Below are 56,175 nucleotides of genomic sequence, written 5' to 3'. Positions count from 1 at the left end.
TCTTCTTGAACGACCGCGAGGCCGACGCGCTCGCCGCGGCGACCGACATCGACCCGTGGGAGCCCGACGACCGCGTCGTCGCGATCAAACTCGGGAGCGACGGCGCGACGATCCGGACTCCACACGGCGATGTCTCACACCCCGGGTTCGACATCGATCCCGTCGACACAACGGGCGCGGGCGACGCGTTCGCAGCCGGCTTCCTTGGCGCGGCCCTCCGCGACCCCCACGTGATCGACGGCAGATTCTCACACGACCCGCGGGACTATCAGGTGCCGCTTCTCGTCGGAAACGCCTGCGGTGCGCTCGCGGCCGAGGCCGTGACCGCCCGCGTCGACCTCTCGTGGGACCGGGTCCGCGACATGATGGGCGACTCGCCCGAGTCGGACCTGCTGATCGAGATCCGGGTGTGAGTCGGCGACGGACGGTCGAACCGGCCGGCGACCGAGGATTCAAACCCGATCCCGGCGAACGCGGATGTATGTACGCGGTCGTCGGCTGCAACGAGTGTGCGGCCATGTGGCTGCTCTCCGACCCGCAGACGAGCGACAGCGCGACCTGTCCGCGCTGCGGGAAGACCCATCGAACGACGAAACTCAAGCGCTTCTTCGAGTCCGACGACCGCGCGGCCGCCCGCGAGGCTCGCGCCGCCCTGCTCGCGAAGAAGCGCGACGAGAGCGCGGCGTTCGCCGACGTGGCGCATGTCTCGGAACTCGAACACGCCGTCGACGACGCCGGCGTTGACGACGACGAGTACCTCGAAGCCGCGGGGATCGACGCGGACGCGGTTGCCGAGGCTGGAGCCCGCGCGGAGGGTGGTAGGTCGGACTCGAAGAGTCGCACTGAGATCGTTCGACACGCCGTCGAGGCGGCAGACGATCCCACCGAGGCGGCCGTCGTCGAGCGCGCGGCGGATCACGGTATGTCTGCAGAGACTGCTCGGACGATTCTCGAAAAGCTGACGCGCCGCGGAGACCTCTCTGAGTCCGGCGGACGATATCGAATCCTCTGAACGCGGCGGGCTCGCAAGCGAACCGCTGGCCGTCCCGAAGGATGTCGAGAGAACGGGCGATCAACCAGACAAAGCATATATGCCGCCGTTTTGACGTATCGACCATGGATACTCGAACTGCCCTCTTGGCGGCCGCGCTCGCGGTGCTTTTCGTCACTGCGATTGGGGCCGTCGCCGCGCCGGACGCGCTCGCCGACCCGCGGTCGGCCGACGAGCGTCCCGGCGACGTTCATATCGTCGACACGGTCGTCTCGCCCGGTGAGGTCCGCGGCGAGACCGCGGAGCTTCGGCTGGGAATCGATCTTCGGCACCGCGGCTCGGCCGTTGAGAACGTTACCGTCCGTCACCGCGCCATCGGTGCGGAGTCGGGCCTCCTCGTCGACGAGACGACAGTCGATGTCGGCGAGGTCGACGGCGGCAGTGAGCGAACGATAAACGGCTCCGTCGACGTCGAGCGCGCCGGCGGCTATCGCATCGAGACGGTCGTGTTCGCCGACGGTGAGCGCCGCGCCAGCCAGACGACCCGAGTCGGTGGGTTGGGCGCGCTTACGCCCGAGTACGCCGACTCGTCCGTCGGCTTCACCGACGGGCAAGTCTGGCCGACCGTCGCCGTCAGCGTGAGCGAGGCCGACAACGAGACCGCCACGCTGTCGGTGTCGCTCTCGGTGACCAACCGCGGCGACGAGGCGTCCGATCCGCTCGAACTCCGCGTGCTGATGCGACAGGCCGAATCGAACGTGGTCGCGGCCGACGCCACGGAGACGGTCGGCTCGGTGCGCCCCGGTCGGACCGACACCATCACCGTCACTGCCGAGGTCCCGGCGAACTACAACTACTACGTCGACGGCGCGCTGTGGAGCGACGACGTCCTCATCGACGAGACACAGGGGGTCGCCAACCTGAATCCGCGCGAGACGATCAGCGCGGACGAGTCGGTCGAGGAGGTCGAGTTCGCCGTCGAGGACTTCGAGCGCGACGCTGCCGAGGGCGGCATGGCCGAAGACCGGGACAGCGGGGCCGACGACGCCGCCGGCGGCACGGACGACTCGACGCCCGGATTCGGTCCCGTCGTCGCGCTGATCGCCCTCGCGAGCGCGGCGCTCGTCGCGCGGAGGCGACGATGACCGACGACGACCGACGCTCCGACGACGCGAACCGCGAATCGATCGACCAGACGGATCCATCGCGCACTATGACCGACACGCCCACACCCACCGACACGACACCCAACGAATCCGACGACAGCCTCGCCAAATCAGCCCGCCCCGACGGCGCGGGCCGCGGACCGCGCGGAACTGACACCGAACGGGACTCGGAAGACGGATCGAGACTCGACCGCCTCGGTACGGACCGGCTCCGTGCGATCCTCGACCGAGTCGGACTCGCCGCCCTCGTCCTGCTCGCGTTAGTCGCCGGCTGGAGCTTCTACGGACAGACCGGGACCGCGATCCGGACGTGGCTGGACCCGGCGTACCAGCCGCTCGCGCTCGCGGCGTTCAATCTCGCGGTGCTTCTGGTCGCGGTCGCGGGTATCGTCCACCAACTCGCGCGGATCCGCGCGAGCGAGTAGCGACCGCACAGTCACGTTTCGGCGGTGCAGTCACTCCTCAGGGAGATCGTCTGCGGTCGCCGGAATCTGTTCGACCTGTCCCGCGAGCGTCGCGGCGTCGCCGGCAACCGTGGAAGCGTCGACTCCAGCCTCGTTGGCGACGAGTCGGACGTGCGCCCCGAGCAGCGCAAGCGCGCGGAGCCCCTCCTCGCTGGCGTCCTCGTCGTCGCGCTGGGCGAACGTGGTGTCGATCTCGCCGTCGCGGACGATCCCGACGTGCAGGGCCTCGACGCCTTCGCCGTCGAGGAGTTTGCGTGCGCGATCGAGTTCGGAAGCAAACGGATCGTCGTCGGTTGCGTCACTCCCGTCTGTCTCGCCTGTTCTCTCCGTTTTGTCCCCCTCGTCTGTCCCGTCTGCCTCGTTCGTCTCGCCTAGCTCGTTCGTCTGGTCGGGACGCTCGGGAGGGTCGTCACTCATGACGTGTCGTACGGCGAGTCGGGGGAAAAGCGCGGCGGGCGAGTCGAGATCTACTCAGGCCGGGGCCGAGCGACGAACAGCGCCTCTTCGAGGGTGAACGGGTCGTACGTCGACTGGTGACAGACGCAGTACGTCCCGTCGGCCGCGTCGTAGCGGGCGGACTCTTCGAGCGCCTTGTAGTCGGGGATACAACAGAAGTGCGTACAGACATTGAGGTACGCGATGAACCCCTGATCTGTCGACGCTTGCAGCCACTCGTCGTTTTGGGCAGCCTCCTCGATCTGCGTCGAGCGAATCACGACGACGTTGAGGCTGGCGTCGGTGTCCTGTGAGCGCCACGTGACGTTCGCCGGCTTGCCGACGCCGTCGCTACCGATGCCGTTACCCCACTCGTCGTAGTCCGTGAAGTCGTCGACGTGGATCCGGTCGCCGGCCGAATACGTGTCCGACTGCCACGTGTACGGCGGGGCGCTCGCCGAGCGGAACAGGTTGTCCGACTCGAAGCCGGGCTGGATGTTCTCCTGTGACTCGACGCCGCAGTACTGGAACCACGCGCCGGAGTAGGTGACACCGCTGTCGCCGAGCTCCTGCTGTGCGACCTCGACCTCCTGTCCCTCTTGTGTGATCGTCGTGGTCTCGGGCCAGATACCCTCGATGTACCCGTCGTCGGTCACCTGTAGCGGGATCTGCGGGAGCCCGCGCGGTGCTGGACCGCCGGTCTGACGGATCGTCATCGCAGTGGTCGACCCCCCGCCGACGCCGCCGGCCGTCGTCAGGGTGTTCACTGTCGCCGACCCCATCGCGCCAACCCCCGCTAGGGCAGCGCCGCCGACGACGCCTTTGACGAAGCGTCGCCGTCCGGACTCTGCCGGATACTTGTCGGACTGACTCATACGTGTCGTTCAGGCTGGACCGGTAAAAAGGGTGACGAACCCTCCACCGGAGTGGGAATCGCGTCGGTTATCTGAGCGAGAACCACGTCCGGTCACGCATCCATCGAACGCACGTCTCCAACGAACTCCGACACACTCCGACGAACTCCGGCAAACTCGACGAACGCGGACAGGGGAGCCACACGATCGATAAATATATTCACTCGTTTCTGAGGCAAACATTCGTTCAGACCGCGCTTTTAACCGACTCGCTCGGTAGTACCTGTGGTATGGAGTTGCACAACAGAGATGTCCGCACGGACATCCGGGAGCTCGGTGCGCTCGTGGGAGATGTCCTCGCTGCGCAGGCCTCGACCGAAGCGTACGAGACGGTCGAGGAGCTACGTAACGCCGCGATCGACTACCGTCGGGGAGACGCATCAAGTCGTGACCGGCTCCACGAGACGGTCGACGACCTCTCCGAGGTTCGGGAGGGTATCGTCGCTCGGGCGTTCACGACCTACTTCGAACTGATCAACCTCGCCGAAGAGCGCGAGCGAGTACGCGCCATCCGAAACGCCGACGACGAGGGGGCCCTCCACGACTCCTTCGAAGCCACGATCGCCGAGTTCGCGGAGCAGGGTGTCGAGCCCGCGGAGCTCGAAGATCTGCTCGCTGACGTGCTCATCGAACCGACGTTCACCGCGCACCCGACGGAGGCCCGCCGGTCGACCGTGAAGTCGAAGCTCCGCTCGATCGCGAACCACCTCGGCGAACTCGACGAGCGGAATCTCACGGAGCGAGAGCGGAACGCGGTCTGGCGCGACGTCACCGCCGAGGTGACGAGCCTCTGGGGCACTCGACAGGTGCGCCAGCGCCCGCCGGAGCCGCAAGACGAGGCCCGAAACGTCCAGTGGTACTTGGAGAACACCCTCTTCGACGTCGTGGGCGACGCCTACGAGGAGTTCGAGGAGACGATCGCGGCCGAGTACGACGACATCGACTGCCCGAAGCTCTTCGAGTTCCGCTCGTGGGCGGGCTCTGACCGAGACGGCAACCCCTTTGTCACGCCCGAGGTGACAGACGAGACGCTCGAACGCCAGCGTTCGGTCGCCGTCGGAAAGTACCGCGACCAGTGCAAGCGGCTCTCGGCCGTCCTGAGTCAGGACGGCGAGCGCTACGCGGTCGGCGACGCGCTCACCGCGTCGCTCGCTGACGACGACGAGCGGTTCCCGACGGTCGTTGAGGAGGCACGAACGCGGTATCCCGACGAACCGTACCGGCAGAAGCTCCGCCTGATGCGCGAGCGGCTCGACCGCATCGACGATGTGCGCCCCGGCGAGTACCCCGACAGCGACGCATTCCTCGCCGATCTTGATGTTATCGCCGAGTCGCTCTCCGCCGACGAACAGGAGGCCGTGCGCGAATCGTTCGTCGAGCCGCTTCGCCGACAGGTGGACACCTTCGGCCTCACGCTCGCTTCGCTCGATCTCCGCGACCACCGCGAGAACCACACAGAGGCCGTCGCCGAGGCCGTCGCCGCGGAAGGCGTCGACTACCGCGACATGGCCGAAGAGGCCCGTCAGAAGTTCCTCACCGGAGCAATCTTACAGGAGAACCCGGTCGTCGACACCGACGATCCCGGCGACGTCTCGGAGACGACCGAGCGGGTGATCCGCCGGTTCGAAGAACTCGCCGAGTGGCAAGACGAGTACGGCGCACAGGCGATAGACACCTACTGCATCTCGATGACCGAGGAACCGAGCCACGTCCTCGAAGTGCTCTTCTTAGCCGATCAGGTCGATGTCGTCTCGCTGTCAGACCACTGCGGACTCGACGTGGTTCCGCTCTTGGAGACCGAGTCAGCGCTCAACGGAGCCGAACGCATTCTCGGGACACTGTTCGACAACGAGGCGTACGCGACGGCGCTCGACGCGCGCGGCGACGTGCAAGAAGTCATGCTCGGCTATTCCGACTCCAACAAGGAGAACGGCTTCCTCGCCGCGAACTGGGACCTCTACGAGAACCAGCGTCGGATCGCGCGGTTCTGTCGAGACGAAGGCGTTACGCTCCGACTGTTCCATGGTCGCGGTGGATCGATCTCACGAGGCGGTGGCCCGATGAACGAGGCGCTGCTCGCGCTCCCCAATGAGACGGTCACGGGACAGGTGAAGTTCACGGAGCAGGGCGAGGCGATAGCCGAGAAGTACGCCAACCCGCGGATCGCGGAGCGCGAACTCGAACAGATGCTCGACGCCCAGATCCGTGCGCGCCACGAGGCCAACGAAGAGCCCACCGAGGAGGTGCCCGATAGCTGGGTCGACGCGATGGAGACGATGGCTCCCGCCGCCCGGGAGACGTACCGCGACCTGTTGAACAGCGACGGGTTCGTCTCCTACTTCGGACAGGCGACGCCGATCTCAGTCGTCGAGAACCTCAACCTCGGCTCGCGGCCCGCCTCCCGCTCCGGCGAGCGTACCGTCGAAGACCTGCGCGCGATCCCGTGGGTGTTCTCGTGGACGCAGACCCGGCTCATCCTCCCCGGCTGGTACTCGCTCGCCTCCGGCATCGATGCGTACCTCGACGCCGTCGGTGAGGAGGCCGGGCTCGACACCCTGCGCGAGATGTACGAGGAGTGGCCCTTCTTCAAGACGACCCTCGACAACGCCGGGCTGGCGCTCGCCCGTACCGATCCGGAAATCGCCGCCGAGTACGCCGACCTCGCGGACGACGACCTCCGCGAGCGGTTCTTCCCCGAACTCGTCGGCGAGTACGAGCGCGGCCGCGAATTGGTCCTCGCAGTCAGCGGACGCGACCAGCTCCTTCGACGTGAGTGGCTCGCCGAGAGCCTCGATCGTCGGAACCCGTACGTCGATCCGTTGAACCTGCTACAGGTGGATCTCCTCGGTCGCACCCACCGGACCGACGAGGAGGAACGAACCCTCCGACTCACCGTCAACGGTATCGCCGCCGGCATGAAGAATACTGGATAGCGGGTCCGCTGAGTCGGCGGCCATATCCCACCATCAGGGCCTCTCGGTGAACGCGGAATATCAGTTAGCCGGACGAAAGGTCCGCGTGGTGTCTCTGGTACCTTGGACGACATCAACCTCGACGAGATCAAGCGAGGTGAAGATGTCGCCCCAGTCTCGGTAGTATAGTGGAGTGTCGTCATCGACGTAGTTCACGTCTGGGTCAGACGGCGATGATTTGTGTACTGGTGCCTCAATCTCTGCCGTGATGAGGATGCTATCGGTGATTCGAGCCACCTCCTCGAACACCCACTCGACATCGGGATGGAGATGTTGGAGTGTTTCGACCGAGTAGACGGCGTCGAACTGTCCGTCGTCGAAGTCATCGATGATATTCTCGATCGGGCTACAGTGAAACGTTCCGTCGCCGGCGAGTTCAGGATAGGTCTCCTGCATTGTGTCAAATGCCTCGGCGTTGATGTCGACGCCCGAGAGGTTCTCGAAGCCGTGGTTAGCGAGGTATTTGAGGTGACGACCAGACCCACACCCGAGTTCGAGAACAGTTGCGTCATGGTCGAGGTACTCGCTGAGGATGTCGCAAATCAACGTACTCGTCTCATTGGGACCGTAATGTGCATAGTACGCTGGTGAGTATTCGCCCGCCCGGTCTGTCCACGTGTTTCGGACGGAATTAGGTTCCACGTGTATTGACTCACGCAAAGCGGTAAAATGCCGTCGAACAGTGCCTGCTTGAGTACCAGCGTATTCTCTGCCCTCGTTATCGACTTACAATACTGGGGATGTCGTTTGGAAGCTCATCTTGAAAGGAGAACTAATTTAATATTGCGATATACGATATATCGCTGGAGTTGCGATGATCGTCGTTGCGACCGAGAGAACGCGAGCAACCCTGCTCGCATCGGGAGCCGAGGCTAGGCGAACGAGGGTGAATAGAAAAATCGAGCGATCTACGCGTAGCGTTCGAGTTCCGGGCGGTCGAGATCCTCGAAGACCTCAGTCGCGACCTCGGTGAGGAAGGCTTCACCATCGTCGGAGATCCGGCGACCCTCGCCGGCGGCAGTCGTCACGAGCCCCTCATCTTCGAGCACCTGAAGCGATGTGCGGATGAGTTTTCGGGACCCTCCTTCGTGTTCACCCGGACGGACGATGTAGCGGTTCGAGCCACGCTTTTTGGAGCCGTACTCGGTCGCGAGTCGCTCGATGCCGATCGGTTCGTTCTGTGCAACCTTGCGGAGCAGGCTCGCGGAGCGAACGTACCAGAAGTCCTCCTGTTCCGGAGGTAGCTCTTTGCCTGCGCCACTTTTCGCGAACTCGACCCACTCCGGCTCGTCGATCCGGTCTTCGAGTCGTGCGGCGACCGCCTCGATGAGGGCGTCGGCCGGCACGTCGTAGATGGTTACCATTGCAGTCAGATTCAGCCTAACGTCGTTTAAACCCATCGTATTCGAGAGGCGTCGTGTGACCCGTTTTCACGGGGATACGACTATTCGACGTACTCGTACTTCCGCTCGTTCATCCGGCCCCAGCCGGTGAACACGAATTCCGCGTCCGGCTGCGTGAACTCCTCTATCTCGCGGTCGATGTCCATATCGTACTCGTGAACGTCGTGGACGTCCTCGTACTCGCTCCACGTCAGGTTGTAGCGGGCGACGAGCTGGTCGTCGATGTCGAGCCCCTCTATCTCCGCGCGCCACCCCTCGCGGATGGTCTCGGAGTGGATCTCGGCTTGCGCCCCGGAGCCGTACGAGGCGACGAGCAGCGTGTCCCCGACGAACGATCCGCCGCGCTCGATGGCGTCACGTAGCGCGCTGACGCGGGCGATATGCACGGAGCTCGTGTACCAGTTGCCGACCTCGCGCGAGAGCCCGAGCGTCGGTTCGACGACGGTATCGTACCACGACTGATACTGTTCGGTCCGCTTCAACTCGTCCATGTAGTCGCGTATCGCCCCTTCGTAGGACTCGCGGTCGGCGAAGTCAGCTTCGCGCGGCTGTCGGCCGATCACGTCTGCGAGTTCGTCCTCGTATTCCGTGTCGCGGATGACGTGTCGATACGCCAGCAGCGCCGCCTTCCGGACCATCCCCGGGAACGGTGTGTGGAACGGGGCGTATACGAAATCGTCGAGCTCGATATCATCTGTGACCGACTCGTAGTCTTCGAGCGCCTCGCGCATCCGAGAGAGGTACACCTGCACCGAGCGCTTGCCGTCGACGCTCGGGAACTGCTGGTTCGGCTTCAGGAAGTCCGTCTCGTCTTTCGACCCGTATCCTTGGTCTGTCGAGAGCGCCACGATGGATGGGTCCTCGTCGATCAGCATCGCGACGGCACCGGCACCCTGCGTCGCCTCGCCCGGATCGCCGCGGGCGTACAGCGCCGTGTCCGTCGTGATGACGAGCGCCGGACGATTTCGGTTCCGACCCGCCTGAATCCAGTTGTACGCGTCGTCTATCGCCTGCGTCCCGGCGAGGCAGGCGAACTTCCGCTCGCCTTTGTTGGCATGGGTAAAATCGCCGTCGTACACCTGTTCGAGACAGCCTGCAATGTACGTCGACACGGGCTTGGAGTGGTCGAACGCCGACTCCGTCGCCACGTCGATCCGACCGATATCTGCGGGTTCGAGACCCTTGCGGTCCATCAGATTCTTCGCGGCGTTCGCGCCCATCGTGACGATGTCCTCGTACACGTCCGGGAACGAGGAGTTGTTGAGGCCGAGCCCCTTCGTGTACTTCTCCGGGTCGTCGCCCTTCTCCGGCGCGAACGTGCCCGGAAGGTCGAGTTTGAGGTTTCCGGTCCAGATTCCGACACCGTCGATGCCGACTGCGGTCATAGGCGATCGTTCATGCGGCCGGCATATGGCTTTGTCGATGGTCAGTTACGTCGATCGTCGATCGACTGTTTGCGACGTTCACCATCGACTCATGGCCGCTGCCCGAGCCCGACGGAGTGGCATCTCACGTCGTAGTTACCGCTGAACCCTTCGATCCGAACGGTGTCGTCGTCGACAGTCACCGCGTGGAGTTCGCTCTGATCACCCGTGAGAACGCTCTGGTTCCACTCCTCTGCCGGGAGGTCACTTCGGAGAGTGACGTTTGTCACCGAGACGCCGGTGGCGGAGTTGTCGGAGGTTCCGGGACCGGTTATTTCGAGCGGAAGCGTGTCGGTGCCCGACTGGGTGCGTAGCGTTCCGGACAGGCGGTAGAGGTTGATCGTGTCCCCGGTAAGGATCGGCCGCTGTTCAAGCATCGCGTTCGCGCCGTTGTCCGCCTCCACGTACAGCAGTCCGTTCTCGTACCGAAGGTCCGGCTGGTTCGTAACCCTGTAACTCGGCGAGTAGATGAGTCCGGTTGTGTCGCTACCGCCGCAGATCTCAGTCGCGTTTGCTCCGCCGATCTGGATCGCCCCCTGTGTGCTGCTCCGGATCGATCCCGCCGCTGGAGGAGGGTTCAGGAACAGCAACCGTGACGGGTAGTACATCCCCAAATCGACGGGAACGAGCACCTGACGATCGCTCGACGACTCACTGAGCGTAATTATCTCGGCGTACAGGTCCGTCATGTCGTCCCGAACGTCCTGATAATGCTGGTACTCGATCTCCGCGTTCTGGTTCGGAATCACGTACGCTTGAAATAACGAGTAGCTGACCAGCAGAAACCCAAAAATAAGGATGAATCCCACGACATTTGACTGCCCTCGATCGGCAGGCGTGGGTCCCATGATCCAACGTCTATGCCCCACGGACATAAACGCTCCACCAAGTGCGATGCGGAATCGCTGCGGCTCGGCCTCATGGACAAAACACTTCTAAACACCGGTGGCCTAGCTCTCCTATCCCGGGCCCCATTTGGAACGCCATTGGCCACAGAAGTCCGACCGGCACGGGCGACAGCACTTCCCATGAACGACCGAGCCGTCACCGAATCGATCGGCGTTATCCTCCTCGTCGCGATCGTGGTTGTGGCGTCAGTGACGCTCGGTACCGGTATTCTTGTGCAGACGAGCACCATACAAGAACAGAGCGACAACACCCGTCTTAATATCAAAACCGAAGTTACGGAATCCGCGGTAACCGTTCGGCACGTTGGTGGTCCAAGTCTTGAGACGGACAACGTTCTGTTCCGGTTGGGCGGCGACACCGGCCGCGTGGGACCGTACTCCCTCGCGGAGATAGCTGACGGCGGAGTGAACGGGACGTATACCGACAGGCAAGGAAAAACCGAGACGTTCGACGTCGGCGACGAGGTGACAGTGAACCACTCGTTCTCAGGGTATATCGACGTGTTCCTCTTCGACACCGAGAGCGGAGACCGGCTGTACCACACGCTTCGGTCGCCGCTGTCAGCGGAGTCGGGGAACGGCCCGCCGACTGCCGTTGCCGACTCGCTGGACCGAGTCGGTGAAGGGTACAGTATCACTCTCGACGGGTCGGGAAGCAGCGACGCCGACGGCTCGATCGAGAGCTACTCGTGGACGATCACGTCGGGTGCCGGGTCGGTAGCTGAGGACGACACCGCGACGCCGAACGCGACGTACAACGCGCCGACAGACGTCTCTAGTGATCAGAATGTGACGGTCGAGTTGACGGTCACGGACGACGAAGGCTTGACGGACACCACGACGACCACGGTCACCGTTGTCGACACCGACACCGCCCAGCCGCCGGAAGACGGGAACGGCGACGGATCGGCGTTCAACGATCCCAACGGAAACGGTGTCTACGACCCCGGTGAGGAGGTGATAAGCAAAGAGGACTTGGAAGACGGATACAACGACCCGGATGTCGATCTGGTGATCTACCCCGAGGTTGGGGAGATCAGATCGACCGGCGACGCGGTCGATATCACTGCGAAGACGATCACCGCAGGCACCGACTTCACGTCCACCGGCGACACGGTTCAGCTGACCGCGACGGGCGACATCCGAATCGACGGAGCGAGCCTGACAGCTCGGGGCAACGACGGGATCACCATCAGGAGTACCGACGGGCGCATATTCGCGAACGAAACGACGATGAACGCCAACAATGGTGATATCACGCTCAACTCGAACGGAGATATCTCTCTCATCTCGGCAGATCTCGACGGTGGTGGGTACACCGCTGACCTCGGGGTCTCGAGTGCCACCCTCTACGTGGATCAGCTCAGTCTAGCCGGTCAAGGGAACAACGGTGGGACTCTAGTGTACGATCCCGACGATATCACCGTTAACGGTACGCCGAGTCAGGGGTTCGTAGTTCCCTGACGGGTCGGGGGAATTGACTGCGCGTGGGATTGAACCCGATCAACAATTTGGTCGTCACTCTCTCCGCGCCGTCAGCCACGCCGACGCGGCGGCCACGACGCTCGCGAACCCGCCGACCAGCACCGCCTGCGTCCAGTTGGCTCCGAGGAAGTATCCCGCGACGAGCGTGACGAGAGCGAAGGCGATCACGACGGCGACGATCGTCGAAGCGATGGAGTCGGCGTCCGAGTCGGGCATGCCCGAATCTGCCGTCGACGGGCGATAAACCGGTCGATCGGTTAACCTGCCGGGGCGGCCGCGAAGGTGGTAGCGACGCCTCCAGACTAATGATAAATTATATTCCGCGATATCAATTCGAGTTTGCGGCCGCTATCCCGTCACCCGACCGGTCCGTTTTTGCTCGGCGCGGGAGTCTCGACGCATATGGCGAAACAGCCGCACCTGCTGGTCGAGGAGGGAGATGTCCACGAGATCGCGATCATCCCCGGCGACCCCGGTCGCGTCGACCGGATCGCCGACCTGTGTGACGACAGCGAGGTCGCCGCGCAGAACCGCGAGTACAAGGTCGTCAACGCGAGCTACGAGGGCGTCGACCTCACGATCTGCTCGACGGGGATCGGCTGCCCGTCGGCCGCGATCGCAGTCGAGGAACTCGCGCGGGTCGGCGTGGATACGTTCCTCCGGTGCGGCACCTGCGGGGCGTTACAGGCGGACATGGAGGTCGGCGACATGGTTGTCGCGACCGGCGCGGCCAAAGAGGAGGGGACGAGCAAGCGGTACGAGTCGGTCGAGTACCCGGCTGTCCCCGATTACGACGCGCTCACCGAACTCGTCTCGGCTGCCGAGGCCAACGACGAGGAGATCCACGTCGGCCCCATCGTCTCCGACGACGCGTTCTACAACGAGAGCGACGAGTACGTCGACGACTGGAACGACGCGAACCTGCTCGCGATCGAGATGGAGGCCGCGACCGTCTTCTCGCTCGCTCGGCGAAAGGGACTGCGGGCCGGAGCGATCTGTACCGTCGACGGCAACCTCGTCGCGGGAACGCAGAAGGGAGCGGATGGAGACGACGAGCTCCCGGAGAAGGCCAAAGACAACGTTGAACGCGCGATCCGGATCACGCTGAACGCGGTCACCGCGCTGTAGGTCGGCCGAACCGTCGTTTCGCTCCGCGCCTCACTCCTCGGCGCGAAACTCCACGAGCGTCAGGTCGCGGTCGAGCGCGCACTCGTCGTGCGGCGGCTCGCCGAGCACCTGATCGATGACGCGCTCCTCGTCGAAGTCGACCCCGTCGGGGACGCAGTAGCCGTGGCTCGGGCACTCGGTGTGCGGGCACGGTCCCGCGAGCGAGGCCTTGCTCCCGGCGTACGCCCGCTTCGACGGGACGGTGGCGGGGACGGGAGCCGGCTCGACCTCGACCGCGCGGACGCCGGCGTCGTGGACGGCGCAGTCGAGAGTCTGCGCGTTCTCTCGGATTCCCGTCACCCGATACCGGGTACCCTCGGAGAGGTTGAGACACTGCCCGCGGTACGGACATCCCTCGCAGTCGGGCGATTCGCCCTCGTAGACGAACTCGCGGCCGATGTCCGCGAGCCGCGTACCGACGAGCGTGACCGTGGTCATACGCGAACCGACGCCCCGCGCCGCCGTAAGCTTCCCGCCTCGGCGCAGCCGGATCGCTCGCTTCGCCGACCGGCTGCCACCGGAGAGGACAAGACACATCCGCCGTCCCGGACAACAGAGCACGACAGACGGATGATCGCGACGCTGGCACGGCGGGCGAAACGGGCGGCCGAGGCGGCGAACGAGCGACGCGTCCTCGTGTTCGCCGGCGACCGCGACCGCGGTATCGACGCGGCGTACACGGCGATCGAGGCGACTATCGGAAACCGCCCCGACGAGGCCTCGATCGTCTCGACGCGCGAGGGATTCCGGTTCGAGGAGCACCGGCCGCGGAGCGCAGACGGGTTGCTCGGGCGCACCCGCGAGGTCGTGGTTCTCGACTGCCACGAGCAGTTCGTGCCGAACGCACTCGGTCGGTGCGTCGGCGCGGTCGACGGGGGAGGGCTCCTCGTTCTCGTCACGCCGGATCTCGACGCGTGGCCCGAGACGCGCGATCGCTTCGACGTGTCGCTCGCGGTCCCGCCGTACGGCATCGACGACGTGACCGGTCGCTTCCGCGGGCGGCTGGTCGACACGCTCCGAACGCATCCGGGGATCGCGATCGTCTCGCTCGGCGGTGGCACGGACGGAACCGACGCCATCGAGCGCGACGAGCTCTCCATGGAGCCTGCGGGATCCACGGAGACGGTGTCGAGAGCGCAAACGCCGACCGTGCCGCCGGATTCGACGTTCCCAGATACCGCGTACGCAGCCTGTCTCACGGCCGATCAGGCGCGCGCCGTGCGGGCGTTCGAAGCGCTCGCGACTCCCGAACACGCGGTCGTCGTCGAGGCGGACCGCGGGCGCGGCAAGTCGAGCGCGGCGGGGATCGCGGCCGGCGCGCTGGCGCTCGCGGGCGCGGACGTGCTCGTCACCGCGCCGGGGATCGACAGCGCCGCGGAGGTGTTCGCGCGCGCCCGAAAACTGATCGACGACGGGAGCGACGACAGTGTCGAACCTGACGACGATACCGGAACCACCGAGAGCGCGACGGGAGCGACGCGCCTGCTCGACGCGCCGGGCGGTGGGCGCGTCCGCTACCTGTCTCCTGCGGAGGCGGCGAAGTTACCCGACGATCCGGATGTCGTGATCGTCGACGAGGCGGCCGCGCTGTCGGTTCGACTCCTCGAACGTCTCCTCGATGCGCCATCGATCGCCTTTTCGACGACGGTCCACGGCTACGAGGGGTCGGGCCGGGGGTTCGCGATCCGATTCCGCGAGCGACTGCTCGCGAGCCGGTTCTCCGTTCGAGACGTTCGGCTCGACGAGCCGATCCGATACGCGCGTGACGATCCGATCGAGGCGTGGGCGTCGCGTGCGCTGCTGCTCGATGCGCGGCCGGCAGTCGACGCGTCGGTCGCGGACGCGAGGGTCACGGACGCGACGTACCGACCGCTTCCTCCCGCCGACCTGCTCGCCGACGAAACGCTTCTCGGCGAGGCGTTCGGTCTGCTCGTGGCCGCGCACTACCGCACGGAGCCGAACGACCTCGCGCGGCTGCTCGACGCGCCGAACCTCCTCGCGCGGGCGCTCGTCGTCGACGGACGGGTCGTCGCCGTCGCTCTGCTCGCGCGCGAGGGCGGACTGGACGCGGCGACTCGCCGACGGATGTACGAGGGCGAGCGCGTCCGCGGGAACATGGTTCCTGACCTCCTCACGAGCCAGCTCCGCGACGAGACGGCCGCCGAACCGCGGGGCCTCCGGACCGTTCGGATCGCGACGCACGACGCGCTCCGCGACGAGGGGTTCGGCTCGCGGCTGCTCGCGGAGGTCCACGCCGAGTTCGGGAGTCGGACGCCGGCGGACGACGGCGTCGAGACCGACTACTTTTCGGTCGGCTACGGCGCGACGCCTCGGTTGCTCCGATTCTGGCGACGGGCGGGCTACCGGACGGTTCACCTCTCAACCTCCCGAAACGACACCTCCGGCGAGCATTCCGCAGTCATGCTCCGGTCGGCGGGCGAGGCGGGAGCGCATCTCCTTGATCGACACGCGGACAGCTTCCGTGACCGCGAGCGCGACGGGCTCTCGGACGCCCACCGCGAGGTCGACGCCGACGTGGTTCGCGGTGCGCTTCGCGCCTGCTCCGCGTCGGTCCCGATCGACCTGACGGCGGCGGAGTGGCGCTCCGTGGTGGGTGCGTCGTTCGGGCCGGGGATGTACGACAGCGCGCCGGGCGCGTTCCGCGACCTCGCGCTCGCGGCGTTAATCGAGTCGGAGGAGGGAGACGAGGCAGGCGGTCCCGGCGGGGCGGACGACCCCGTCGAGACGGACGACACCTCCCTCGACGATCGCGAGGAACGCTTGCTCGTCCAGAAGGTGTTGCAAGGTCGCCCGGTGGAGTCGGTGACGGACGATCTCGGATTCGTCTCGACGGCCACCTGCATGCGCGCGCTCGGAGACGCGTACGCCCCGCTCGTCGAACGCTACGGGACGGCGGCCGCGCTCGCGGAACGGGAGCGGTTCATTGGCGAGTGACGGAAGGCGAGACCGGAAGAACTGATCGAGGGTGAGTGGGGCACGGCGGCGAGGCGGCCGACCCGTTCAGGCTGTCGAGGGCGTCACTGCAGGTGTCCTTCCTCGCGGAGCTGTTCGGCCTCGCTTTTCTCGTAGCGCCACGAGATGTCGGCCTTCTCATCCTGCCAGTCCCACGGCTCGACGAGCACGATGTCGTCCTCGCGGATCCAGACGCGCTTTTGCATCCTCCCCGGGATGCGCGCGGTCCGCTCCGTGCCGTCCGCACAGCGGACCCTGACGCGGTTCGCGCCGAGCATCTCGACGACCTCCGCGAACACCTCGTCGTCGTCGGGCATCCGGAGGTCGTTCCGACCGTCGCCGTCTCCGTTGCTCATGCGTACGCGGTGATACGCGTTCACGGAAATAAAAGGGCCGCTCTCCGTTGCTGCGCCGTCGGACACCGTTGCCGCCCTGCAGCGCGCCGCTCCGTTCTCTTCTCTCCGTCCAGCCGGTTCGACTTCGTTATGCCGTCGGTCCAAAAGAGTCATATCGTGTTGTCGCCGTGGTCAGGTATGGTCGAATTACCCGCCGTCGCAGTCGAGATCGCCGAACTCGTCGCCGTCACGCTGGGTGCCGGTGCGGCGGCCGCGGGCGGTGTCGTCCTCGAACGGTTCGGACTGTCGGCGGTCACCGCCGGCGACCTCGCGCTCGGCGCGTGGGGAATCGCGATGGGGCTGCTCGCGCTGTACGTCGGCGTCGTCGCGCTCGGCTACGAGCAGGCGCTCCCGCGGCTGCGTCGACTCACGACCGGCGAGTGAGCCGATCTCAGTCGCCGCCGTCTCTGCCCCGGAACCGATAAGGCTGTCATCCTCGCTATCTACCGATATGGACCGCTTCCAGAACACGGGACAACCGGACTGGGACTGGTGGAGCCGTCTCTGGCCGACGCCGGGTGACACGCTCCGGCGACTTGGGCTTGAACAGGGCGACAGCACGGTCGAGATCGGCTGTGGAAACGGCTACTTCGCACTGCCCGCCGCGCGAATCGTCGACCCGGCACCCGTGTACGCCGTCGACGTCGACGCGGGGTTGCTCGACGAACTCTCGGCGCTCGCGGAGAAACAGGATATCGAGACCGTCGTTCCGATCTGCGGTGACGCCAGAGACCTCGATTCCCACCTTCCCGAGCCGGTCGATGTCGCACTGCTCGCGAACGCGTTCCACGGGATCGACGAGCGAGACGCCTTCCTCGCGGCGGTCGCCGACGCGCTCGCGCCCGACGGTCGGTTCGTCGTGGTCAACTGGCGCGCTTGGCCGCGGGCGGAGACGACGGTCGGCGGCGAGCCCCGCGGACCGCCGACCGACCTCCGGATCGGCCCGGACGAGACGCGAACCGCCGTCGAGTCAGCGACAGACCTCCGGCTCGTCCGAGAGATCGACCTCCCTCCGTACCACTACGGGCTCGTGTTCGAGCGCGTGGAGTAGACGAATACGGGGAGGATGGAATCCCGTTCGGAGCGGTCGACCGGACTGCCAGCCGGGGTTCGAGCGATCGAGAAATGGAAGCATATAGCCGGCACGAACGCACCAACGGATGGTATGACCCCACGCGAACCGCCCGCGACGCAACGGACAGGCGTTTCGACGCGCGCGTGCACGCTTCCGGACGGTCGCACGGTCGCGTACGCTCTCGCCGGCGATCCGACCGGCACCCCGCTGGTTCTCCACCACGGAACCCCCGGTTCAAGGCTGTTTGCGGCCGTCTGTGACTCGACCGCGACCGAGGCCGGCGTGCGTCTCGTCGCGCCGGATCGCCCCGGATACGGGCGGTCGTCGCCGCCGCCGCGCGGTTGGTCGATGGCCAACTGGGGAGACGACGTACGGGAACTGCTCGCGACCGAGGAGATTGCGGCGGAAACGCCCGTGCGCGTGCCGCATGTCGGGTTCTCCGGCGGCGGCCCGTTCGCGCTCGCGGCCGCGACGCCGGGCGACCGGGTCGGGCTGGTCGGCACGGTGGTCCCGCCGGCGGAGACCGGCCTCGCCCGGCTCGCGTCGATCCCGTTCGCGGTGCGGCTGCTGTTCCGGCTCTCGAAGCCGCTGGCGCGCCTTCGCGGGGCCGAAGCGGTGGTGAACCAGTACACGGACCGATCGGTGTCGCCGGCCGTCGCCGACGCCGTCGCGGCCGACTTCCGCGAGGCGCTCCGACAGGGCGCGTCCGCCGTCGCCCGCGAAGCCCGCTTGTTCGCCGAGGTGTCGATCGACCGGGAGTCAGACGGACTGACCGTGCGGGCCTGGCACGGCTTCGACGACGAAAACGCCCCGATCGGCCCAGTCAGAGAGCTTCTCGACGAGGTGAACGGGACCGTGATTCCCGTCGAGAGCGATCACCTCGGAACGTTCCTCGACCGTCAGCGCGACATCTTTGACTGGGCGACGGGCTGACCGGCGGCTCGGACCCATGCGGTCGCTTTTTGCCCGCCGAGACCCGACACGGACCATGACCATCGATCCGGCCGAGGTCGCAGACCTCATCGAAGCGAACATCGCTGACGCCGTCGCGCGCGTGACGAATCCGCGGATCCACGACGACGACGACGAGGACGCGCACTTCGCCGCGCTCGTCGTCTCGCCAGCATTCGAGGGGGAGTCGCTCGTCGATCAGCACCAGCGCGTGTACGACGCCGTCGGCGACCACATGACGAAGTCGGTTCACGCTCTCGAGATCAAGACGTACACGCCCGCCGCGTACGCCGAACACGGCGACGGAACGCTCGACGCCGAACTCCGGAAGGCGGGGCTACTCCCTGTCGACGAGGCCTGAGTCGGTCGAGGATCGCTCCCCTCCGCCGATCGCCTCGCTCCCTCCGCCGACCGCCTCGCTGACCCCAGCACCCGCTCCAGTCATGCTCTCCACTCTCCGCCGCGCCCTCCGCGGAACGCTCGCCGCCGTCTCGCTACTCGCGTTCGTCGCGCTCTTCTTCGCGCTCCACGCCCGCGTCACGTCTCTTCCGATCCTCCTCGGGCTCCTGGCCGTCGGGACTGGTGCGCTCCTCGGGGCGGGCGGCCGACCGGCGCTCCGGGAGCTGCTCGGCCGCGGCGGGTCGCCCGCCTCCGGCGACCCGCGGCTCAGTGAGCGGACCGACGACGCGTGGACGGACCGCAACGACCGCGGGGATTCCGAATCCGATCCCGACTGGCCGTTGGCGCGTCTCGAACCCGCGCTCGACGACGCGTGGAACCAGTGGGCAGACGCCGTCCTGACGGTCGGGCTGGCCGCGATCGGCGTGGGGTCTTTCGGACTTCTCATCGCCAATCCGGGCGAGGAACCGCCGTTGGGGTTGCTTGTCTCCGGGCTGTTCGGGATCAACGGAGCGCTCGTATCGCTCGCGTTCGCTCTCAAAAGCGGGGAAGGGTGAGCTGGACGCTCTCCGGATGTATGCAATTCGGTACCGATTGACGTGACTCTTGATACCACGATTCGACGGTGCTGGCTGCGTTCAGTAGCTTTTACGGCGTTTCGCGGGAAGCCGCACGCATGGGCGAAGACTACCGCACTGAGGAGGACAGTCTCGGCGAGATGCAGGTTCCGGCGGACGCCTACTGGGGCGCACAGACCCAACGAGCCGTGGAGAACTTCCCGATCTCGGGAATTCCGATGAGCCGCCGGTTCATCCGCGGACTCGGTGTGGTGAAGAAGGCGGCCGCGCAGGCGAACCGCGACCTCGGCCTGCTGGACGAGGACACCGCGGAGGCGATCGTCACCGCCGCCGACGAGGTGATCGCCGGCGAGCACGACGACCAGTTCCCGGTCGACGTGTTCCAGACCGGCTCGGGCACCTCCTCGAACATGAACGCCAACGAGGTGATCGCCAACCGCGCCGCCGAGATCGCCGGCGCGGAGATCGGCGACCGCGTCGTCCACCCGAACGACCACGTCAACTACGGCCAGTCGAGTAACGACGTGATTCCGACCGCGATGCACGTCGCCGCCCTCGAAGCCGTCGAGAAGGATCTCGTGCCCGCGCTCGAAATCCTCCACGCCGAACTGGAGACCAAAGAGACCGAGTTCGACGACGTCGTCAAGACCGGGCGCACCCACCTGCAGGACGCGACGCCGATCCGGCTCGGCCAGGAGTTCGGCGGCTACCGCACGCAGGTCGCGAAGGGGATCGAGCGCGCCGAGACCGTCCAGTCGAACCTCCGCGAGCTCGCGCTCGGCGGCACCGCGGTCGGCACCGGACTCAACACCCACCCCGAGTTCCCGGGCCTCGCCGCGGAGTACATCTCCGAGGAGACGGGGACGACGTTCCGCGAGGCCGAGAACCACTTCGAGGCGCAGGCGGCCCACGACGCGATGGCGGAGGCACACGGCGCGCTCCGCACGATCGCGGGGAGCCTGAACAAGATGGCGAACGACCTACGGCTGCTCGCGTCGGGGCCGCGAAACGGGCTCGGCGAGATCGAACAGCCGGAGAACCAGCCCGGCTCCTCTATCATGCCCGGCAAGATCAACCCGGTCGTCGCCGAGTCGGTCAACCAGGTCCACAAGCAGGTGGTCGGAAACGACGCCGCGGTCTCGGCGGGCGCGGCCCGCGGCGAGATCGACTTAAACATCTACAAGCCCGTCATCGCGCACAACTTCCTCGAATCGGCCGAGATCCTCTCGAACGTCGCGGCCACGTTCGGCGAGCGCTTCGTCGCGAAGCTGGAGGCCAACGAACAGCACTGCGAGACGCGCGTCGAACAGTCGATGGCGCTCGCGACCGCGCTCAACCCCGCGATCGGCTACGACAAGGCGAGCCAGGTCGCGAAAACGGCGCTCAAAGAGGGGAAAAGCGTCCGCGAGGCGGCCGTCGAAGCCGGATACCTCACGGAGGAAGAAGCGGACGACGTGCTCGACCCCGAAGCGATGACCCACCGCGTCATCCTCGGCGACGACTGAGGGCGGCGACCGCTGAGCGGACGGTTCGCGTCGTGGTCACCGCCGCCTGACGCGCAGTTTCACCGGCCCGTCCGGGCGGAGCGTGATCGACGGCGACAGCGACAGCTCGTCGGTCACGGCGTCGAACTCCCAGTCGCGTGCGATCGTGGCTAGGACCAGCCGCGCTTCCAGCTTGGCGAAGTTCTCGCCGATACAGCGCCGCGGGCCGCCGCCGAACGGGAAGTACGCGAACCGCGGGAGCGACTCGCGAAACTCATCGCTCCACCGCTCCGGACGGAACGCTTCTGGACGCTCGTAGAACCGGGGGTCACGGTGAAGTACCCACTGTTGGATGGTGACCACTCGCTGTATAACTGCCCGCGGGCGGCACTCACGCCCGTGAAGTACCCACTGTTGGATGGTGACCACGGTCCCCGCGGAGCACTCGTAGCCGCCGAGTTCGACCGACTCCGTGGGCTCCCGTATCACGCTCTGTACCGGCGGATACACGCGCATTCCCTCTCGTACCGTCCGTTTCGTATACGATAGATCGTCGACGAGATCGTTCGACGGCGGGGCCCCGTTCAGCGTCTCGTCGAGTTCCGCTCGCAGTTTCTCCGCCTGCGCCGGGTTCGTCGCCAGCAGGTAGAGGGTGTAGGTTAGCGCGAGCGCGGTCGTCTCGTGGCCCGCCAAAAGCAGCGTCACCACCTCGTCTCGTATCTGTTCGTCGTCGAGATCCTCCGCGTGCGATTTCGCCTGCAACAGCCGCGAGACCACACCGTCTCCGTCGGCGTCGTGCGCCGCGACGATCTCGTCCGCGATCGCGTACAGCGCCTCGCGGGCGCGCTTGTACCGACGGTTGCCGGGCGTCGGGATGACGTCGGGAACCTCGATCGGCCGTTTGAGCCGCTTCTCCGAGCGGTCCATCACCGCTTCGAGCGCGTCGGCGATGTCAACCTCGTACTCCCGGATGTCGGCGTCGAACAGGGTCTCGGCGACGATCTCGACGGTGAGTCGCATCATGTCCGCGTGGATGTCTCGGACCGTATCGTCGCGCCAGTCCGACAGCAACCGGCGGGTGTAGTCGACCATCACCGACGCGTACTCCGCGAGTGCGTCGGGATGGAAGGCCGGTTCCATCCGGTGACGCTGCCGTCGCCAGAACTCGCCTTCGCTGATCAACAGCCCGTTGCCGATGACGGGGCTGAGAATCCGTCGATACTCTTCCCCTTTGCGGAATTTGTCGTTCTCGTGGACCAGCACCTGTTCGACGAGTTCGGGATCGCTCACCTGATAGAACTCTGTCCCACCGAGTTCGTACCGTGCGACCGGTCCGTACCCGCGCGCCGTTTCCTCGTAGAACGACAGTGGATCGGACGCGAACTGATAGATGTTACCCACCACCGGGAGACCCGACGGCCCCGGCGGGTCTCCGCCTCGTTCCGTTCCCATACGATCGGAGGCAGAGCGTCCTGTATACCTCTTTCCCCGTTTGAGGCCGCTTGCCGAGCTGCGGCGCGAGCCGCTCGTTCGAGCCGGATCGGAACCATTTAAGCCGCCGTCGGTACCGATCCCACACGGATGAAACTTCACGAACATCAAGCGAAGACTATCTTCGCGGACGCCGGGATCCCGGTGCCGGACTCCCGGCTCGCGACGACCGTCGACGAGGCGCTCGACGCCGTCGACGAGATCGGCTATCCGGCCGCGATCAAGGCGCAGGTCCACGTCGGCGGCCGCGGGAAGGCGGGCGGGATCAAGATCGCGACCGACCGCGAGGAGGCCGAACAGTACGCCGACGAGATCCTCGGGATGGACCTCAAGGGATACACCGTCGACTCGGTCCTCGTCGAGGCCGGCGTCGACTTCGTCGACGAGCTGTACGTCGGCGTCACCATGGACCGCGGCGAGGGGAAGCCCGTCCTGATGGTGTCGACGGAGGGCGGCGTGAACATCGAGGAGGTCGCTGAGGAGAACCCCGACGCGATCGCCCGCGAGCACGTCGACCCCTCGTTCGGTCTCCACCCGTATCAGGCCCGAAAGGTCGTCTACGAGGCGGGCGTCGACGGCGACGTGGCGCTCGACGTGGCGTCGATCCTCTCGACGCTGTACGACCTGTACGAGGAGAACGACGCCTCCGAGATCGAGGTCAATCCCGTGATGATAACGGGTGACCGCGACGTGGTCGCGGCCGACGCCGTGATGAACATCGACGAGGACGCGCTGTTCCGCCAGCCCGAGTTGGCCGAGCTCGCCGAGGAGTCCTACGAGGACGACTTAGAGCGGAAGGCAGGCGAGTACGGCTTCGACTACGTCCGACTCTCCGGAAACGTCGGCATCATCGGCAACGGGGCCGGACTCGTGATGACGACGCTCGATCTGGTCGACTACTACGGCGGCTCTCCCGCCAACTTCCTCGACATCGGCGGCGGCGCGAAGGCCGAGCGCGTCACGCAGGCGCTCGATATGGTCTTCTCCGACGACAACGTCGACGCCGTCGTGTTCAACATCTTCGGCGGGATCACCCGGGGCGACGAGGTCGCCAAGGGGATAAACGAGGCCCTCGAACAGTTCGACGAGATCCCGAAGAAGGTGGTCGTTCGGCTCGCCGGCACGAACGCCGCGGAGGGGATGGAGATCCTGAATACGGACCTCGTCGAGGTCGAGGAGACGCTTGAGGACGCGGTTCAGCGTGCCGTGAAGAACGCGGAGGAGGTGGCCCAATGAGTTCTATCGTACGTTCACTCGCTCCCGACGGTCGCTCGTTCACGAACGATAACCTCACGCTCACCACGGGGTGGTTCGCGTGAGCATTTTTGTCGACGACGACACCAGAGTGGTCGTGCAGGGTATCACCGGCGGGGAAGGGAAGTTCCACGCCGGCCAGATGATCGAGTACGGCACCAACGTCGTCGCCGGCGCGGTGCCGGGTAAAGGCGGTCAGGAGGTCGACGGCGTCCCCGTCTACGATACCGTGGACGAGGCCGTCGAGGCCGAGGACGCGGACGCCTCCGTCATCTTCGTGCCGCCGGCGTTCGCCGCCGACGCGATCTTCGAGTCGCTCGACACCGACCTCGATCTGGCGGTCGCGATCACGGAGGGAATTCCGACGCAGGACATGGCGAAGGTGAACAAGCGCCTGACGGAGACCGACACCCGCCTCATCGGCCCGAACTGTCCGGGCATCATCACGCCCGGCGAGGCGAAGCTCGGCATCCTCCCCGGCAACATCTTCTCCGAGGGCCGCGTCGGCCTCGTCTCCCGTTCCGGGACCCTCACCTACCAAGTCGTCGACAACCTCACTGAGCGCGGACTCGGCCAATCGACCGCGATCGGCATCGGCGGCGACCCGATCATCGGCACCTCTTTCATCGACGCCTTAGAGGCGTTCGAGGCCGACTCCGCCACCGACGCGGTCGTGATGTGCGGTGAGATCGGCGGCGAGGACGAAGAGCAGGCCGCGAAGTTCATCGGCGAGAACATGGACACGCCGGTCACCGGCTTCATCGCCGGCCGCACGGCACCGCCGGGCAAGCGGATGGGCCATGCGGGTGCCATCGTCTCCGGCTCCGGCACGGGCACGGCCCAGTCGAAGATCGACGCGCTCAACGACGCGGGCGTTCCCGTCGGCGACACTCCCGAAGAAGTCGCCGACCACGTCGAAGACTTCCTGTAGAGGCCTTTCGACGCGACCGCGCTCGTTTCCTCACCGATTCTCAGATCTGGTCTCCGGGGCGAAAAATAAAACAGCGCGTAGCGTCAGCGGGTACTATGGACCCCGGACCCGACGACATCCGCGACGGATCGAGCGACGAGTCCGGGAGCGCGCCGGCCCGAGACGGCCCCCCGAACCGGATCCTCTTCGTCGACGACGAGCCGGGTGCAGCAGACCTCGCGGCCACCCACGTCGAACGCCTCGTCGACGGCGTCGAGACGGTCATCCGCACGGATCCGACGGACGCGCTCGCCGTCGTGCGTGAGGAGCCCGTCGACTGCGTTGTCAGCGACTACAACATGCCGGGGTTGGACGGGCTTGAACTGCTTGAGGCCGTCCGGTCGGTCGACCCCGGGCTCCCGTTCGTGCTGTTCACCGGACGGGGGTCAGAGGAGATCGCGAGCGAGGCGATCTCCGCTGGCGTCACCGACTACCTCCAGAAGGGGATCGGACGCGACCGGTACGAGGTGCTCGCGAACAGCGTCGAAAACGCGCTTGACCGCCGCCGCGCCGAGCGGGACCTCCGGGAGGTGAACGCGAAGATCACGGCGATACACGGTTTTGCGAGTGACCTCGCGTCGGTCCACGTGACGGACGAGGTATTCGACCGCGTGGTCGACGCGGCCGAAGAAATCCTCGACTTCGACCGCTGCGTCGCGGCCCGTCGCCGAGGAGGTACGCTCGTTCCCGCCGCCCGTTCGGCGCACGTCAGCGTCGACGAGGTGGACGCGTTTCCCCTCGACGAGGCCGCTCGGACGGCTGACGCCGAGGGTGTCGCGACGCCGACGGACGACGAGGGGCGATCGGTGCTCCGGGTTCCGATCGGTTCCGAGGGCGTGTTTCACGCGATCGCGGCCGGCGGCGACGCCTTCGACGCGCGCGACGTGGAGTTCGCCGAACTGGTGGCCGCACACGCCGAAGACGCCATCGGGCAGATCGAGACGGAAAACCAGCTTCGGAGCGAGCGCGATCGGCTGAGCGCGCTCTTCGACGACCTTCCGCTACCGGCGGCGCGGACGGCGGAACGAGACGGCGACGGTCGGCGGCTCGAAGCCACGAACGACGCGTTCGAAGCGACGTTCGGCTACTCGGCGAGCGAGGACAGCGGCCGAGCGGTCCGCGACGGGATCACCCCGGACGACGACGCCCGGGCCGATCTCGCACCCACGGACGGCGCGACCCCGTCGCGCATCGAGGTACAGCGGCACACCACCGAGGGGCTTCGGGATTTCATCCTGCATGTGATCCCCGTCGAGTGTCCGGCTGAAACGGTCGTCTACTCCGTGTACGCCGATATCGGCGAACAGAAGCGTGTCGAGCGGATCCTCCGGCGGCTCCACGAGACGACCCGAACGATGTTCCGGGGTGACGACTGCGAGGCGATCGCGAAAATCGCCACGCGCGCGGCGATCGACATCCTCGAGTTCCCGAGCAGCGGCGTCAGGCTGTACGACGAGAACCGCAACGTCCTGTCGCCGACAGCGCTCAGCGAGGAGGCGACGGCGGCGCTCGGCGACCGGCCCGCGTACGGTCCGGGCGACGGGATCATCTGGGAGGCGTTTGAGCGGGGCGAACCGATCGCCGTCGACGACCTCGACGCGACCGAGACGGTCGTCGAGTACGGCGACCTCCGGAGCATATTGGTCGTTCCGCTTGGCGAGCACGGGGTGATGCCGCTCGGCTCCGACGAGCCCGGATTTTTCGACGACACGGCGACTCAGCTGGCGCGCGTGTTAGGGGCGAACGTCACGGTCGCGCTCGACCGCGCCGAGCGGACGAGACAGCTCAGGGAGCGCGACGACGAGCTGAAACGAGAGGTGGAGCGCCTAGAGAAGTTCGCCGGCCTCGTCTCGCACGACCTCCGGAACCCGCTCAACGTCGCCGCCGGACGCGCCGAACTCGCTCGGGATCACATCGATGACGCCGACGCCCTCGCCGACCTCGACAAGGTCGCAGACGCCCACGACCGCATGGAAGAACTCATCGACGACCTCCTCGCGTTGGCGCGGCAGGGGCGGACCGTCGACGATCCGGAGCCTGTTCCGGTACCCCCGGCCGCAGAGCGCGCGTGGCGAACCGTCGACACCGAGGCGGCGACGCTCGACGTGCGCGACGACAACTTCGTCGTCGACGCCGACCCGGAGCGGCTCCGGACGCTCTTCGAGAACCTGTTTACGAACAGCGTCGAACACGGTCGTCCGGGCAGTGAAGACGACGACTCTGACGCGCCCGTGGGGAGCGACTCGTCGGAGCGGCCCGAGCCCCTCACCGTCGCCGTGGGGTCGCTGTCTGACGGGTTCTACGTTGTGGACGACGGCACCGGCTTCGACATCGATCCGGAGGCGGCAGTCGAGTACGGAACGTCCGACGACTCCGGTGGAACCGGATTCGGGCTCGCTATCGTGCGCGAGATATCGGCGGCCCACGGGTGGGAGTTCGCGATCGACGAGGATGCGTCGGGCGCGCGCTTCGAGTTCCGGACGGAGACGTGACCGAACTTCAATTTCGGACGCGGATCGGGGTCGGACGGCGTGGTGACCGCTCGGAGCGACGCAGTCGCGTGTCACCTATATAAATTGGACGTGGACGTGTGGACTCCGCGCACACCCGGACCACGGTTATGGCCGACTCGACCGTGTGTGCGTACATGGACGAAGGTACCCGCGAACTGCTCTCACCGCTTCCGCCGAGCGCCAAGCTCGTCTACTACGTCCTCGAAGCCGAGGGCCGTTTCGACCAGACCGGACTCGCCGAGGAGACCCGCCTCTCCACGCGGACGGTCCGTTTCGCGGTGGAGAAGCTGACCGAGGTCGGCCTCGTCGAGGAGGGATTCTGCCCCACTGACGCCCGCCGATCGGTGTACGAGGCGGTCGATGCGGACGACGCGAGCGATCCGGGCTCTGCCCGCGATCCCGACGCGGAGGCACAGATGGCGACCGCGGTCGCCGAGGACTAACGCGAACTGCCACCGATCCGTCGCGTTTTTGCCCGCGGACCCGGTAGTGCGCTTACTCGATGGCGACGTATCACATCGAAACCTACGGCTGTAGCTCGAACCGAGGCGAGAGCCGGGAGATCGAGCGGGCGCTCCGCGACGGCGGCCACCGCCCGGCCGAGCGCCCCGAAGACGCCGATGTCGCCATCCTCAACACCTGCACGGTCGTCGAGAAGACGGAGCGGAACATGCTGCGGCGCGCCGAAGAGCTGGCCGAGGAGACCGCTGATCTCGTCGTCACCGGCTGTATGGCGCTCGCGCAGGGCGATCTGTTCGCGGAGGCCGGGATCGACGCCGAGATTCTCCACTGGGACGAGGTTCCGACGTACGCGCTCAACGGCGAGTGCCCGACGACCACGCCGGACGCAGAGCCCGTCTTGGACGGCGTCGTCGGCATTCTCCCCATCGCGCGGGGCTGTATGAGCAACTGCTCGTACTGCATCACGAAGTTCGCCACCGGCCGCGTCGACTCCCCGCCCGTCGAGGAGAACGTCGAAAAGGCCCGAGCGCTGGTCCACGCCGGCGCGAAGGAGATCCGCGTGACGGGACAGGACACGGGTGTCTACGGCTGGGACACGGGCGACCGGAAGCTCCCGGAGCTGCTCGATCGCATCTGCGACATCGACGGCGAGTTCCGCGTCCGGCTCGGGATGGCGAACCCCGGCGGGATCCACGGGATTCACGAGGAGCTCGCCGACGTGTTCGCCGCCAACCCGAAGCTTTACAATTTCATCCACGCGCCCGTCCAGTCCGGTTCCGACGACGTGCTCGAAGACATGCGCCGCCAACACCGCGTCGACAAGTTCCGCGAGGTCGTCGCGGCGTTCGACGACCGGCTCGAGCACTGGACCCTCTCGACCGACTTCATCGTCGGCTTCCCGACCGAGGACGACGCCGACCACGTGCGCTCGATGGATCTGCTCGCGGAGGTCCGTCCTGAGAAGATCAACGTCACCCGCTTCTCGAAGCGTCCCGGCACCGACGCCGCGGACATGAAGGGGCTCGGCGGCACGGTCAAAAAGGAGCGATCGAAGGCGATGTCAGAGCTGAAGATGACGGTCGTCGGCGAAGCGTACGAATCGATGGTCGGCGACGAGTTCCAGGTACTCGTCGTCGAGGAGGGCACCGGCGACTCCGTGAAGTGCCGCGACAGCGCCTACCGGCAGATCATCGTGCAGAACGCGGCGGAACGCGGCGTCGAAGTTGGCGACGTGCTCGACGTGACCGTGACCGGGCACAACACGGTCTACGCGTTCGGCGAGCCGACCGACGGCGACCGCGCCGCGGACGACGCGACGGACTCGGCCCCGACGACCGCGTAGGAAGCACGAAGGATCGCTTACCGCGCCGCGAAGCGTCGACAACCACTACCAAACCGCCGCCCGGAACGTTGCTCAGAACTTCTCCAAGAGGTCGTCGTAGAACTCGCCGCCGCGGTCGTCGGCGAGCTTCTCGACGATGAGTTCCGGCGTCGAGCGTGCCAGATGTCCCTTCTTCGGCGAGCGGTTCACCCGGAGTTCGCCGTCGACGAGCCCGGCCGCCTCGATTCCGTCGACAGCGACCGCGAAGTCGGCGGCGTCGCGTATCTCGCGTGCCAAGTGCGAGACGAACACCGCGGTCGCGTCTTGGTCATCGAGTGCTTCCAAGATGCCCGCGATGATCTTCGCGGACGCGCCCGGCTCCGTGATCGACTCCAGTTCGTCGACCAAGACCAGCCGACCGTCCGCGCCCTCGACGAGGTCGCCGAAGTCTCGGAGGGTGGCTTCGAACGCGCCGGCGTCGAGGGTGCCTTGCGATTTGGCGTAGTAGTGGATCTCCTCGAACCGCTCGACGGTCGCCGACTCGGCGGGGACGGGCAGCCCCATCTGTGCGAGCACGACGACGAGCGCGACTAAGTCTAGGGTGGAGGTCTTCCCGCCGGAGTTGACGCCCGACAGGAGCGTCGCGCCCGAGACGGCGTAGTCGATCGGCTCAGCGTCGTCGAACGCAACGTCGAGAAGCGGCGAGCGACCGCCCTCGATCCGGAACCCCGAATCGATCGTCCCGTCCCCGCCGGCACCGATCGACTCGCCCGGATCGGCGTCTGCGTCTGGATCGACGACTTCGGGCATCGTGCAGTCGAAGTCGCGCGCGAACCGCGAGATCGCGAGTTCCACGTCGAGTTCAAGCGCGTCGCGCACCAGCGCCTCGACCGGCTCTCTGAGGTCGCCGAGGTCGCTCGCGAGGTCGGCTTTTAGGCGGGCTGATCGCCGGTCGCGGGCGGCGGCGAGTTCGGTCCGGAGCCGCGAGACCGCCGCCTCGTCGTGGTCGACCGGAAACGACGGGTCGCCGTCGAAGATCGGCTCGGCGAGTTCGGCCTCCTCGGGTTCCAGCCGAAGGGCGTCCGCAAGGTGCTCGCGGGCGGCAGCGATCGCCTCGTCGTACTCGTCGGCCAGTTCGCGGTCTAAGAGCGAGTCGACGCGCGCGCCCTGTTCGACTAAGGAGAGGAAGTCGGTTCCCTCGATCGTCACGTCGCGTTCGCGGATCGCCTCGCGAAGTCGATCGTCCGCGACCGACGCCGCCGTCGACACCGCGGCGTCGAGGTCGTCGACGGCGTCGGTCAGGCGCGCCAGTTCGTCGTCGCCGACGATCGTGCCGTCGTCGTCGAGCCGCGCGAGCGCGTCTCGGAGGTGGTCGAGGTCGGCGGCGGGGCCGTCCGGCGCGACCGGGTCGCCCGCCACCGCGGCAGCCTCGTGGACCGCCGCGGCCGCCTCCAGTCGCTCGCGGTTCGTCGCGAAGAAGGCGAGCAGCCGCTCCGGGACCGTCTCCGCTGGCGTCTCCAGCGCGTCCGGTCGGACCTTCACGTCGCCGTCGACGTCGAGCCCGGCGAACGCCTCGTCGATCACGATCACGGTCGCGTACGACCGACCGAGCTCGGAGATGTCGCGGGCGTCCTCGACCGTTTCGACCGAGAGTTCGGGGACTGCGCGTTCGGCGCGGGCGAACATCTCGGCATCGGCGGTCGCGAGGCATCGGTCGCGGACGCGGACGGTCGGCGGGTCGTCGAGGGGCTCGACACCCGCGAGGGCGTCGCGGACCTCGGGGTCGGGCTCGCGGGTCGTCGCGTCGGCCGCGGCCGACTGCGCCTCTGCGATTCGCGAGGCCGACGCACTCGGGTAGAACGTCTCCAGCCGCTTCGCGGCGTAGTCGGTAACCGTGCGCTCGCGGAGCAGGTCGATCGCCTCCCGGTACACCTCGCGGGCGCGGTCGGTCGCGAGCACGCGCCCCGCGTCGTCGTGTCGTCGTCGAATCGCGCCGCGGGCGATCCGCGCCGCGCGGGCCTCGTTGACGCCCGGCGCACGGGCGATGGCCGCCACGTCGCCGGACTCGACGGTCGCGACGGGGTCGTCCAGTTCCGACAGCGCCGCCGCCGTCTTCGCGCCGACGCCGGGAATCGCCTCCAACTCCATCTACTCGCGGATATCGCGGCAACGGTCTAAAGCGTACGGGTCGGACGGGTGTGGACTCTGTCTCCGCGGCCGACGCGTTTTTTCCCGCCGACCGCGAACCCAGGGCCATGAACCACCAGCCCCTCGCCGTCGACGGCGACGCCCTCGCGCCGGAGACGGCGGCGAAGGCGGCGGCCGCCCGCGACGCGCTTGCCGAGCGGGACGGCGTCCTCATCGCCTTCTCCGGCGGCGTCGACTCCGCCGTGGTCGCGGCGCTCGCGCACGAGGCCCTCGGCGACGACGCCGTCGCCTGTACCGCCCGTAGCGAGACGCTGCCGGCCGCGGAACTGGAAGACGCAGAGCGAGTCGCCACGGAAATCGGAATCACCCACGAGACGGCCACGTTCTCCGAACTCGATGACCCGAACTTCGTCGCCAACGACGATGACCGGTGTTACCACTGCCGAACGATGCGGCTCGGGCGGATGTACGAGACCGCCAGAGAACTGGGGATCGACACCGTCTGTGACGGCACCAACGCGGACGACCCGGGCGAGGGACACCGGCCGGGCCTGCGGGCGGTCGAGGAACTCGACGTGTTTTCCCCCCTCTTGGACGCCGGGATCGCGAAGGACGAAGTGCGCGCGATCGCCGACGCCTACGGTCTGTCGGTGGCGGACAAGCCATCGATGGCGTGTCTCTCCTCGCGGATCCCGACTGGGCTTGAGGTGACCGAAGAGCGGCTGACCCGCGTCGAGAAGGCCGAACGGGTGCTCCGCGAGTGGGGATTCGAGGGGTTCCGCGTGCGCGACCACGACGGGCTCGCGCGCGTCGAGATCGCGCCGGACGAACTGGATCGAGCGCTCGACCCCGCCTTCGCCGAGGCCGTCCACGAGCATCTCACCGACGTGGGCTTCGAGTACGTCACCCTCGACATGGCCGGCTACCGGACCGGGAGCGTGAGCCCCGACGGGAACGCGGAGGTGGAAGGTGGCGACAACGCGGGAGCGGACGGCGACAGTAATCTCGACATCGGCCGGACGTACCCGCACTGAGCGGCTACTCGGTCGGTCGGATGCGGCCGTCGATTCCTACTCGGTCGGATGCAACTGCCGGTTATCACCCGAGAGAACCCGAGGCGAACGCTTATATTGGATGTTGCTAAACCGACAGCTATGAGCGAGGCGCAGACGCTCGCGGTCATCGCTGGTGGTGTCGGCGGTGCCGTCGGCGCGTTCGTGGGCGTCGCCGTCGGCGGGAGCGGACTTTCGGTGGCGCTGACGACGAGCGTCGTCGCGTTGCTGGTCGGCGTGGCGGTGATAGCGAGCGCCGTGATCGCCGGCGACGTGGAGTTTCTCGCGGACGCGGACGGAGAGTAAGCGGCGCGCGGGCGAACGGACGATAGCGAACGGGGGCTACGAGTCGTTCTCGGTCCCGGTACCGGTCAGTTCTTCGGCGACCATCTCCGGACCCATCAGCGCCGGATCGATCGCGAGGTCGGCGACGCCCGCGACGAACTCCGGCAGCGACCGCTCCGCATACGTCACGGCGAGGGCGTCGGGGTTGATCTCCTTCGCGATCGGAATCCCGGTCGCCTCCTCGACGTCGGTCAAGACGACGTACGTGGCCTCGTCGATGCCGGCGTCGCGAAGCGTTTCGGCGGTGACGAGCCCCTCGATCCGGCGGACCGTCACGCCGAGCGCCGCCAGTTCGTCGCCGAGGCCGTGCTCGTCCGGACCGGCAACGACGGCGATAGTGGTCTCGTCGCTTCCGCCGTCGGTTCGAGTGGGAATCTCCGCCATCACTCGTACTCGATCGTCGCGGGCGGTTTGTGCGTCACGTCGTAGACGACGCGTGCAACCTCTTCGTTCTCGCCCGTGATCCGGCTCTGGATCCGCTGGAGCGTGCTCCAGTCGATCTCCTGGGCGCGCGCGGTCATCCCGTCGCGGCTCTCGACCGAGCGCACGGCGACGACCCAGCCGTGGACGCGGTTGTCGCCCTTGACGCCGGTCGCCTTTCCGAGGACCGCGGCGAACGCCTGCCACGGGTCGTACTCTTCCAGTTCCTCTTCGACGACGTGCGTCGCCTCGCGGGCGACCGCCGCCTTCTCGGGGGTGACCTCGCCAACGATCCGGACGGCGAGACCCGGGCCGGGGAACGGCATCCTCTCGGAGATAATCTCTTCAAGGCCGAGCGCGCGAGCGACCTCACGCACCTCGTCCTTGTAGAGGTCGCGCACGGGCTCGACGATCCCCTCGAAGTCGACGACTTCGGGGAGCCCGCCGACGTTGTGGTGTGACTTGATGTTTCCCTCCGACTCGATGCGGTCCGGGTAGATCGTCCCCTGCACGAGGTAGTCCGCGTCGACATCGCGCGCGACCGTCTCGAACTCGTCGATGAAGCCCTCGCCGATGACATGGCGTTTCTCCTCCGGGTCGGTGACGCCCGCCAGTCGGTCGAAGAAGCGCTCTTGGGCCTCGATGACTCGCAGCGACTCCATGAAGTCGAAGGTCTCCTGAATTTCCGCGGTCTCGCCCTTTCGCATCAGTCCCGTGTCGACGTACACCGGGGTGAGCTGGTCGCCAACCGCCTCGTACGCGAGCGTCGCTGCGACCGAGGAGTCGACGCCTCCCGACAGGGCGATCACGGCGTTCGCGTCGCCGATCGCCTCCCGTATCTCCGCTTTCGCCTCCGCGATGAACTCGTCCGTCTCGACCATCTATAGCCTCACGTCCGCGTTCCGCTCGGTTGTGTCCGTCGATTCCAGCGCGGCCTCGACGAGAGCGACGAACGGCGGGCTCGCGCGGTCCGGCCGCGACCGGAACTCGGGGTGCGCTTGGGTTCCGAAGAAGAACGGATGGTCCGGGCGTTCGAGGATCTCCATCCGGTTGTCCGCGCGACCGGAGAAGGTGAGTCCGTCGTCCTCCAGCTCGTCGATGTACTCGGGGTTCACCTCGTAGCGGTGACGGTGGCGCTCGGTACAGGAATCGGAGCCGTACACCCGCGCCGCGAGCGTGTCCGGTTCGATATCGGTCTCGTGTGCGCCGAGCCGCATCGTTCCGCCCATGTCCTCGGTCTCGTACTGCTCGGGGAGGAGATCGATGACGGGGTGGGGCGTGTCGGAGTCGATCTCGGCGGAGTGAGCGCCCTCCAAGCCGAGCACGTGTCGCGCGTGCTCGACGACCGCCATCTGGAAGCCCAAACACAGCCCGAGGAAGGGCACGTCGTTCTCGCGGGCGTACCGGACCGCCTCGATCTTCCCGTCGGTACCTCTGGATCCGAAGCCGCCGGGGACGACGACCGCGTCGGCGGAGGCGAGCCGCTGTTCGTGTTCCGCGCGGGTCTCGTCGGCGTCGACCCACAGCACGTTCACTTCGGTCTCCGTCTGGATTCCGGCGTGTTTCAGCGCCTCGTGGATGGACATGTACGCGTCTTCGAGGGCGTACTTGCCCACGAGCGCCACGTCGATCTCGCGGTCGCGGTCGCGGGTGACGAGCTCTCGCCATTCCGTCGACCGTTCGGCCTTCGGGAGCGCCTCGTCGGCGATGCCGAGCCGCTCCATCACGTACTCGTCTAACCCCTCGTCTTCGACCATCAGCGGGACGTGATAGATGTCCTCGACATCCGGGTTCGAGAAGACGGCGTCCGTGGGAACGTCACAGAACAGGGCGATCTTCTCTTTGGTCTCCGGGTCGAGTCGGTCCTCACAGCGCCCGACGAGGATGTCCGGCTGGAGCCCGATCGAGCGAAGCTCCTTCACCGAGTGCTGAGTCGGCTTCGTCTTCTGCTCGCCGTTCTTCGAATAGGGGACGAGCGTGACGTGCGTGAAGAGAATATCTTCGTCGTCCTCCTCGTGGGCGAACTGGCGGAGCGCCTCCAAGAAGGGCATCGACTCGATGTCACCGACGGTGCCACCGATCTCGATCAGGCAGACATCGCTCCCCTCGGCGGCCTCGCGGATGCGCCGCTTGATGTCGTCGGTAACGTGCGGGATGATCTGGACGGTCTTGCCGAGGTAGTCGCCGGCGCGCTCGCGCTCGATGACGTGCTGGTAGGTCTTCCCCGTGGTGACGTTGTGGTCGAACGTCATGTCGGTGCCGAGGAAGCGCTCGTAGTTGCCTAAATCGAGGTCGACCTCGCCGCCGTCCTTGAGCACGTATACCTCGCCGTGCTCGTAGGGATTCATCGTCCCGGCGTCGACGTTGAGATAGGGGTCCACCTTCACCGCGGTGACATCGAAGCCCGCGTTCGCCAGCAGTCGTCCGGTGCTGGCGGCGGTGATTCCCTTTCCCAGTCCGGACATGACGCCGCCGGTGACGAACACGAACTTCCGACCCAGCGACGGGTCGTATCCTGTGTCGGGATCCGTTGGCATATCGACCGTCCGTCAGGGGCCGGCAAAACCGTTTCGGACCCTCCGTTTCGGGTGGACGTTCGTGTCGTTTTGATCTACCTCCAGCCCCCTAGACGCCGACCAGCTTGTAGCACATCCCCGCCTCGTCCGGGTCTTCCGGCGCGCGCTCCGCGTAGTATATCGCGTCGTCGGTGACGAGCGGCGCGCTCGTCACGTCGCCGCGCCCCTCGACCGACCACGTGACAGACCCGTCCTCCCGATCGAGCGCGTAGAGGTTCGCGTCGTACGAGCCGACGAGCACGTGGTCGGTCGTCGCGACCGCGCTACCGGTGATCCAGCCGTCCGTTGGGGTCGCCCACAGCTCCTCGCCAGTCGCCAGATCGATCGCGTAGCAGTTCCCGTCGTGGCTGCCGACGTACACCGTGTCGTCGCGGACCGCTGGCGCGCACATGACCATGTCGTCGGTCTCGAACTCCCAGACCCGCGAGCCGTCTTCGACGTCGACCGCCGTGACCGTCTCCGCCCACGACGGGACGACGGCGATCCCGCGGCTGATCGCTATCGGGGCCTTCGAGTCGCCGCCGGTATCGTATCGCCACGCGCGCTCGCGGTCCGACAGCGACCACGCGTAACAGTAGCCGTCGTTCGAGCCGAACAGGAACCGATCGCGGTCGACGTCGATCGCGACCGTCGAGTGCGGGTGGTCGGTCGGACGCCGGTTTCGCCACTCGATCTCGCCGCTCTCGGCGTCCATCACGACCACGCTCCCGCTCGGCGTCGGATGCTCGACGGCGACGTACAGCTCCCCCTCGTAGTAGGTCGGGCTGGCGGCGGCGGAGCCGCCGACCGTGGTCTGCCAGTCGATCTCGCCGCTCTCGACGGACACCGCGGAGACGACCCCGTCGTAGCTGCCCACGTACGCCGTCCCCTCGGCGACGGCGGGCGTCCCGTGGCTGCCGCGGTCGTCGTCCGATATCGACGTGGACCAGTTCGTCTCGCCGTCCGGTGAAAGCGATTGGATCCGTCCCGTGTCGTCGGCGATGAGGATCGCGCCGTTCGGTGCCTGTATCGGACTCCCCTTCGAGGCGGTGTGGTCGCCGCGGTTCGTCGGAACGGCCCACTCGACCTCGACGCTTTCGGGGACCGTCTCGTCGGTTGCCCCCGAGTTCCGCAGCCCGTTCCGGAACTGCGTCGTGAGCCCGTCCGGCGACTCCGGTCGCGCCGAGAGGTCGATCGCGTCGTCCGGCGCGTCGCTTCCGTCCGCAGAGTCGTCGCCGTCGGACGAGGAGCCGTCTCGGAGAGTGCTACATCCGGCGAGTCCGGCGAGACCGACGCCGCCGGCGGCGCGGAGCCAGTCGCGGCGCGTGCGTTCGGACATGAGCGACGATTCGCGGGGAGAGATAAAAAGCCACCTCGGTCGGGCCGGCAGGGCTGCCGGCAGGGTGGCGATTCACCTCGAGATCCCCGCTGGCACGGTGAGCCGGCGTTTCCGCTGGTCACCGGTCGTCGATATTTCCGCTGGTCACCGGTCGTCGATATTTCCGCTGGTCACCGGTCGTTCATCTTCCCGTCGCGCCGATCTTCTACTTTCCCGTCGCGCCGGTCGTCCACCTTCCCGTCGCGCCGATCGCGCGCTCTCGCCGCCGGGGCGCGCTCGTCCCGGTCGCCGTATCCTCCGCCGCCGGGCGTCCGGATCGAGACGGTTGTCCCGGCCTCGACGTCGACGGACGCCTTCGCGGGTACAGGATCGCCGCCGACGCGGTTCTCCCCCGTCGCGCCATCCTCGCCGCCGTCGAGTCCCGCGGGGGCCGTCCGCCGCCGCTCCGTCAACAGCGACACGGTGGCGTCGGTCTCGACGGTGACGGTCCGTTCGAGGCCCAACCCGCCGCGGTACCGGCCGTCGCCGCCGCTCGACGGACGCAACGCGTACCGCTCGACGCGGAGCGGGTACTCGGTCTCGACCGACTCGACGGGCGTGTTGAGCGTGTTCGTCATCCCCACCTGCACGCCGTCCATGCCGTCTTTGTCGGGGCGGGCTCCGAAGCCGCCGCCGATCGTCTCGTAGTAGGTGAACGACCCGCTTCGATCGCCGATGATGAGGTTGTTCATCGTCCCCTGTCCGCCGGCCGGAATCGCGTCGGGGGCCGCCGGCGCGAGCGCCGCGAGCGTCACGTCCATGACCCGCTGGCTGGTCTCGACGTTTCCGCCGACGACCGCGGCCGGGGGATCGGGGTCGAGCACCGACCCCTCAGGTGCCGACACCGTCACCGGCTCGTAACACCCGTGATTCGGCGGGATGTCCGGATCGGTCACCGCGCGGACGACGAAATACACCGCGCTCTTTGCGACCGACAGCGGCGCGTTGAGGTTGCCGACGACTTGGTCTGCGGTCCCGGCGAAATCGACGTCGAGCGCGGCCCCGTCGACGGTGACGGTCACCGCGATCGGCACGTCCTCGTCGGTGACGCCGTCGCCTTCCAAGATGTCTCGCGCTCGATACGTTCCGTCCGGAAGCGACTCGAACTCGGCTTCGACGCGCTCGCGGGAGTAGTCGATGACGGCGTCGAACGCGTCGAGCAGGACCGGGCCGTGCTCGTCGAGCAATTCGCCGATCCGTTCTTCGGCCCGCGCGTTCGCGGCGCGTTGCGCCCGGAGGTCGGCCTCGCGCTCGTCCGGCGTCCGGACGTTGGCCCGGATCAGGTCGCGGACCGCCTCGTTCGGCTCGCCGCCGTCGACGAGCCGGACCGCCGGCAGCCGGAGCCCTTCCTCGTAGATCTCCCGCGCGCCCGGCGGCATGCTCCCGGGCGCGCTGCCGCCCACGTCGGCGTGGTGCGCCCGCGACACCGCGAAGCCGATCACCTCGTCGTCGGGCGCGATAGTCGAGACCAGCGTGATGTCTGGCAGGTGCGTTCCGCCCGCGAACGGGTCGTTGACGACGAACACGTCGCCCGGCTTCGGATCCTTTTCGAGAACCGTCTCCACCGCGTCCGGCATCGCGCCGAGGTGGACCGGGATGTGTTCCGCCTGCGCGACCAGCCGCCCGGCCGCATCGAAGATAGCCGTCGAGCAGTCCCGGCGTTCCTTGATGTTCGGCGAGTACGCGCCGCGAACGAGCACGTGGCCCATCTCGGCGGCGACGCTCTCCAGTTGGTTCCGGAGGATCTCCAGGGTCACCGGGTTGATATCGCTCGTCTCGCCGTCGTCGCTCACGCCGCGCTCACCTCCGCGAGCAGTGCGCCGTCGTCGCGCACCCGGACGCTCCATCTCGGCGGGACGACCACCGTGCTCTCGTCGCCCTCGACGACGACGGGACCGTCGACCGTCTCACCGGACCGCAACCGAGCCCGCGCGTACACGGGCGTCTCACGGGGCTCGCCCGCGAACGCCGCCTCGCGGGTTCCCGTCACCGGGTCGCCGGCGGCGTCGTGCGCGACCGGCGGCGCGTCCCGCGCGACAGCGACCGTCACGCGACAGTTCACTAGCTCGACCGGCTCGTCGGCCCGGTAGCCGTACGCGGCCTCGTGGGCCGCCGCGAACCGATCGCGCGTGTCCGCCGCGTCGAACGGCCGCTCGACGTCCACGGTGAGTTCGAAGCTCTGGCCGGCGTACCTGCAGTCCGCGGCGCTGCGCACGGTCGCGGTATCGCGGTCGCCGACCTCCGCCAACAGCTCCGCGATCAGCGTCTCGTACACGGCGTCGACCGCGTCGGGATCGGCCTCGGAGAGCGAGCGCTGATGCGTCCGGACCGCGTCGCGCTTCTCGTCCGCGGCGAGCAGTCCGTACGCCGAGAGGACGCCCGAGGCGCGCGGGATCACCACCCGGTCGATGTCGAGGTCGGCGGCGACGGCGAGCGCGTGCATCGGCCCCGCGCCGCCGAACGCGACGAGGTCGAACGTCCGCGGATCGTGGCCGCGCTCGACGGTCACCGAGCGGATCGCCCGGGTCATGTTCGCGTTGGCGACGCGGTAGACGCCGCGCGCGGCGGCGAGCGGGCCGGCCATTCCGGCCTCGTCTGCGAGCGTCGCGAGCGCGTCGCGGGCGGCGTCCGCGTCGAGCGACAGTTCGCCGCCGAGGCGGGTGCTCGCCCCGACGTAGCCCAAGACGAGGTTCGCGTCGGTGACGGTCGGCTCCGTTCCCCCGTTCCCGTAGCAGGCGGGGCCGGGGTCGCTCCCGGCCGAGCGCGGCCCGACTCGGAGCGCCCCGCCGGCGTCGATCCACGCGATCGACCCACCGCCAGCCCCCACGGTCTCGACGTCGACCATCGGCGTCTTGACGGGCCGATCGGCGATCACGCCAGTCGTGGTTCGCTCGACCTCGCCGTCGCGGACGAGGCTCACGTCGCTCGATGTCCCGCCCATGTCGAAGGTGACCAGTCCCGTCCTGTCGTCGTCGCCCTCGCCCGCCATCGCGCTCGCGCCCACGACACCCGCTGCGGGCCCGGAGAGCACGGTCGTGACCGCGTTTCGCCTGACGGTGTCGGCGTCCGTGATCCCCCCGTTCGCCTGCATGATCCGCGGCTGCGGCACGCCCATATCTCTCGCGCGCTCCGTGAGTCGCCCGACGTAGCGGTCGATCGCCGGCCGCACGTACGCGTCGACGACCGTCGTCGAGGTCCGCTCGTACTCGCGGAATTCGGCGAGAACCTCGTGGGAGGCCGACACGGGCACGTCGAGCGCGTCCCGGAGCACCCGCGCGACGCGGCGTTCGTTCTCGGGATGGGCGTACGCGTGCAGGAGCGAGACGGCGACCGACTCGGCGTCCGTCTCGCGTATCTCCGCGGCGAGCGCCCGGACCTCGTCATCGTCGACCGGCCGCTCGACCCCGTCGGCCGTCGCCCGTTCGTCCACCTCGAACCGGCGATGTCTGGGAACGAGCGGCTCCGGCTTCTCCGCGTCGAGGTCGTACAGCGCCGGTCGGTCCTGCCGACCGATCTCCAGTACGTCCCGGAACCCCTCGGTCGTGACGAGCGCCGTCCGCGCGCCGTCCCCTTCGAGAAGCGCGTTGACCGAGACGGTCATCGCGTGCGAGAATTCGCTCACGCGCGCCGGGTCGACGCCCGCCTCCGTACACGCCTTCTCGATCCCGGCGATCACGCCCTCGCTCTGGTCTTCGGTGCTCGGGACCTTCGCGGTCACGAGCTCCCCGTCCAGCGACAGCGCCACGTCGGTGAACGTCCCGCCCACGTCGACGCCGATCCGCGCACCGCTCATCTCGCGTCCCCCGACACGTCGAGGGTCGTTCGCGTCCGCTCGTTCGTCATGGCCGTGTTCGTGGCCGGGTGAACTTAACCCCGGGCGTCCGGGGCGTCGCGTTCCGCGTGGCGGGCGCGTTCGGCTGCCTCTCGATCGCGCAGATACGCACGCGGCTCGCGCAGACACGGCTGCAGGGCCGAGGTCGGTACACGTTTCGTTCGTTTTAACATACCACCTCGGATACTATCAGCCAATGGCCTCTGACGAGGACGCAGCCACCGCGCTGCGGGCGTTTCAGGAGGCGGTCGAACACGCCGGCCACTCGATATACTGGACGGATCTGAGCGGGCAGATCGAGTACGTCAATCCGGCGTTCGAAGACCAGACCGGCTATCCCGCCGAGGAGGCCGTCGGCAGCAACGCCAGCATCCTGCAGTCCGGCGCTCACGACGATCGGTTTTACGAGCGGCTCTGGGACACTATCCTCGGCGGCGATGTCTGGGATGGGGAGATCATCAATGAGCGCCGGTCGGGCGAGCGGTACGTCGCCGCCCAGACGATATCGCCAGTCACGGACGAGTCGGGAGATATCACGCGGTTCGTCGCCGTCAACGAGGAGATAACGGAACTTCGTCAGTATCAGGAACAGCTCGAACGCGAGCGAGACCGGTTCGCTGCCCTGCTCGACGCCGTGCCCGCGCCGCTCGTGCTCGCGGCATTCGACGGCGGCGATCCGGTAGTCAAACAGACCAACGACGCGTTTCGCGAGACGTTCGGCTTCTCCGCCCGTGAACTCGGCGGCTCACCGCTCGACACGTTCATCGTCGACGACGCGGCCTCGCAGGAAGCCACCGAAATAAACGCGCAGGTACGGGACGGCGAACGGGTCCATCGAGAAGTGGCTCGACGGACCGCCGCGGGCGACCGCCGAACCTTCCTTTTGACCGCCACGCCGCTCTCGTGGGGCGACGAGACCGATGTCTTGGCGACGTACATCGACATCACGGACCGGAACGAGGCGAAACGACGGCTCGAACGGCGAACGGAGGAGCTCGAAGACTTCGCGAACGTCGTCAGCCACGACCTCCGGAGCCCGCTGAACGTCGCGACGGGACACCTCGACCTCCTCGCGAAGGAGTGTGACAGTCCGCACATCGACACGATCCGAAACGCACACACGCGGATGCAGGAGCTGATCGAGAACATCCTCATGCTCGCGAAACAGGGCCGATCGGTCGACGAGACGCAGCCGGTCGACCTCGCGGCGTGTGCGTCACGGAGCTGGGAGACGGTCGACACCGGCGACGCCGCGATCGGTATCGAGACCGCGAAGACGGTTCACGCCGACGAGAGTCGGCTTCGACAGCTGTTCGGGAACCTCTTCCGGAACAGCGTCGAGCACGGCTCGACTGGCAGTCGGCCGGGGGCCGACGACAGCGTCGAGTACGGCGGAAGTGACGTGACGGTCACCGTCGGAGACCTCGCCGACGGCTTCTACGTCGCGGACGACGGGCCCGGTATCCCCGAAGCCGAGCAATCGGAGGTGTTCGACGCCGGACACACGAGCACGGAGGACGGCACGGGATTCGGGCTCTCTATCGTACAGGAGATCGTCGACGCGCACGGCTGGTCGATCGCCATTACGGACAGCGAGCACGGCGGCGCGAGATTCGAGATCACCGACGTTCGGCGCGTCTCGTAGCCGGGATTTCACTGTTCGCACAGCACCTCACTGTTCGTTCATCGCCTCGCTGGCGATGTTGCGGCCGCGGGAGTTGAGCGCGACCTCGCGGCGTACGCGAACCTCCTCGACGACATCTAGGTCGACGAGTCGCTCGAACGTCTCCTCCACGTCGTCAACGTCCATCCCCAGAAACGACGGGATCTCGAACGGCGAGACGCCGGAGTACAGCGCCATCAGCACCTCGCGGTCGCGGCTGGACAGGTCGACGTTCGTCGAGCTTCGCTCCTCGCCCTTGCGGAGCCACGCCTCGACGAAGCGCATTCGATTCGGCTCGCCGGCGACGTGCGTCTCGATGCTCGTTCCCTCGTCGTCGGTGTGTGCGACCTCGATGACGGGCTTTTTCTCGCCGTTGACGGTTCGCTTGGCCGCGTCGAGTCCGCTGATGTCGTCGAGGTCGAACTCGACGAACGCGCCGCCTTCGAGCGCCGCGTTGAGCCCGTTCTCGTCTATCTTCACCCGCGCTTGCTCCCATCCCGTGTCCTGCACGACCCCGCCCTCGATCGCCGGGTGTTTCGCCATCACCGTCCGCTGGTCGAGCAGCGCTCGGTAGACGTCGCGCTCGAACTCCTCGTGTTCGGCCGCCGCGACCAGCAACACCTGATCGCCCAGATCGAAGCTCACGTAATTCGACACGCGCGCGACGGACTGGTTCGCGTCTTGTCGGCCGCCGAGCCCGCGGAGGTCGGAGAGCGGGACCGTCCGCTTCCCGTCGTTGCCGGCTAAGATTAGCCGTCGGTTCGAGAGGAGCACGCGTCCCGGCGTCCACGAGACGTCGCTCACCTTGCGGCCGTCGCGGACGGCGACCGCGAACCGCCCCTGCGTGTCCGCGACCTTGTACTCGCCGTCGGGCATTTAGGGTCCCCCCGCTCGGAGCTTCGAGACCGCTGAAAACACCCGTTTTCTGACCGCGGAGCTCTCGTCGTCGGTGAGGTCTTCGAGCCGATTCAGCGTCTCCTGTCCGCCCACCTGTCCGAGCACGAACACCGCCTTCGCGCGGGCGTCTTCGGGGTGTTCGGTTCCGATCCGGTCGAGAAGGCGGTCCTCGACTATCGGCCCGCCGAGATTCTTGAGACTCGTGGCCGCGAACTGCGCGGTCTGTGCGTCATCGTCGGCGAGCGCCTCCGCGAGCGCCTCGACCGCGAGCGTCGAGCCCGACTCCGCGACCCGACCGAGGATCCACGCGGCGTTCCGGCGCTGTCGGCTCTGCTGGCCGTCGGTGAGGATCTCGACCAGCGGCTCGACCACCGTCTCGTCGTCGGCCGACTTCAGCTCTGAGACGACACGGTCGCGAACCGCGTGGCTCTGCTGGGTCGGGACGTTCGAGAGCAGTTCGATTATCGAGTACACCGCGGCGTTGCGAACGACCGCGCTCTCGTCGCCGAGCGCCCGCGCGAGCGGCTCCACCGGCTCCGGGTTGTTCGCCTTGCCGAGCGCGCCCGCCGCGATCCGCCGAAGCGATTCGTCCGACTCGTCGAGGAGATCCAAGAGCGCCCCGAGCGCTTGGTCTGTCCCGATGCTCCCGAGCGCGTTCGCCGCGGCCCGCCTGACTCGCGGTTCGTCGTCGAGCCGACCGGTGAGTCCGGGGACGGCGCGGGCGTCGGCGAACGTGCCGCAGGCCTGCGCGGCGCGGAGCCTGACGCGCGGGTCGTCATCGTCGAGCGCGTCGACGAGGTGCGAGAGGCCGCTCGCGTCGTCGAGCCGGCTGAGCGCGTTCGCCGCGGCCATCCGTAGCTCGGGGCGGTCGGCCTGCAGCGCCCGAGCGAACTTCCGCGCGGTCACCCACTCCGCCTCCGAGCCCGTCGTCCCGGTGAGTTCCGAGAGCAACTGTTCGAGTGCCCCGTCGCCGAGTTCGTCGAGCGCATCGACTGCGGCACCACGGACCTCCCCGTCCTCGTCGTCTGTCGCCGCTCGGAGCAGCGCGTCGACGGTCGCCTGCTCGCCCCCGTCGCCGACCTCGCCGAGGAACTCGGCCGCGCGCCGCCTGACCGCGGCGCTGTCGCTGCCCATCGCGTCTCGGAGTCGTTCGACGTTCCCGTCCCGTGCGTGTTGATACAGAGACATCAGACCCTCTCGAACACCCGCCGTCGCTTGTCGATCGGTTCATATCGGTTCGACCGGTCCGGCGGGACGCTCTCCGTCATCCCGAGGACGAGGACGCCGTCGTCGGCCAGTGACGCCTCAAGCGTGTCGAACAGCGCGCCCTTGTGGTCGACGTCGATGTAGATCAGCAGGTTCCGACACAACACCACGTCGAACGGATCGCGCGCCCCGTCGCGGATCAGGTCGTGCGTCTCGAAGTCGACGAGCCGGCGGACGGCGGGCTTGACCTGAAAGGTGTCGCCGTCTCGCTCGACGTACCGATCGGGGTCCGAGAGCGGTTCGAGTTCGCTCGCGATGTCGGTCGTTCTGGTGGTGTGGTACGTCCCCGCGCGGGCGTTGTCGAGGGCCTCCTCGCTGATGTCGGAGCCGAGCACCTCGACGCGAGACTCGTCTATCTCGGCGTCGTCACAGGCCAACATCGCGATCGAGTACGCCTCGCGGCCGTCGGCCGACGGGGCAGACCAGACGCGGACCCGGCGCTTGTCGCTCGTCTTCTCGCGGAGCACGCCGCGGAGCACGTCCCACATCTCGGGGTTCCGGAAGAACTCCGTCACGTTGATCGTGAGCGCGTCCATCAGCGCCTGTCGCTCGTCGGCGTCGTCGCGCAGCAGCCGCTCGTACTCCGCGTGCGACTCGGTGTCTCTCCGGCGCATCCGCGCCGTGATCCGTCGGTCGAGGTACGACTCGTTGTAGTACCCCGGCTCGAACGGCACCGTGTCGTCGATCTGCCGGAGCACGCCCTCAAAGGGGGTCTCGCTTTCTCCGCTCATAGGCTCACCACGTCGAGTACGGCCACGACGTCGCCGTCGCCAAGGACCGCCGTACCGCTCAGTCCCGGCGTCCCCGACAACGGCCCGTCGAGCGGTTTCACGACGACCTCCTCTTGGTCCAACACGGCGTCGCAGTGGAGCGCCACCTGTCTCGTCTCCTCGCGGATCCGAACGAGCATCCCCGTGACGTCGGTGGTTGCGGACTCCGGAGCGCCTTCCTCGGCCGCCCCGGTATCCGATCCGCCTACGCCGGAGCCGGGCGCGTCGCTCCCGGCCGCGTCGGCGACGGTTCCGCCGTCGGGTGTCGCCGCCTCGCCCGGTGCCGCGGTTTCGTCGGACGCTGCGGCCCCGTCGGAGCCGCCCGCGCCGGAGCCGGGCGCGATCGCCTCCCCGGTCGCGCCGGCGAGCCGGTCGTTCAACCTGATCACGGGGTACAGGTCGTCCTCGTGGCGGACGATCTCGTCGCCGTGGACCTCCTCCACGTCGTCAGCGCGGGCGACCTCCGCGATCGACTTGATGGGAATGCCGTACTCCGTGCCGCCCACGTCGACGAACATCACCTTCACGATGGCGACGGTGACCGGCAGCCGGAAGCGGACGATCGTCCCCTCGCCGGGCTCGCTCTCGACGGCGACGGAGCCGTCGAGGTCGCGCGCGGTCGTGCGAACCACGTCCATCCCGACGCCGCGCCCGGAGACATCGGTGACTTCCTCCGCGGTGGAGAAGCCGGGGTGGAACACGAGGTCGTAGGCCTCGTCGTCGTCCATCGCCTCGACCGCCTCGGGGCTCTTGACGCCCTCGGCGACCGCCTTCTCGCGGAGTTGGTCGGGGTCCAGCCCGCCGCCGTCGTCGGCGACCTCGATGATCACGTGGTCGCGCTCCCGCTCGGCCGTGAGCCGGACGGTTCCGGTCGGATCTTTCCCGGCCGCCTCGCGCTCGTCGGGCGATTCGATCCCGTGGTCGACGGCGTTCCGGAGCACGTGCACGAGCGGGTCGCGCATCTCCGTCAGGATCGTCCGGTCGAGCTCCACGTCGTCGCCCTCTATCTCGAAGTCGATCCGCTTGTCGAGGTCGCGCGAGATGTCTCTGACGAGCCGCGGGAACGAGTCGGACACCTGCGAGAACGGGATGAGACGCATGTCCATCGCGGTGTCCTGCAGGCTGGACGCGAGCTTGTCGAGCTCGTCTAACGCGTCCGACTGGGCGTCCATCCCCTCCAGCTCGCGCCGGAGCTTGATCCGGCTCGTCACCAGCTGCTCGACGAGCCCGTACAGCTCGTCCACCTGGTCGACGTCGACCCGGATCGACTTGATCTCGTCGCCCGACTTGGAGCCGGAGTCTGGCGCAGAGCCGCTCTCGTCACCCTTGTCCGCGCCGTCGCCGACATCGCTCTCGTCCGTGTCGTCGCCGACACCGCTCTCGTCCGTGTCGTCGCCGACACCGCTCTCGTCGGTATCGTCGGCGTCGACCGAATCGACCGCGCCCTCGGCGGGGTCTGCGTCCTCGGCCGGATCCGAATCGGTCGCGTCGTTTTCGGCCGATCCGCCGCTTCCGGCGTCGCCTGCGTCGCTCTCCCCGTCGACGAGGGCGGTCGCGATCGATTCGACCTGCGTGAGCGCGGAGAGCCCCTCTGCGACCACGTCGGGCTCTGCGCCGCCGACGAACGCGTCGAAGCTCTCGTCGTACTCGCCGTCCTCTAAGGCGTCCGGGTCGGGATCGGTGACGAAACCGTCGAATTTCCCGTCGAGCGCCTGCACGACGAGCGTGGCGTCGACGCCCGCCATCGCGGTCTCGCCTATCGTCACGTCCGCGTACACGACGGGGCCGGGTAGGTCCGCGACACCCGCGGGACGGTCGGGGATGGCGACTGCGTCGCCGTCGGCTGTGGTGTCGTCTCCGGTGTCGTCGTCCGGTGCGTCAGCACCGGGGTCCTCGGCTGGGTCCGCGTCGCTCGCACTTTCGGCGGTATCGTCGCCGGCGTTGCCGGCGTCTCCAGCACCTCCACCGCCTCTACCGGCTCCGCCGGCAACATCCTCGCCGCCGACGGTCCCATGTTCCTCCATCTCGCGGAGCCGCGCCTCGAGGTCCGACGGATCGGTCGTCACCTCGCCGGAATCGGCGATCTCGGCGACCATCGCCTCGACGGTGTCGACGCCCTCGAAGAGCAGGTCCATCACCTCGGGCGTCACCTCGCGGTCGCCCTGTCTGATCGCGTCAAGCAGGTCCTCCAAGGCGTGGCCGAACGAAGAGACATCCTCGTACCCCATCGCCGCCGCGTTCCCCTTCAGGGTGTGGGCGACGCGGAACACGTCGTCCATCGCCGCGGCGTCCTCGGGGTCGGATTCGAGCGCGAGCAGCGCGTTGTTGAGGTCCGTAATTCCGTCCTCCGCCTCGGCAACGAACGCGGCGCGGTGCGAGTCCATCAGGCCTCACCCCCCACGATCGCGTCGGCGACATCGTCGAGATCGTGGATCTCGTCGACGCCGCCGGACTCCACCGCGCGCTTCGGCATCCCGTAGATGACACAGGTGTCCTCGCTCTGGGCGATCGTCCGCGCGCCGACCTCGGACATCGCTCGAATCCCCTCGGCGGCGTCGGAGCCCATCCCGGTCAACACGACGCCCACGAGCGGGTCGTCGACGACTTCGGCCGCGGAGCGCATCGTCACGTCCGCGGCCGGCGAGACCGACTGCGAATCGTCTTCATCGAGTTTGACGCGGAGCCGGCCCGCGCGGTAGCTGTCGATGCGGGTGTGGCTTCCGCCGCGGGCAACGAGCGCCTCGCCGGAACCGATCCGCGCGCCGTCGGTCGCCTCCCGCACGTCGTACGCCGACGCGGCGTCTAGGCGGTCGGCGAAGCGCGGCGTGAACGCCTCCGGCATGTGCTGAGCGATGACGACTCGACAGTCGGCCACCGGCAGCGCCGACATGACGCGCTCGACCGCGTTCGGTCCGCCGGTCGACGCACCGATCACGACCGTCAGCGGGTCGTCTAGATCGTCTTCGGCTCCGGGCCCTGCTGCACTCGCCGATCCGCCCCCGGATCTCGATGCCGATCCGGCGGCCGATGCGGTCGATGCGGTCGATGCAGTCGCTCCGCCCGATCGCTCGCGTCGGTCCCACGTCGCGGCGGCGAGATCCGCGTCCGCGACAGACCTGACGGCCTCAACGAGCCGGTCGGACTCCCGGGAGACGCCTGTCGAGACCTCTCCGCCGGGCTTCGAGAAGAAGTCCACCGCGCCGCGTTCGAGCGCCTCGAAGGTCACTTCGGCTCCCTCGTCCGTGTGTGCCGACAGCATCAATACCGGCGTCGGCGTCTCGTCCATCAGCCGCTCGACGGCCTCTAGACCACCCATTCCGGGCATCTCCACGTCCATCGTCACCACGTCAGGCCCCGTCTCGGCGACCACTGACAGTGCCTCAGCGCCGTCGCCCGCCTCGCCGACGACCGCGACGCCTGCGTCTGTCAGGAGATCGGCGATCAACCCGCGCATGAACGGCGAGTCGTCGACGACCACCACTCGCGGTGATCCGTCGTGGCTCCCCCGCCGATCCGTCGTCCTACTCATACTCGAAAGCGGTCGCAGAATCAGCATAAATGCACGCCCCCGCTAATCACTGCTGATAATTCAGGGGACACGGTTATTGGTGACTTCGCCGCACGAGTTCGTATGGCAGCCACGGAAGCGGACGCCGAACCGACGAAGGTGCTGGAGTTCGGCTTAGGTGACGGAACGTACTGTCTTGACATCGGTGTGATCGACGAGATCGTCGACGCCGGAGAACTCACGCGGATCCCGAACTCGCCCGAGCACGTCGAGGGCGTGATGGACCTCCGTGGACGAACGACGACGATCGTCGACCCGAAGACGCTGTTCGCCATCGAGGAGGACGGCCCCCGCGAGCGGATCGTTGTCTTCGACGACGACGAAATCGACGAGGGAGGCACCGTTGGCTGGATGGTCGACGAGGTCTTTCAGGTGCGCGATGTCGCGCCCGAGGACGTGGACCGGGGAACGACGGTCGAAGACGAGGGCGTCCGCGGTATCGTCAAGTCTGACGACCGGTTCGTCGTCTGGGTCTCGCCCGATGTCGACGGCGTCGATATCGGCGATGTCACCGACTCGTCGCCCGACGACGTGAGCGGCGAATCGGCCGAAGCCTGAGGCGGTCTGGCGCTCGCCGCCGGCGCGACACTGGCCACGAGCGGGCTCGCCGATCACCCTCCCGATGTTCTCACCTGTGAGAACCGGGAGCCAATCCTTATGCGGTGACCACCGAGTCTCTCCGTATGCGCGCATCATGCGGTGTCCCCGGGTTCGACGACCTCGTCGACGGCGGGTTCCCGGAGGGCCGCCTCTACGTCGTGAGTGGACCGCCGGGAAGCGGGAAGACGACATTCTGCTCACAGTTCGCGGCACAGGGCGCTCGAAACGGCGAGGATGTGCTGTACATCAGCATGCACGAGACCAAGGCGGGGATCCGCCGGGACATGGGCGAGTACGACTTCGGGTTCGACCGGGCGCTCGACACCGACCGAGTCACGTTCCTCGACTCGTTCTCGTCGGACGGTCGTCGCTTCTTCGGACTACCGGGCGAACGACGGGATCACTCCGGCGTCACCAACCGGCTTACCGGCTTCATCAACTCTCGAGACATCGACCGCGTCGTCTTCGACTCCACCATGCTGTTGCGGTTCCTCCTCGACGACGACGAGGACACGATGGTCCAGTTGCTTTCATCGCTGAAGCGGACCGACGCAACGACGCTTCTCATCTCGGAGATGACCGACCCAAGCGCGTACTCCGAGGAACACTACCTCGCACACGGCGTCGTCTTCATGCACAACTACCTCGAAGACGAGGGGATGCGCCGCGGGATCCAAGTGCTGAAGATGCGCGGTACCGACGTGAACACAGACATCCAAGACATCGAGTTCACCGACGGCGGGCTTCGCGTCGGGTCGGCCGCGACGGTGACACACTGATGTACGACCGCACGTTCGGCACCGACTGGGAGGATCTCTCGCGAGAAGAGGCGGTTGAGCGCGCGTTCGCGCTCGGCGTCGCCGCTGAGATCGGGCGCGAGTACTCGGCGGAGTTAGACCGCGTGTTGGACGCCTTCGAGAGCGCGTACGACCAAAGTCTCGTCGAACTCGCCTACGACGAGGGACGGACGAAGGCGCTGGAGGCGGCCGCCGAGACCGACGACGGCGACCCGCAGGCGGTCTGGGACGAACTGGTTGACGGCGGCGGTACGCCCCGGGTCGCCCCCATTTCTGCCGCCTTGCCCGGTGCGCTGACCGAACTGCCGCTCACAAAGCGGCCGCGGGAGGGACCGCCATCCTCGCTCGCGTTCCCGTCGATGCTCCGGAAGTGAATCCTCGGAAGGGTTTTACCCGCCCTCGCTCCAATCCAGACACATGACCGTGCTTCCCGACGCTGTCCGGGACGCTGATAGCGTCCTCGTCAGCGGCCCGCCCATGAGCGGGAAGTACGACCTGTTCACCCGCCTGCTCGCGGACTGGGTCGACGGCCCGATCGTGATCTCGACGGGGCGGACCGCGGAGAAGGTTCGCAGTGACTACGAGTCGATCACCGGCCGCGACGGCGACGATGTGATCGTCATCGACTGCGTCACCCACGAACAGGGCGACAAGCGCCCCGACACGCCCTCGACGAAGTACGTCGCCAGCGCGGGAAACCTCACAGATATCGGGATCAAGTTCACCGATGTCGTGGAGTCCTCCGCCGGTCGCGACCGCGCTGTCGGCGTCTACTCGCTCTCACAGCTGTTGATGTACTGGGACCCCGAGCGGATCTATCAGTTCACTCGTGTGCTGACCTCACAGACCTCGGGAGAGGGCTGGCCCTTCGTGGGAGTACTCAACTCGACGGCTCACGACGAGCAGGTCGTCCACACCCTCCACGAGCCGTTCGATGTCGTCCTCGAAACGCGCGTTGACGGCGACGACCGAGAGTTTCGGGTCCGCGGACGCGTGGAACAGCCGTCGGCGTGGACGCCGTACTGATCCGATTTGTCCCACTCGGGCCGCTTCATCCGACCAGACTGGCCTACCCGATCAGATCGAACTCGACGCCGAGCGGCGGCGCGTCGACGGCACCCCAGTAGACGAACCGGTGCGTCCCCGGTCCGAGCGGCGGGCAGACCTCGAGATCGAGGTCGGGGACCGCAGACGCGATCGCCGACTCGTCGAGCCGTATCTCCCAGCTGTACGCCCCGGTCGTCTCAAATGCCTCTTCCGCCTGCGGGAGTTCGGCCGTCTCGCCCGTCGTCGACCCTCTAACGTCGAGCCAGCCAGACGCCGTCTCGCGCTGTATGGCGTACGCGTGCTCGCCGAGCGTCGTCGTCGCCGCGTCGCCGGTGTTCCGCAGGACGACGCGGACCGACTGACCGTAGGTCTCCGCGGAGCCCTCGCTCGACAGCTCCAGCCGCGTCGAGGGCGTGTCGACGAGCGTTCCCTCAACTGGGCCGTCGATCGGGGGATCGAGCCGGTCGAAGGCGTCGTCTTCGCAGGTCAGCGTCTCCGGCGTCCCCTCGGGGCCCTGCGGGCCGTCGCCGGCCGCGAAGTCGAGACACCCGGCGAGGCCGACCGTGCCGATCGCGGCGAGGGCTCCCCGTCCCAACAGATCGCGTCGCGTGCGGTCCATGCGATCAGGTGGGGCGGCACGGGTTTGAACCGCACGGAGCCACACGCGGACGCGCCGTAACTACCGTCCCGACTGCGCCGCAATCGCCGACACCGACCTCCCGCGCCGCCTTCCCGCAGCCCACCCGGTTCGGAACCGCTTTCCCGTCGGGTGGTCCATGGCTGGTCATGGAGCTGTTCGGATCCAGCGGCATTCGCGGGGTCGCGCTCCGGTACCTCACGCCGGAGCTCGTGCTCGACATCGCGAAGGCGGCCGGGACGGTGTGGGACGCCGACCGCGTCGCCGTCGCCCGCGACACCCGCACCACCGGCGAGCTGTTCGCCAACGCGGCCGCGAGCGGGCTCGCCGCCGTCGGCTGCGACGTGGACCGGCTCGGTGTAGTCCCGACGCCGGCGGTCGGGAACTACTGCGAGTCCGCCGCGGTCCCCTGCGTGCTCGTCACCGCCTCGCACAACCCGCCGGAGTTCAACGGGGTCAAACTCGTCGGCGACGACGGCGTCGATCTCTCCGTCGACGTGCTCGAACGCGTCGAGCGTCGCGTGCTCGACGACGAGTACGACCACGCCGACTGGCGCACTGCCGGCGCGACGACGAGCGTCGAGGGCGTCGTCGACGACTACGTCGACCAACTGGTCGACGCGGTCGACCACGAAGCGATCGCCGACGCCGACCTCACGGTCGCAATCGATCCCGGCCATGGCGCGGCTTCGGTGGCGTCACCCCGAATATACCGCGAACTGGGCTGTGAGGTCCTGACGGTGAACGCGACGCCGGACGGCCACTTCCCGGGTCGAAAGTCGGAACCCGTCCCCGAGCACCTCGACGCGCTCTCCCGACTCGTCGCGACCTCCGACGCCGACGTGGGCATCGCTCACGACGGCGACGCCGACCGCGCCGTCTTCGTTGACGAGACGGGCGCGTTCATCGACGGCGACACCTCTTTCGCGGCGATGGCCGATGTCTGCCTCGCCCCCGGTGACGCCGTCGTCAGCGCGGTCAACGTCTCACAGCGGCTCGTCGACGTGTGCGACGCCAACGACGCCGACCTCGAACTGACCCCCATCGGCGCGACGAACATCATCACTCGCACGCGCGAGTTACACGCCGAGGGCACGACCGTTCCGGTCGCCGGCGAGGGCAACGGCGGCGTCTTCTTCCCGCCGTATCGGCTCTCACGCGACGGGCCGTACATCGGCGCACGGTTCCTCGAACTGCTCGCGGCCACCGACGGCGCTCCCGCGAGCGAGGTCGTCGCTCCCTACACCGACTACCACTTCGTGCGGCTCAACGTCGAGTACGCGGACGGCGACGAGCGCGACGAGATGCTCTCGGCCGCGCGGGCGTACGTCGAGACCGCCGACGCCGAGCCGAACACCACCGACGGCTACCGGCTCGACTACGGCGACGCGTGGGTCCTCGTGCGCCCCTCGGGCACGGAGCCGAAGATCCGGATCTACGCCGAGTCCGCCGACGCCGACCGCGCCGAACAACTCGCGATGGACATGCGAGTCGCGGTCGAGAGCGGTCGGTAACGCCTGGTTCGACCGTTTTTACTCACCGTTCGTCTCTGCCTTTTGACGTGTCCGGCCGCGGCGGATCGACGAGCGGTGAGTCCGCGTTGGCACACTCCGGACGACCGCAGACGCCCGCGTCGGCCCCGGCCCGCGTCACGCCGGCTGCGAGCGCCTCGATCTCCCACGTCACGTCGTGGTCCGTCGTCGACTCGTGATCGTCGAGGACGACGCGCGCGTCGGAGAGTTTCTCGTGTGTCGATTCCATCGAACAGTCGGCACACGTGACGGTGACGCGGGTTCGTTTCATGGGACACGTCGGGTCGGTAGACAAATCTGTTTGACGATGCACGAGCCGAAAGAGGTGACCTCGCAGTGACGACCCGCCGTCGCTACGCCGGATCGTCGCCGCTCGGCTCGGTGCGCCATCCGCCCGTAAGCGAGACGATCCAGAGCGTCAGCCCGGCGAGCGCGAAGACGGCGGCCATGTACGGGATGAGCGGCAGTTCGATCCCGACAAAATCGAGCACGGTCCGCATCTCGTAGACGATCACGCCGAAGATGGCGAGCGTCACGAGCAGGCCGCCGCGCGTCACGTCGAGGCTCATCGCACCACCCCGACGAGTGCGGCCGCCGCGTCGCGTACGGTGTCAGCGAGGGGAGCGACGGCGTTCAAAAGCGGGTCGAGCGCGGGCGCGAGCCACACGGGATACGTGCCGACGCCCGAGCCGAGCAGTCCACCCCGGTTGATGATCGCCGCGATCGGGAGCGCGTACGCGAGGACGACGAGCGTGAGCGCGATCCCGACCCACAGCCGGAGGTTGTCGAGAACCTGTGGGGCGTCGTCGGGACCGGACAGTGCGGGCGGTAACGGGTCCGCGAGCCCGGAGACCTTCGGATTCCCCATGGTGAGCACAAGGTTCGCGATGAACAGCACGGTCGAGACGAAAAGCAGCGTCCCGCCGATCGCGATCTGGATGTTGAGCTCCTCGAAGCCGCCGAACATCGTCGGGTAGTCGAAGCCCGAGTACTCCGGCTCTGCGGTCCGTCGCGGGACGCCCAAGATCCCCTGCGCGTGCATCGCGTTGGACATGAGCGCCATGCCGATGAACCAGAGGACGACTTGGAACAGCCCGATCGTCCGGCTGTAGATTGGCTTGTTCGATATCTGCGGCCAGATCCAGTAGGTCGCCGCCATGAACGTCAGCGCGACCGCGGTCCCCACGGTGAGGTGGAAGTGCCCGGGGACCCAGATCGTGTTGTGGATCATGTAGTTGATGTTCATCCCGGCGTTCACCATCCCGGAGAACCCGCCGGCCGCGAACATCAGCCCGGCGAGCATCATCCCGGTGAACTCCGGCTTGCGCCACGGGAGATCTGTGAGCCAGCCGAGCAGCCCCGTCCCGCCGCGCTGGCGAGCGCCGTACTCGACGCTCGCGACCACCGTGAACGCCGTGAGCAGGCTCGGCAACAGCAGGAACATCGTGTTCGTCATCGAGATGAACTTGAACCCCTCCGCGATGCCGGGGTCGAGGTACTGGTGGTGGATCCCGACTGGGGTCGAAAGCAGGAGGAACAACACGAAGACGACCCGCGCGAGCGGGTCGCTGAACAGCCGGCCCCCGGCGAGCTTCGGTAACACGGTGTACCAGAGCAGGTACGCCGGCATCAGCCAGAAGTAGACGACTGGGTGGCCGAAGAACCAGAACAGTGTCCGGGTGAGCGTCGGATTCACTTGGTCGATGAAGCCGAGCGACCACGGCAGGAGGAAGATCAGCACCGAGGCGGCCACGGCGGACGACGCGATGTACCACATCGCCATCGTCGTCAACACCATGAACGTCTGCAGTGGGATCCGCTCGTCGGGGTGCTCGCGCTTCCACGCGAGGAACGTCCGGAACCAGTCCGCGCCGGCGATCCACGACCCGACGATGAACACGGCGAGCCCGGCGTAGAACATCGGGTGCGCCTGCAGCGGCGCGTAGAAGGTGAAGAGAACGTCGGCGCTCATCTCGATCGAGTCGACGAGGCCGGCGAGGATCGAGATCCCGGTCATCGTCATCCCAATCGCCATCATGAGGTACCACGTCCACGTGATCTTGATGTTGATGAGCGGTCGGTCGAGGCTCCGCGTGAGCGCCCACGTGAACAGCCCGACGAGGAAGAACGTCGTGAAGCTGAGCGCCAAGAACACGCCGTGGGCGGTCAGGGAGGTGTAGTAGTCGGTCGACGAGATGATCCCCCGGAAGATCCCGGTCCGGTGGAGCGTCTGAATGATCCCGAACACCGCCCCCAAAAAGAGCGCGAGGAAGGACCCGAGGAGTGCGGACCTGACGATCCGCGCCTCCTGTGGGAACTTGTCCACGAAGCTCCGGTCGCCTTCGAGCGCGTCGCTCATTCGCCGTCACCCCTCTGCTGGGACTCGAACTCGGACTGACTGACAACGTTGACTTTCCCCTCCATCGCGTGGTGTGCCGCGCCACAGTACTCGTTACAGATGAGTCCGTACTCC

Annotated in this window: 54 protein-coding genes (2 of these 54 only partly in view); 27 read left to right on the top strand and 27 right to left on the bottom strand. The window is 67.3% G+C overall.

The genetic code is table 11. The features are described 5' to 3' along the window. The 4 genes from NO887_RS10620 to NO887_RS10605 form a co-directional block, all read left to right on the top strand. Positions 1-413, top strand: partial view of an ATP-dependent ribose-1-phosphate kinase gene (locus NO887_RS10620; protein WP_256418264.1) — the final stretch only. The gene continues 784 nt to the left of window position 1, outside the view; the window shows 413 of its 1,197 coding nt (coding positions 785-1,197); its start codon lies beyond the left edge, outside the window; it ends in the stop codon at positions 411-413. 68 nt (positions 414-481) lie between these two features. Further along, a complete protein-coding gene (locus NO887_RS10615; RefSeq protein WP_256418387.1) occupies positions 482-1,012 on the top strand; it encodes a DUF5817 domain-containing protein in 531 nt (176 codons plus the stop codon). Positions 1,013-1,116: 104 nt separating this feature from the next. Next, positions 1,117-2,136 (top strand): DUF7490 domain-containing protein, encoded by a 1,020-nt coding sequence (locus NO887_RS10610; RefSeq protein ID WP_256418263.1) that lies wholly within the window; start codon positions 1,117-1,119, stop codon positions 2,134-2,136. Then, positions 2,133-2,582, top strand: coding sequence for a DUF8060 family membrane protein (locus NO887_RS10605; protein ID WP_256418262.1), 450 nt, complete (start codon positions 2,133-2,135; stop codon positions 2,580-2,582). The genes NO887_RS10610 and NO887_RS10605 overlap by 4 nt, the downstream gene beginning before the upstream one ends. 30 nt (positions 2,583-2,612) lie before the next feature. On the opposite strand, the gene NO887_RS10600 is transcribed toward NO887_RS10605, so the two are convergent. Further along, positions 2,613-3,038 carry a DUF8113 family protein gene (locus NO887_RS10600; protein WP_256418261.1) on the bottom strand — a complete coding sequence of 142 codons (426 nt, stop codon included), beginning with the start codon at positions 3,036-3,038 and terminating at the stop codon, positions 2,613-2,615. 50 nt (positions 3,039-3,088) lie between these two features. Further along, a complete protein-coding gene (locus tag NO887_RS10595; protein ID WP_256418260.1) occupies positions 3,089-3,931 on the bottom strand; it encodes a Rieske (2Fe-2S) protein in 843 nt (280 codons plus the stop codon). 269 nt (positions 3,932-4,200) lie between these two features. On the opposite strand from NO887_RS10595, the gene ppc reads away from it, so the two are divergent. Continuing rightward, positions 4,201-6,903 carry a phosphoenolpyruvate carboxylase gene (ppc, locus tag NO887_RS10590; protein ID WP_256418259.1) on the top strand — a complete coding sequence of 901 codons (2,703 nt, stop codon included), beginning with the start codon at positions 4,201-4,203 and terminating at the stop codon, positions 6,901-6,903. Positions 6,904-6,963: 60 nt separating this feature from the next. Here the strand turns inward: ppc and NO887_RS10585 are convergent, their stop codons facing one another. The 4 genes from NO887_RS10585 to NO887_RS10570 form a co-directional block, all read right to left on the bottom strand. After that, positions 6,964-7,584, bottom strand: a complete 621-nt coding sequence (locus tag NO887_RS10585; RefSeq protein ID WP_256418258.1) for a class I SAM-dependent methyltransferase — start codon at positions 7,582-7,584, stop codon at positions 6,964-6,966. Between the two features lie 266 nt (positions 7,585-7,850). Next, positions 7,851-8,306 (bottom strand): 30S ribosomal protein S19e, encoded by a 456-nt coding sequence (locus NO887_RS10580; RefSeq protein WP_256418257.1) that lies wholly within the window; start codon positions 8,304-8,306, stop codon positions 7,851-7,853. Between the two features lie 80 nt (positions 8,307-8,386). After that, positions 8,387-9,730, bottom strand: coding sequence for a hydroxymethylglutaryl-CoA synthase (hmgB, locus tag NO887_RS10575; RefSeq protein ID WP_256418256.1), 1,344 nt, complete (start codon positions 9,728-9,730; stop codon positions 8,387-8,389). Between the two features lie 89 nt (positions 9,731-9,819). Continuing rightward, on the bottom strand, positions 9,820-10,617 hold the full coding sequence (locus tag NO887_RS10570) for a hypothetical protein (protein WP_256418255.1): 798 nt from the start codon (positions 10,615-10,617) through the stop codon (positions 9,820-9,822). A 180-nt stretch (positions 10,618-10,797) separates the two neighbouring features. Here NO887_RS10570 and NO887_RS10565 point away from each other — a divergent pair, with 180 nt between their 5' ends. Beyond that, complete coding sequence (locus tag NO887_RS10565; protein WP_256418254.1) at positions 10,798-12,141, top strand: PKD domain-containing protein; 1,344 nt, start codon at positions 10,798-10,800, stop codon at positions 12,139-12,141. Between the two features lie 54 nt (positions 12,142-12,195). Here NO887_RS10565 and NO887_RS10560 read toward each other — a convergent pair whose 3' ends face one another. Further along, a complete protein-coding gene (locus tag NO887_RS10560; RefSeq protein ID WP_256418253.1) occupies positions 12,196-12,378 on the bottom strand; it encodes a hypothetical protein in 183 nt (60 codons plus the stop codon). 186 nt (positions 12,379-12,564) lie between these two features. On the opposite strand from NO887_RS10560, the gene NO887_RS10555 reads away from it, so the two are divergent. After that, positions 12,565-13,290, top strand: a complete 726-nt coding sequence (locus NO887_RS10555; protein WP_256418252.1) for a guanosine phosphorylase — start codon at positions 12,565-12,567, stop codon at positions 13,288-13,290. Positions 13,291-13,320: 30 nt separating this feature from the next. Here the strand turns inward: NO887_RS10555 and NO887_RS10550 are convergent, their stop codons facing one another. Continuing rightward, positions 13,321-13,767 carry a UPF0179 family protein gene (locus tag NO887_RS10550; RefSeq protein ID WP_256418251.1) on the bottom strand — a complete coding sequence of 149 codons (447 nt, stop codon included), beginning with the start codon at positions 13,765-13,767 and terminating at the stop codon, positions 13,321-13,323. Between the two features lie 132 nt (positions 13,768-13,899). Between NO887_RS10550 and tmcA the strand changes: the two genes are divergently transcribed. Continuing rightward, positions 13,900-16,284, top strand: a complete 2,385-nt coding sequence (gene tmcA, locus NO887_RS10545) for a tRNA(Met) cytidine acetyltransferase TmcA (protein WP_256418250.1) — start codon at positions 13,900-13,902, stop codon at positions 16,282-16,284. Between the two features lie 83 nt (positions 16,285-16,367). On the opposite strand, the gene eif1A is transcribed toward tmcA, so the two are convergent. Beyond that, the gene (gene eif1A / locus NO887_RS10540; protein ID WP_256418249.1) at positions 16,368-16,658 is read right to left on the bottom strand and encodes a translation initiation factor eIF-1A; all 291 of its coding nucleotides are present in this window, start codon (positions 16,656-16,658) and stop codon (positions 16,368-16,370) included. Between the two features lie 177 nt (positions 16,659-16,835). Here eif1A and NO887_RS10535 point away from each other — a divergent pair, with 177 nt between their 5' ends. From NO887_RS10535 to NO887_RS10510, 6 genes are all read left to right on the top strand, one after another. After that, positions 16,836-17,081, top strand: coding sequence for a DUF8151 family protein (locus NO887_RS10535; RefSeq protein WP_256418248.1), 246 nt, complete (start codon positions 16,836-16,838; stop codon positions 17,079-17,081). A gap of 67 nt (positions 17,082-17,148) precedes the next feature. Further along, positions 17,149-17,748: a class I SAM-dependent methyltransferase gene (locus NO887_RS10530; RefSeq protein ID WP_256418247.1), complete on the top strand. Its 600-nt coding sequence runs from the start codon at positions 17,149-17,151 to the stop codon at positions 17,746-17,748. A gap of 114 nt (positions 17,749-17,862) precedes the next feature. Continuing rightward, positions 17,863-18,705: an alpha/beta fold hydrolase gene (locus NO887_RS10525; protein WP_256418246.1), complete on the top strand. Its 843-nt coding sequence runs from the start codon at positions 17,863-17,865 to the stop codon at positions 18,703-18,705. Positions 18,706-18,760: 55 nt separating this feature from the next. Next, complete coding sequence (locus NO887_RS10520; protein ID WP_256418245.1) at positions 18,761-19,084, top strand: BolA family protein; 324 nt, start codon at positions 18,761-18,763, stop codon at positions 19,082-19,084. 82 nt (positions 19,085-19,166) lie between these two features. Then, positions 19,167-19,679, top strand: a complete 513-nt coding sequence (locus NO887_RS10515) for a hypothetical protein (RefSeq protein ID WP_256418244.1) — start codon at positions 19,167-19,169, stop codon at positions 19,677-19,679. 119 nt (positions 19,680-19,798) lie between these two features. Next, positions 19,799-21,205 carry a class II fumarate hydratase gene (locus tag NO887_RS10510; RefSeq protein ID WP_256418243.1) on the top strand — a complete coding sequence of 469 codons (1,407 nt, stop codon included), beginning with the start codon at positions 19,799-19,801 and terminating at the stop codon, positions 21,203-21,205. A 36-nt stretch (positions 21,206-21,241) separates the two neighbouring features. Here the strand turns inward: NO887_RS10510 and NO887_RS10505 are convergent, their stop codons facing one another. Beyond that, positions 21,242-22,636, bottom strand: coding sequence for a cytochrome P450 (locus tag NO887_RS10505; RefSeq protein ID WP_256418242.1), 1,395 nt, complete (start codon positions 22,634-22,636; stop codon positions 21,242-21,244). 129 nt (positions 22,637-22,765) lie between these two features. Here NO887_RS10505 and sucC point away from each other — a divergent pair, with 129 nt between their 5' ends. The 5 genes from sucC (at position 22,766) to NO887_RS10480 (ending at position 29,216) form a co-directional block, all read left to right on the top strand. Beyond that, positions 22,766-23,911, top strand: coding sequence for an ADP-forming succinate--CoA ligase subunit beta (gene sucC / locus NO887_RS10500; RefSeq protein WP_256418241.1), 1,146 nt, complete (start codon positions 22,766-22,768; stop codon positions 23,909-23,911). Positions 23,912-23,990: 79 nt separating this feature from the next. Next, entirely contained in the window at positions 23,991-24,860 is an 870-nt protein-coding gene (gene sucD / locus NO887_RS10495; RefSeq protein ID WP_256418240.1) for a succinate--CoA ligase subunit alpha, read from the top strand. 95 nt (positions 24,861-24,955) lie between these two features. Further along, the gene (locus NO887_RS10490; RefSeq protein WP_256418239.1) at positions 24,956-27,391 is read left to right on the top strand and encodes a response regulator; all 2,436 of its coding nucleotides are present in this window, start codon (positions 24,956-24,958) and stop codon (positions 27,389-27,391) included. Positions 27,392-27,546: 155 nt separating this feature from the next. After that, positions 27,547-27,855: a MarR family transcriptional regulator gene (locus NO887_RS10485; protein ID WP_256418238.1), complete on the top strand. Its 309-nt coding sequence runs from the start codon at positions 27,547-27,549 to the stop codon at positions 27,853-27,855. Positions 27,856-27,914: 59 nt separating this feature from the next. Beyond that, positions 27,915-29,216: a tRNA (N(6)-L-threonylcarbamoyladenosine(37)-C(2))-methylthiotransferase gene (locus tag NO887_RS10480; protein ID WP_256418237.1), complete on the top strand. Its 1,302-nt coding sequence runs from the start codon at positions 27,915-27,917 to the stop codon at positions 29,214-29,216. A 72-nt stretch (positions 29,217-29,288) separates the two neighbouring features. Here the strand turns inward: NO887_RS10480 and NO887_RS10475 are convergent, their stop codons facing one another. Beyond that, entirely contained in the window at positions 29,289-31,343 is a 2,055-nt protein-coding gene (locus NO887_RS10475) for a MutS-related protein (protein WP_256418236.1), read from the bottom strand. A gap of 107 nt (positions 31,344-31,450) precedes the next feature. Here NO887_RS10475 and larE point away from each other — a divergent pair, with 107 nt between their 5' ends. Together larE and NO887_RS10465 are read left to right on the top strand one after the other, a co-directional pair. Next, on the top strand, positions 31,451-32,377 hold the full coding sequence (gene larE, locus NO887_RS10470) for an ATP-dependent sacrificial sulfur transferase LarE (RefSeq protein WP_256418235.1): 927 nt from the start codon (positions 31,451-31,453) through the stop codon (positions 32,375-32,377). A gap of 120 nt (positions 32,378-32,497) precedes the next feature. Continuing rightward, positions 32,498-32,701 carry a hypothetical protein gene (locus tag NO887_RS10465; RefSeq protein ID WP_256418234.1) on the top strand — a complete coding sequence of 68 codons (204 nt, stop codon included), beginning with the start codon at positions 32,498-32,500 and terminating at the stop codon, positions 32,699-32,701. Between the two features lie 36 nt (positions 32,702-32,737). Here NO887_RS10465 and NO887_RS10460 read toward each other — a convergent pair whose 3' ends face one another. From NO887_RS10460 to NO887_RS10435, 6 genes are all read right to left on the bottom strand, one after another. Further along, positions 32,738-33,124 (bottom strand): DUF7126 family protein, encoded by a 387-nt coding sequence (locus NO887_RS10460; RefSeq protein WP_256418233.1) that lies wholly within the window; start codon positions 33,122-33,124, stop codon positions 32,738-32,740. Then, positions 33,124-34,041, bottom strand: coding sequence for a glutamine-hydrolyzing GMP synthase (guaA, locus tag NO887_RS10455; protein WP_256418232.1), 918 nt, complete (start codon positions 34,039-34,041; stop codon positions 33,124-33,126). The genes NO887_RS10460 and guaA overlap by 1 nt, the downstream gene beginning before the upstream one ends. Then, positions 34,042-35,697 (bottom strand): CTP synthase, encoded by a 1,656-nt coding sequence (gene pyrG, locus NO887_RS10450; RefSeq protein ID WP_256418231.1) that lies wholly within the window; start codon positions 35,695-35,697, stop codon positions 34,042-34,044. A gap of 88 nt (positions 35,698-35,785) precedes the next feature. Further along, positions 35,786-37,054, bottom strand: coding sequence for an outer membrane protein assembly factor BamB family protein (locus NO887_RS10445; protein WP_256418230.1), 1,269 nt, complete (start codon positions 37,052-37,054; stop codon positions 35,786-35,788). Between the two features lie 170 nt (positions 37,055-37,224). Continuing rightward, positions 37,225-38,940, bottom strand: a complete 1,716-nt coding sequence (locus NO887_RS10440) for a hydantoinase B/oxoprolinase family protein (protein WP_379811744.1) — start codon at positions 38,938-38,940, stop codon at positions 37,225-37,227. Beyond that, entirely contained in the window at positions 38,883-40,886 is a 2,004-nt protein-coding gene (locus NO887_RS10435) for a hydantoinase/oxoprolinase family protein (protein WP_256418228.1), read from the bottom strand. The genes NO887_RS10440 and NO887_RS10435 overlap by 58 nt, the downstream gene beginning before the upstream one ends. Positions 40,887-41,121: 235 nt before the next feature. On the opposite strand from NO887_RS10435, the gene NO887_RS10430 reads away from it, so the two are divergent. Beyond that, complete coding sequence (locus NO887_RS10430) at positions 41,122-42,570, top strand: PAS domain S-box protein (RefSeq protein ID WP_256418227.1); 1,449 nt, start codon at positions 41,122-41,124, stop codon at positions 42,568-42,570. Positions 42,571-42,597: 27 nt separating this feature from the next. Here NO887_RS10430 and NO887_RS10425 read toward each other — a convergent pair whose 3' ends face one another. From NO887_RS10425 to cheB, 5 genes are read right to left on the bottom strand one after another with little or no spacing between them, the layout of a single operon-like run. After that, positions 42,598-43,464, bottom strand: coding sequence for a CheF family chemotaxis protein (locus NO887_RS10425; protein ID WP_256418226.1), 867 nt, complete (start codon positions 43,462-43,464; stop codon positions 42,598-42,600). Then, positions 43,465-44,673 carry a HEAT repeat domain-containing protein gene (locus NO887_RS10420; protein WP_256418225.1) on the bottom strand — a complete coding sequence of 403 codons (1,209 nt, stop codon included), beginning with the start codon at positions 44,671-44,673 and terminating at the stop codon, positions 43,465-43,467. Continuing rightward, on the bottom strand, positions 44,673-45,482 hold the full coding sequence (locus NO887_RS10415; RefSeq protein WP_256418224.1) for a CheR family methyltransferase: 810 nt from the start codon (positions 45,480-45,482) through the stop codon (positions 44,673-44,675). Before NO887_RS10415 ends, NO887_RS10420 begins: the two co-directional genes overlap by 1 nt. Further along, the gene (locus NO887_RS10410) at positions 45,479-47,905 is read right to left on the bottom strand and encodes a chemotaxis protein CheA (protein WP_256418223.1); all 2,427 of its coding nucleotides are present in this window, start codon (positions 47,903-47,905) and stop codon (positions 45,479-45,481) included. Before NO887_RS10410 ends, NO887_RS10415 begins: the two co-directional genes overlap by 4 nt. After that, positions 47,905-49,050 (bottom strand): chemotaxis-specific protein-glutamate methyltransferase CheB, encoded by a 1,146-nt coding sequence (gene cheB / locus NO887_RS10405; protein ID WP_256418222.1) that lies wholly within the window; start codon positions 49,048-49,050, stop codon positions 47,905-47,907. The genes NO887_RS10410 and cheB overlap by 1 nt, the downstream gene beginning before the upstream one ends. A gap of 102 nt (positions 49,051-49,152) precedes the next feature. Between cheB and NO887_RS10400 the strand changes: the two genes are divergently transcribed. The 4 genes from NO887_RS10400 (at position 49,153) to NO887_RS10385 (ending at position 51,512) form a co-directional block, all read left to right on the top strand. Continuing rightward, positions 49,153-49,647 (top strand): chemotaxis protein CheW, encoded by a 495-nt coding sequence (locus NO887_RS10400; protein WP_256418221.1) that lies wholly within the window; start codon positions 49,153-49,155, stop codon positions 49,645-49,647. 125 nt (positions 49,648-49,772) lie between these two features. Next, positions 49,773-50,468: an RAD55 family ATPase gene (locus NO887_RS10395; RefSeq protein WP_256418220.1), complete on the top strand. Its 696-nt coding sequence runs from the start codon at positions 49,773-49,775 to the stop codon at positions 50,466-50,468. Next, entirely contained in the window at positions 50,468-50,860 is a 393-nt protein-coding gene (locus tag NO887_RS10390) for a DUF8057 family protein (protein WP_256418219.1), read from the top strand. Before NO887_RS10395 ends, NO887_RS10390 begins: the two co-directional genes overlap by 1 nt. A gap of 43 nt (positions 50,861-50,903) precedes the next feature. Beyond that, a complete protein-coding gene (locus NO887_RS10385) occupies positions 50,904-51,512 on the top strand; it encodes a DUF7504 family protein (protein WP_256418218.1) in 609 nt (202 codons plus the stop codon). Positions 51,513-51,555: 43 nt separating this feature from the next. Here NO887_RS10385 and NO887_RS10380 read toward each other — a convergent pair whose 3' ends face one another. Then, the gene (locus NO887_RS10380; RefSeq protein ID WP_256418217.1) at positions 51,556-52,152 is read right to left on the bottom strand and encodes a hypothetical protein; all 597 of its coding nucleotides are present in this window, start codon (positions 52,150-52,152) and stop codon (positions 51,556-51,558) included. Between the two features lie 167 nt (positions 52,153-52,319). Between NO887_RS10380 and glmM the strand changes: the two genes are divergently transcribed. Next, positions 52,320-53,684 (top strand): phosphoglucosamine mutase, encoded by a 1,365-nt coding sequence (glmM, locus tag NO887_RS10375; protein WP_256418216.1) that lies wholly within the window; start codon positions 52,320-52,322, stop codon positions 53,682-53,684. A 22-nt stretch (positions 53,685-53,706) separates the two neighbouring features. Here glmM and NO887_RS10370 read toward each other — a convergent pair whose 3' ends face one another. The 4 genes from NO887_RS10370 to NO887_RS10355 all read right to left on the bottom strand — a co-directional run. Next, positions 53,707-53,973, bottom strand: a complete 267-nt coding sequence (locus NO887_RS10370; protein WP_256418215.1) for a DUF7542 family protein — start codon at positions 53,971-53,973, stop codon at positions 53,707-53,709. 82 nt (positions 53,974-54,055) lie between these two features. After that, positions 54,056-54,271: a CbaC protein gene (locus NO887_RS10365; RefSeq protein WP_256418214.1), complete on the bottom strand. Its 216-nt coding sequence runs from the start codon at positions 54,269-54,271 to the stop codon at positions 54,056-54,058. Then, the gene (locus NO887_RS10360) at positions 54,268-56,061 is read right to left on the bottom strand and encodes a b(o/a)3-type cytochrome-c oxidase subunit 1 (RefSeq protein WP_256418213.1); all 1,794 of its coding nucleotides are present in this window, start codon (positions 56,059-56,061) and stop codon (positions 54,268-54,270) included. The genes NO887_RS10365 and NO887_RS10360 overlap by 4 nt, the downstream gene beginning before the upstream one ends. Further along, positions 56,058-56,175, bottom strand: the 3' end of a protein-coding gene (locus NO887_RS10355) for a cytochrome c oxidase subunit II (protein ID WP_256418212.1). Its footprint extends 395 nt past the window's final position; only the last 118 of its 513 coding nucleotides appear in the window; its start codon lies off the right edge, out of view — the gene reads right to left on this strand; the stop codon is at positions 56,058-56,060. The genes NO887_RS10360 and NO887_RS10355 overlap by 4 nt, the downstream gene beginning before the upstream one ends.

The organism is Halorubrum laminariae, from assembly GCF_024494655.1.
Lineage (GTDB): Archaea > Halobacteriota > Halobacteria > Halobacteriales > Haloferacaceae > Halorubrum > Halorubrum laminariae.
The sequence above is the reverse complement of the archived record's forward strand: the minus strand, read 5'-3'. Positions and strand labels throughout refer to the sequence as shown.

Bases quoted from the DNA above. Each gene is read 5' to 3' on its own strand.
- NO887_RS10410 (WP_256418223.1), bottom strand. From the start codon at position 47,905: ATGGACTCGCACCGCGCCGCGTTCGTTGCCGAGGCGGAGGACGGAATT.
- NO887_RS10445 (WP_256418230.1), bottom strand. From the start codon at position 37,054: ATGTCCGAACGCACGCGCCGCGACTGGCTCCGCGCCGCCGGCGGCGTC.
- NO887_RS10425 (WP_256418226.1), bottom strand. From the start codon at position 43,464: ATGCCCGACGGCGAGTACAAGGTCGCGGACACGCAGGGGCGGTTCGCG.
- NO887_RS10430 (WP_256418227.1), top strand. From the start codon at position 41,122: ATGGCCTCTGACGAGGACGCAGCCACCGCGCTGCGGGCGTTTCAGGAG.
- NO887_RS10505 (WP_256418242.1), bottom strand. From the start codon at position 22,636: ATGGGAACGGAACGAGGCGGAGACCCGCCGGGGCCGTCGGGTCTCCCG.
- NO887_RS10435 (WP_256418228.1), bottom strand. From the start codon at position 40,886: ATGAGCGGTGCGCGGATCGGCGTCGACGTGGGCGGGACGTTCACCGAC.
- NO887_RS10510 (WP_256418243.1), top strand. From the start codon at position 19,799: ATGGGCGAAGACTACCGCACTGAGGAGGACAGTCTCGGCGAGATGCAG.
- NO887_RS10465 (WP_256418234.1), top strand. From the start codon at position 32,498: ATGAGCGAGGCGCAGACGCTCGCGGTCATCGCTGGTGGTGTCGGCGGT.
- ppc (WP_256418259.1), top strand. From the start codon at position 4,201: ATGGAGTTGCACAACAGAGATGTCCGCACGGACATCCGGGAGCTCGGT.
- NO887_RS10580 (WP_256418257.1), bottom strand. From the start codon at position 8,306: ATGGTAACCATCTACGACGTGCCGGCCGACGCCCTCATCGAGGCGGTC.
- NO887_RS10565 (WP_256418254.1), top strand. From the start codon at position 10,798: ATGAACGACCGAGCCGTCACCGAATCGATCGGCGTTATCCTCCTCGTC.
- NO887_RS10520 (WP_256418245.1), top strand. From the start codon at position 18,761: ATGACCATCGATCCGGCCGAGGTCGCAGACCTCATCGAAGCGAACATC.
- NO887_RS10550 (WP_256418251.1), bottom strand. From the start codon at position 13,767: ATGACCACGGTCACGCTCGTCGGTACGCGGCTCGCGGACATCGGCCGC.
- NO887_RS10610 (WP_256418263.1), top strand. From the start codon at position 1,117: ATGGATACTCGAACTGCCCTCTTGGCGGCCGCGCTCGCGGTGCTTTTC.
- NO887_RS10460 (WP_256418233.1), bottom strand. From the start codon at position 33,124: ATGGCGGAGATTCCCACTCGAACCGACGGCGGAAGCGACGAGACCACT.
- pyrG (WP_256418231.1), bottom strand. From the start codon at position 35,697: ATGCCAACGGATCCCGACACAGGATACGACCCGTCGCTGGGTCGGAAG.
- hmgB (WP_256418256.1), bottom strand. From the start codon at position 9,730: ATGACCGCAGTCGGCATCGACGGTGTCGGAATCTGGACCGGAAACCTC.
- NO887_RS10595 (WP_256418260.1), bottom strand. From the start codon at position 3,931: ATGAGTCAGTCCGACAAGTATCCGGCAGAGTCCGGACGGCGACGCTTC.
- NO887_RS10600 (WP_256418261.1), bottom strand. From the start codon at position 3,038: ATGAGTGACGACCCTCCCGAGCGTCCCGACCAGACGAACGAGCTAGGC.
- NO887_RS10360 (WP_256418213.1), bottom strand. From the start codon at position 56,061: ATGAGCGACGCGCTCGAAGGCGACCGGAGCTTCGTGGACAAGTTCCCA.
- NO887_RS10420 (WP_256418225.1), bottom strand. From the start codon at position 44,673: ATGTCTCTGTATCAACACGCACGGGACGGGAACGTCGAACGACTCCGA.
- NO887_RS10485 (WP_256418238.1), top strand. From the start codon at position 27,547: ATGGACGAAGGTACCCGCGAACTGCTCTCACCGCTTCCGCCGAGCGCC.
- NO887_RS10400 (WP_256418221.1), top strand. From the start codon at position 49,153: ATGGCAGCCACGGAAGCGGACGCCGAACCGACGAAGGTGCTGGAGTTC.
- NO887_RS10365 (WP_256418214.1), bottom strand. From the start codon at position 54,271: ATGAGCCTCGACGTGACGCGCGGCGGCCTGCTCGTGACGCTCGCCATC.
- NO887_RS10475 (WP_256418236.1), bottom strand. From the start codon at position 31,343: ATGGAGTTGGAGGCGATTCCCGGCGTCGGCGCGAAGACGGCGGCGGCG.
- NO887_RS10490 (WP_256418239.1), top strand. From the start codon at position 24,956: ATGGACCCCGGACCCGACGACATCCGCGACGGATCGAGCGACGAGTCC.
- sucC (WP_256418241.1), top strand. From the start codon at position 22,766: ATGAAACTTCACGAACATCAAGCGAAGACTATCTTCGCGGACGCCGGG.
- NO887_RS10605 (WP_256418262.1), top strand. From the start codon at position 2,133: ATGACCGACGACGACCGACGCTCCGACGACGCGAACCGCGAATCGATC.
- glmM (WP_256418216.1), top strand. From the start codon at position 52,320: ATGGAGCTGTTCGGATCCAGCGGCATTCGCGGGGTCGCGCTCCGGTAC.
- NO887_RS10615 (WP_256418387.1), top strand. From the start codon at position 482: ATGTACGCGGTCGTCGGCTGCAACGAGTGTGCGGCCATGTGGCTGCTC.
- cheB (WP_256418222.1), bottom strand. From the start codon at position 49,050: ATGAGTAGGACGACGGATCGGCGGGGGAGCCACGACGGATCACCGCGA.
- NO887_RS10560 (WP_256418253.1), bottom strand. From the start codon at position 12,378: ATGCCCGACTCGGACGCCGACTCCATCGCTTCGACGATCGTCGCCGTC.
- NO887_RS10415 (WP_256418224.1), bottom strand. From the start codon at position 45,482: ATGAGCGGAGAAAGCGAGACCCCCTTTGAGGGCGTGCTCCGGCAGATC.
- NO887_RS10515 (WP_256418244.1), top strand. From the start codon at position 19,167: ATGCTCTCCACTCTCCGCCGCGCCCTCCGCGGAACGCTCGCCGCCGTC.
- NO887_RS10535 (WP_256418248.1), top strand. From the start codon at position 16,836: ATGGTCGAATTACCCGCCGTCGCAGTCGAGATCGCCGAACTCGTCGCC.
- NO887_RS10370 (WP_256418215.1), bottom strand. From the start codon at position 53,973: ATGAAACGAACCCGCGTCACCGTCACGTGTGCCGACTGTTCGATGGAA.
- tmcA (WP_256418250.1), top strand. From the start codon at position 13,900: ATGATCGCGACGCTGGCACGGCGGGCGAAACGGGCGGCCGAGGCGGCG.
- NO887_RS10570 (WP_256418255.1), bottom strand. From the start codon at position 10,617: ATGGGACCCACGCCTGCCGATCGAGGGCAGTCAAATGTCGTGGGATTC.
- NO887_RS10555 (WP_256418252.1), top strand. From the start codon at position 12,565: ATGGCGAAACAGCCGCACCTGCTGGTCGAGGAGGGAGATGTCCACGAG.
- NO887_RS10525 (WP_256418246.1), top strand. From the start codon at position 17,863: ATGACCCCACGCGAACCGCCCGCGACGCAACGGACAGGCGTTTCGACG.
- NO887_RS10395 (WP_256418220.1), top strand. From the start codon at position 49,773: ATGCGCGCATCATGCGGTGTCCCCGGGTTCGACGACCTCGTCGACGGC.
- NO887_RS10385 (WP_256418218.1), top strand. From the start codon at position 50,904: ATGACCGTGCTTCCCGACGCTGTCCGGGACGCTGATAGCGTCCTCGTC.
- NO887_RS10380 (WP_256418217.1), bottom strand. From the start codon at position 52,152: ATGGACCGCACGCGACGCGATCTGTTGGGACGGGGAGCCCTCGCCGCG.
- eif1A (WP_256418249.1), bottom strand. From the start codon at position 16,658: ATGAGCAACGGAGACGGCGACGGTCGGAACGACCTCCGGATGCCCGAC.
- larE (WP_256418235.1), top strand. From the start codon at position 31,451: ATGAACCACCAGCCCCTCGCCGTCGACGGCGACGCCCTCGCGCCGGAG.
- NO887_RS10390 (WP_256418219.1), top strand. From the start codon at position 50,468: ATGTACGACCGCACGTTCGGCACCGACTGGGAGGATCTCTCGCGAGAA.
- NO887_RS10530 (WP_256418247.1), top strand. From the start codon at position 17,149: ATGGACCGCTTCCAGAACACGGGACAACCGGACTGGGACTGGTGGAGC.
- NO887_RS10480 (WP_256418237.1), top strand. From the start codon at position 27,915: ATGGCGACGTATCACATCGAAACCTACGGCTGTAGCTCGAACCGAGGC.
- guaA (WP_256418232.1), bottom strand. From the start codon at position 34,041: ATGGTCGAGACGGACGAGTTCATCGCGGAGGCGAAAGCGGAGATACGG.
- NO887_RS10440 (WP_379811744.1), bottom strand. From the start codon at position 38,940: ATGGAGCGTCCGGGTGCGCGACGACGGCGCACTGCTCGCGGAGGTGAG.